General features: G+C 67.6%; 50 protein-coding genes and 4 pseudogenes (1 of these 54 cut by a window edge). 28 read left to right on the forward strand and 26 right to left on the reverse strand.

Annotated elements, in window-relative coordinates; all coding sequences use genetic code 11:
* A pseudogene (locus AC07R7_RS19420) lies at nt 1-462 on the forward strand (hypothetical protein); the annotation flags it as partial.
* 288 nt (nt 463-750) lie between these two features.
* Nucleotides 751-1182: an RrF2 family transcriptional regulator gene (locus tag AC07R7_RS19425; RefSeq protein WP_492840161.1), complete on the forward strand. Its 432-nt coding sequence runs from the start codon at nt 751-753 to the stop codon at nt 1180-1182.
* A 119-nt stretch (nt 1183-1301) separates the two neighbouring features.
* Here the strand turns inward: AC07R7_RS19425 and AC07R7_RS19430 are convergent, their stop codons facing one another.
* Both AC07R7_RS19430 and AC07R7_RS19435 read right to left on the reverse strand, forming a co-directional pair.
* Nucleotides 1302-1733 (reverse strand): CBS domain-containing protein, encoded by a 432-nt coding sequence (locus AC07R7_RS19430; protein WP_492885542.1) that lies wholly within the window; start codon nt 1731-1733, stop codon nt 1302-1304.
* Between the two features lie 56 nt (nt 1734-1789).
* Nucleotides 1790-2440 carry a rhomboid family intramembrane serine protease gene (locus AC07R7_RS19435; protein WP_494636334.1) on the reverse strand — a complete coding sequence of 217 codons (651 nt, stop codon included), beginning with the start codon at nt 2438-2440 and terminating at the stop codon, nt 1790-1792.
* A 159-nt stretch (nt 2441-2599) separates the two neighbouring features.
* On the opposite strand from AC07R7_RS19435, the gene hfaA reads away from it, so the two are divergent.
* Genes hfaA through hfaD form a run of 3 tightly spaced genes read left to right on the forward strand, consistent with a single transcriptional unit; the run spans nt 2600 to nt 5248 of the window.
* Nucleotides 2600-3061: a holdfast anchoring protein HfaA gene (hfaA, locus tag AC07R7_RS19440; protein ID WP_494636335.1), complete on the forward strand. Its 462-nt coding sequence runs from the start codon at nt 2600-2602 to the stop codon at nt 3059-3061.
* The gene (gene hfaB / locus AC07R7_RS19445; RefSeq protein WP_492840169.1) at nt 3058-4071 is read left to right on the forward strand and encodes a holdfast anchoring protein HfaB; all 1014 of its coding nucleotides are present in this window, start codon (nt 3058-3060) and stop codon (nt 4069-4071) included. The genes hfaA and hfaB overlap by 4 nt, the downstream gene beginning before the upstream one ends.
* Nucleotides 3989-5248, forward strand: coding sequence for a holdfast anchor protein HfaD (gene hfaD / locus AC07R7_RS19450; RefSeq protein WP_494636336.1), 1260 nt, complete (start codon nt 3989-3991; stop codon nt 5246-5248). The genes hfaB and hfaD overlap by 83 nt, the downstream gene beginning before the upstream one ends.
* A gap of 47 nt (nt 5249-5295) precedes the next feature.
* Here the strand turns inward: hfaD and AC07R7_RS19455 are convergent, their stop codons facing one another.
* Together AC07R7_RS19455 and AC07R7_RS19460 are read right to left on the reverse strand one after the other, a co-directional pair.
* Complete coding sequence (locus AC07R7_RS19455) at nt 5296-5871, reverse strand: hypothetical protein (RefSeq protein ID WP_494636337.1); 576 nt, start codon at nt 5869-5871, stop codon at nt 5296-5298.
* Between the two features lie 220 nt (nt 5872-6091).
* Complete coding sequence (locus tag AC07R7_RS19460; RefSeq protein ID WP_494636338.1) at nt 6092-8014, reverse strand: hybrid sensor histidine kinase/response regulator; 1923 nt, start codon at nt 8012-8014, stop codon at nt 6092-6094.
* A gap of 207 nt (nt 8015-8221) precedes the next feature.
* Here AC07R7_RS19460 and AC07R7_RS19465 point away from each other — a divergent pair, with 207 nt between their 5' ends.
* The 8 genes from AC07R7_RS19465 to AC07R7_RS19500 all read left to right on the forward strand — a co-directional run bounded on the left by AC07R7_RS19465 (nt 8222) and on the right by AC07R7_RS19500 (nt 19962).
* Entirely contained in the window at nt 8222-10066 is a 1845-nt protein-coding gene (locus AC07R7_RS19465; RefSeq protein WP_494636339.1) for an ABC-F family ATP-binding cassette domain-containing protein, read from the forward strand.
* 343 nt (nt 10067-10409) lie between these two features.
* Complete coding sequence (locus AC07R7_RS19470) at nt 10410-12485, forward strand: MASE1 domain-containing protein (protein WP_494636340.1); 2076 nt, start codon at nt 10410-10412, stop codon at nt 12483-12485.
* A gap of 111 nt (nt 12486-12596) precedes the next feature.
* On the forward strand, nt 12597-13595 hold the full coding sequence (locus tag AC07R7_RS19475; protein WP_494636341.1) for an ABC transporter substrate-binding protein: 999 nt from the start codon (nt 12597-12599) through the stop codon (nt 13593-13595).
* Nucleotides 13592-14341 (forward strand): ABC transporter ATP-binding protein, encoded by a 750-nt coding sequence (locus tag AC07R7_RS19480; protein WP_494636342.1) that lies wholly within the window; start codon nt 13592-13594, stop codon nt 14339-14341. The genes AC07R7_RS19475 and AC07R7_RS19480 overlap by 4 nt, the downstream gene beginning before the upstream one ends.
* Nucleotides 14338-15096, forward strand: coding sequence for an ABC transporter permease (locus tag AC07R7_RS19485; RefSeq protein ID WP_494636343.1), 759 nt, complete (start codon nt 14338-14340; stop codon nt 15094-15096). Before AC07R7_RS19480 ends, AC07R7_RS19485 begins: the two co-directional genes overlap by 4 nt.
* A gap of 60 nt (nt 15097-15156) precedes the next feature.
* Nucleotides 15157-15810 carry a hypothetical protein gene (locus AC07R7_RS19490; RefSeq protein WP_494636344.1) on the forward strand — a complete coding sequence of 218 codons (654 nt, stop codon included), beginning with the start codon at nt 15157-15159 and terminating at the stop codon, nt 15808-15810.
* The gene (locus tag AC07R7_RS19495; RefSeq protein WP_494636345.1) at nt 15810-16898 is read left to right on the forward strand and encodes a DUF2336 domain-containing protein; all 1089 of its coding nucleotides are present in this window, start codon (nt 15810-15812) and stop codon (nt 16896-16898) included. The genes AC07R7_RS19490 and AC07R7_RS19495 overlap by 1 nt, the downstream gene beginning before the upstream one ends.
* Before the next feature lie 121 nt (nt 16899-17019).
* On the forward strand, nt 17020-19962 hold the full coding sequence (locus AC07R7_RS19500) for a M16 family metallopeptidase (RefSeq protein WP_494636346.1): 2943 nt from the start codon (nt 17020-17022) through the stop codon (nt 19960-19962).
* 181 nt (nt 19963-20143) lie between these two features.
* Here AC07R7_RS19500 and AC07R7_RS19505 read toward each other — a convergent pair whose 3' ends face one another.
* Entirely contained in the window at nt 20144-21064 is a 921-nt protein-coding gene (locus tag AC07R7_RS19505) for a hypothetical protein (RefSeq protein ID WP_492885566.1), read from the reverse strand.
* A 173-nt stretch (nt 21065-21237) separates the two neighbouring features.
* Here AC07R7_RS19505 and AC07R7_RS19510 point away from each other — a divergent pair, with 173 nt between their 5' ends.
* Complete coding sequence (locus AC07R7_RS19510; RefSeq protein ID WP_494636347.1) at nt 21238-21783, forward strand: PAS domain-containing protein; 546 nt, start codon at nt 21238-21240, stop codon at nt 21781-21783.
* 76 nt (nt 21784-21859) lie between these two features.
* Here the strand turns inward: AC07R7_RS19510 and AC07R7_RS19515 are convergent, their stop codons facing one another.
* From AC07R7_RS19515 to AC07R7_RS19525, 3 genes are all read right to left on the reverse strand, one after another.
* Nucleotides 21860-22804, reverse strand: a complete 945-nt coding sequence (locus AC07R7_RS19515) for an aldo/keto reductase (protein ID WP_494636348.1) — start codon at nt 22802-22804, stop codon at nt 21860-21862.
* Between the two features lie 155 nt (nt 22805-22959).
* On the reverse strand, nt 22960-24624 hold the full coding sequence (locus AC07R7_RS19520; RefSeq protein WP_494636349.1) for a choline dehydrogenase: 1665 nt from the start codon (nt 24622-24624) through the stop codon (nt 22960-22962).
* 298 nt (nt 24625-24922) lie between these two features.
* Nucleotides 24923-25456 (reverse strand): gamma carbonic anhydrase family protein, encoded by a 534-nt coding sequence (locus AC07R7_RS19525; protein WP_125155782.1) that lies wholly within the window; start codon nt 25454-25456, stop codon nt 24923-24925.
* A gap of 327 nt (nt 25457-25783) precedes the next feature.
* On the opposite strand from AC07R7_RS19525, the gene AC07R7_RS19530 reads away from it, so the two are divergent.
* The 3 genes from AC07R7_RS19530 to AC07R7_RS19540 all read left to right on the forward strand — a co-directional run bounded on the left by AC07R7_RS19530 (nt 25784) and on the right by AC07R7_RS19540 (nt 29368).
* On the forward strand, nt 25784-26587 hold the full coding sequence (locus AC07R7_RS19530) for a PhoH family protein (RefSeq protein WP_492885574.1): 804 nt from the start codon (nt 25784-25786) through the stop codon (nt 26585-26587).
* A 145-nt stretch (nt 26588-26732) separates the two neighbouring features.
* Nucleotides 26733-28712 (forward strand): OPT family oligopeptide transporter, encoded by a 1980-nt coding sequence (locus tag AC07R7_RS19535; RefSeq protein WP_494636350.1) that lies wholly within the window; start codon nt 26733-26735, stop codon nt 28710-28712.
* A gap of 8 nt (nt 28713-28720) precedes the next feature.
* Entirely contained in the window at nt 28721-29368 is a 648-nt protein-coding gene (locus tag AC07R7_RS19540; RefSeq protein ID WP_494636351.1) for a glutathione S-transferase family protein, read from the forward strand.
* A 10-nt stretch (nt 29369-29378) separates the two neighbouring features.
* On the opposite strand, the gene AC07R7_RS19545 is transcribed toward AC07R7_RS19540, so the two are convergent.
* Nucleotides 29379-30062 carry a GNAT family N-acetyltransferase gene (locus AC07R7_RS19545; protein WP_494636352.1) on the reverse strand — a complete coding sequence of 228 codons (684 nt, stop codon included), beginning with the start codon at nt 30060-30062 and terminating at the stop codon, nt 29379-29381.
* Between the two features lie 8 nt (nt 30063-30070).
* On the reverse strand, nt 30071-30685 hold the full coding sequence (locus AC07R7_RS19550; protein ID WP_494636353.1) for a TetR/AcrR family transcriptional regulator: 615 nt from the start codon (nt 30683-30685) through the stop codon (nt 30071-30073).
* A gap of 76 nt (nt 30686-30761) precedes the next feature.
* Between AC07R7_RS19550 and AC07R7_RS19555 the strand changes: the two genes are divergently transcribed.
* Nucleotides 30762-32045: an MFS transporter gene (locus AC07R7_RS19555; protein ID WP_492885583.1), complete on the forward strand. Its 1284-nt coding sequence runs from the start codon at nt 30762-30764 to the stop codon at nt 32043-32045.
* A gap of 22 nt (nt 32046-32067) precedes the next feature.
* Here the strand turns inward: AC07R7_RS19555 and AC07R7_RS19560 are convergent, their stop codons facing one another.
* On the reverse strand, nt 32068-32274 hold the full coding sequence (locus AC07R7_RS19560; RefSeq protein WP_099576144.1) for a DUF3126 family protein: 207 nt from the start codon (nt 32272-32274) through the stop codon (nt 32068-32070).
* Nucleotides 32275-32289: 15 nt separating this feature from the next.
* Complete coding sequence (locus tag AC07R7_RS19565; protein WP_494636354.1) at nt 32290-33255, reverse strand: LysR substrate-binding domain-containing protein; 966 nt, start codon at nt 33253-33255, stop codon at nt 32290-32292.
* Between the two features lie 73 nt (nt 33256-33328).
* On the opposite strand from AC07R7_RS19565, the gene AC07R7_RS19570 reads away from it, so the two are divergent.
* On the forward strand, nt 33329-33490 hold the full coding sequence (locus AC07R7_RS19570) for a hypothetical protein (RefSeq protein WP_492840214.1): 162 nt from the start codon (nt 33329-33331) through the stop codon (nt 33488-33490).
* Between the two features lie 137 nt (nt 33491-33627).
* On the opposite strand, the gene AC07R7_RS19575 is transcribed toward AC07R7_RS19570, so the two are convergent.
* The 3 genes and pseudogenes from AC07R7_RS19575 to AC07R7_RS19585 all read right to left on the reverse strand — a co-directional run bounded on the left by AC07R7_RS19575 (nt 33628) and on the right by AC07R7_RS19585 (nt 36007).
* Entirely contained in the window at nt 33628-34404 is a 777-nt protein-coding gene (locus tag AC07R7_RS19575) for a glutaminyl-peptide cyclotransferase (protein ID WP_494636355.1), read from the reverse strand.
* Between the two features lie 14 nt (nt 34405-34418).
* The gene (cysE, locus tag AC07R7_RS19580; RefSeq protein WP_492840217.1) at nt 34419-35252 is read right to left on the reverse strand and encodes a serine O-acetyltransferase; all 834 of its coding nucleotides are present in this window, start codon (nt 35250-35252) and stop codon (nt 34419-34421) included.
* Nucleotides 35253-35328: 76 nt separating this feature from the next.
* A pseudogene (locus tag AC07R7_RS19585) lies at nt 35329-36007 on the reverse strand (NUDIX domain-containing protein).
* Nucleotides 36008-36011: 4 nt separating this feature from the next.
* Between AC07R7_RS19585 and AC07R7_RS19590 the strand changes: the two are divergent.
* Complete coding sequence (locus AC07R7_RS19590; RefSeq protein ID WP_494636356.1) at nt 36012-36629, forward strand: nitroreductase family protein; 618 nt, start codon at nt 36012-36014, stop codon at nt 36627-36629.
* 36 nt (nt 36630-36665) lie between these two features.
* Complete coding sequence (locus tag AC07R7_RS19595; RefSeq protein ID WP_494636357.1) at nt 36666-36956, forward strand: hypothetical protein; 291 nt, start codon at nt 36666-36668, stop codon at nt 36954-36956.
* Here the strand turns inward: AC07R7_RS19595 and AC07R7_RS19600 are convergent.
* From AC07R7_RS19600 to queF, 3 genes are all read right to left on the reverse strand, one after another.
* Nucleotides 36953-37711 carry a LytR/AlgR family response regulator transcription factor gene (locus tag AC07R7_RS19600; protein ID WP_494636358.1) on the reverse strand — a complete coding sequence of 253 codons (759 nt, stop codon included), beginning with the start codon at nt 37709-37711 and terminating at the stop codon, nt 36953-36955. The two genes, AC07R7_RS19595 and AC07R7_RS19600, sit on opposite strands and share 4 nt — an antisense overlap.
* Nucleotides 37711-38841, reverse strand: coding sequence for a sensor histidine kinase (locus AC07R7_RS19605; protein ID WP_494636359.1), 1131 nt, complete (start codon nt 38839-38841; stop codon nt 37711-37713). Before AC07R7_RS19605 ends, AC07R7_RS19600 begins: the two co-directional genes overlap by 1 nt.
* 252 nt (nt 38842-39093) lie before the next feature.
* Nucleotides 39094-39549: a preQ(1) synthase gene (gene queF / locus AC07R7_RS19610; RefSeq protein WP_125155770.1), complete on the reverse strand. Its 456-nt coding sequence runs from the start codon at nt 39547-39549 to the stop codon at nt 39094-39096.
* Nucleotides 39550-39617: 68 nt separating this feature from the next.
* Between queF and AC07R7_RS19615 the strand changes: the two are divergent.
* Nucleotides 39618-40435 (forward strand): annotated as a pseudogene (locus tag AC07R7_RS19615) (SDR family NAD(P)-dependent oxidoreductase).
* Between the two features lie 247 nt (nt 40436-40682).
* On the forward strand, nt 40683-41375 hold the full coding sequence (locus AC07R7_RS19620; RefSeq protein ID WP_492885599.1) for a TorF family putative porin: 693 nt from the start codon (nt 40683-40685) through the stop codon (nt 41373-41375).
* 70 nt (nt 41376-41445) lie between these two features.
* On the opposite strand, the gene AC07R7_RS19625 is transcribed toward AC07R7_RS19620, so the two are convergent.
* The 4 genes from AC07R7_RS19625 to AC07R7_RS19640 all read right to left on the reverse strand — a co-directional run bounded on the left by AC07R7_RS19625 (nt 41446) and on the right by AC07R7_RS19640 (nt 46917).
* Entirely contained in the window at nt 41446-42723 is a 1278-nt protein-coding gene (locus AC07R7_RS19625) for an MFS transporter (protein ID WP_494636360.1), read from the reverse strand.
* Between the two features lie 2 nt (nt 42724-42725).
* A complete protein-coding gene (locus AC07R7_RS19630; protein ID WP_494636361.1) occupies nt 42726-45143 on the reverse strand; it encodes a TonB-dependent siderophore receptor in 2418 nt (805 codons plus the stop codon).
* 167 nt (nt 45144-45310) lie between these two features.
* On the reverse strand, nt 45311-46036 hold the full coding sequence (locus AC07R7_RS19635; RefSeq protein WP_492840237.1) for a GntR family transcriptional regulator: 726 nt from the start codon (nt 46034-46036) through the stop codon (nt 45311-45313).
* A 62-nt stretch (nt 46037-46098) separates the two neighbouring features.
* Complete coding sequence (locus AC07R7_RS19640) at nt 46099-46917, reverse strand: MetQ/NlpA family ABC transporter substrate-binding protein (RefSeq protein WP_494636362.1); 819 nt, start codon at nt 46915-46917, stop codon at nt 46099-46101.
* A gap of 117 nt (nt 46918-47034) precedes the next feature.
* Between AC07R7_RS19640 and AC07R7_RS19645 the strand changes: the two genes are divergently transcribed.
* Together AC07R7_RS19645 and AC07R7_RS19650 are read left to right on the forward strand one after the other, a co-directional pair.
* The gene (locus AC07R7_RS19645) at nt 47035-47283 is read left to right on the forward strand and encodes a hypothetical protein (RefSeq protein ID WP_082009197.1); all 249 of its coding nucleotides are present in this window, start codon (nt 47035-47037) and stop codon (nt 47281-47283) included.
* A 10-nt stretch (nt 47284-47293) separates the two neighbouring features.
* Nucleotides 47294-47379, forward strand: a pseudogene (locus tag AC07R7_RS19650) (hypothetical protein); the annotation flags it as partial.
* Between the two features lie 11 nt (nt 47380-47390).
* Here the strand turns inward: AC07R7_RS19650 and AC07R7_RS19655 are convergent.
* The 4 genes from AC07R7_RS19655 to AC07R7_RS19670 form a co-directional block, all read right to left on the reverse strand.
* On the reverse strand, nt 47391-47753 hold the full coding sequence (locus AC07R7_RS19655) for a hypothetical protein (protein WP_494636363.1): 363 nt from the start codon (nt 47751-47753) through the stop codon (nt 47391-47393).
* 8 nt (nt 47754-47761) lie between these two features.
* The gene (locus tag AC07R7_RS19660) at nt 47762-48421 is read right to left on the reverse strand and encodes a methionine ABC transporter permease (protein WP_494636364.1); all 660 of its coding nucleotides are present in this window, start codon (nt 48419-48421) and stop codon (nt 47762-47764) included.
* Nucleotides 48418-49431, reverse strand: coding sequence for a methionine ABC transporter ATP-binding protein (locus tag AC07R7_RS19665; protein WP_494636365.1), 1014 nt, complete (start codon nt 49429-49431; stop codon nt 48418-48420). Before AC07R7_RS19665 ends, AC07R7_RS19660 begins: the two co-directional genes overlap by 4 nt.
* Before the next feature lie 70 nt (nt 49432-49501).
* Entirely contained in the window at nt 49502-50779 is a 1278-nt protein-coding gene (locus AC07R7_RS19670; RefSeq protein WP_494636366.1) for a Xaa-Pro dipeptidase, read from the reverse strand.
* A gap of 421 nt (nt 50780-51200) precedes the next feature.
* Here AC07R7_RS19670 and AC07R7_RS19675 point away from each other — a divergent pair, with 421 nt between their 5' ends.
* The 3 genes from AC07R7_RS19675 to AC07R7_RS19685 form a co-directional block, all read left to right on the forward strand.
* On the forward strand, nt 51201-54050 hold the full coding sequence (locus AC07R7_RS19675) for a TonB-dependent receptor (RefSeq protein WP_494636367.1): 2850 nt from the start codon (nt 51201-51203) through the stop codon (nt 54048-54050).
* A 153-nt stretch (nt 54051-54203) separates the two neighbouring features.
* Entirely contained in the window at nt 54204-55133 is a 930-nt protein-coding gene (locus AC07R7_RS19680; RefSeq protein ID WP_492885614.1) for a LysR substrate-binding domain-containing protein, read from the forward strand.
* A 39-nt stretch (nt 55134-55172) separates the two neighbouring features.
* A protein-coding gene (locus tag AC07R7_RS19685; protein ID WP_494636368.1) for an HD domain-containing protein crosses the window boundary here: on the forward strand, nt 55173-55702 show its 5' portion. Its footprint extends 34 nt past the window's final position; 530 of the gene's 564 nt are visible here — the first part of the coding sequence; it begins with the start codon at nt 55173-55175; its stop codon lies off the right edge, out of view.

Genomic DNA, 55702 nt, shown 5'->3' on the forward strand with positions numbered 1-55702 from the left:
GGTAACCGCCAGAGCGCCGCCGCCTGCGTTTCTCTTTCCAAATCAACAATGTCAAAGACCCGAACCGCCTCTCAGCGGCCCCACCGTTTAGCGCCCGGTGTCGGCGGAGGCGGCTATCTAGCGAACCTCGAATTCCGTGTCAAATCGTTTTTTTCAAAACTTTCCGACAAACCCGCCAACCAACCCGAAGGTCCTCGGCAGAGCCGGCAGCTTCTAAAGAAACCACCAAATCCAGTCAAGCTATTTCTCGAAGAAAACTTCGAAGCCTTACTGGTCGAAATACTCAAAAGCCCCGAAGAACTCCTTAGCATTTCTTGGAGGGCGGCTTCTAGCGAAGCAGAACTCCCAGGTCAACCGCCCTTTTTACTTTTGTTTTCTTGGAGGCCAAAGCCACTTCAGAGCGCAAAAGATGACCGAGGCGCGCCGCTTGGGAGCGCCGTAAGTCAGAAGAGATTCGATTGAGGCTGCGGAACTTAACGATCCGCTTTCAGAAACGCAAGTCCGAAAGGCCAAGGTTTCGTCCGGCGGGCCGCGGCCCCGAAGCGAGGGGCGGCTTCTAGAGCCCCCTTCCCGACCCCGCAAGCACGGAATCGCGGATTCATCCCCAGACGCGCCCATTCCCTGTGCATGAACGACGTCATCCAGACTTGCGCGCTGGCCAAGCCTCGCTCAGAAGGCTGAGCACTCTTATAGAGCGCGCCCGCACGGACACGCCCGCCATGCTTCCCATGTAAAAGGTCCCCGGCGTCCATGTTGTCCCAGAAGGCCCGCTACGCCCTGCGCGCGATGATCGAACTGGCCCGCGCGAACACCCAGGTGACCGCCGGCGAACTGGCCGATCGCGCCGACGCCCCGCGTAAGTTCCTGGAAGCCATTCTTCTGTCGCTCTCGCGCGAGGGGCTGGTGATCAGCCGACGCGGCAAGTTCGGCGGCTATGTGCTGGGTCGTCCGGCCGAGGAAATCAGCTTCGCGGAGATCATCCGCCTGGTCGACGGCCCCCTGGCCCTGACCCCTTGCGTCAGCCGCACCGCCTTCCGCCGTTGCGAGGACTGCCGGGATCTCGCGACCTGCGCGCTGCGCGAAGCCTTGCTGCGGGCCCGCGACGCCACGGCCGCGGTGCTGGAAGGCTACAGCGTCGCCGACGCCGCCCAGGGCGCGGGGGCCGAACTGATCGAGGGCTGATCCCCCTCTCTATATAGAGGCTCGACATACAGAGGCTCGGAGCCGCGGATCCGGCCGCGCGCCGGCGGCCGGATCCGCGCCCTGTAGCGAGCTAGGGCCCGATAGAGTCGCGCGCCGTATCAACCCGCGGCGATATAGGCCTTCAGACCCTCGGCCTCGGCCTGGGCCTCGTTGATCTTGTACTTCACCAGGTCGCCGATCGAGATGATCCCGGCCAGACGCCCGCCCTTGACCACCGGCAGGTGGCGGATGCGGCGGTCGGTCATGCGCTCGAGCAAGGCGTCGATCGTCTCGTCCGGCTGGGCGAACACCACGCTGGTGCTCATGCAGGCGCTGATCGGCTTGGTCAGCGCGCTGGCGCCTTCCTTGGCGATGGCCCGTACGATGTCGCGTTCGGAGAGGATTCCGATCACCGCTTCCTCGCCATCGACCACCACCATGGCCCCGACACGTCTTGTATGAAGCAAGGCGGCCGCCGCGCCGATGGTCTCCTGTGGGGAGGCCGTGAACACGAGATCACCCTTGTCTTTCAGGATCTGAGAAACCAGCACCGCGCTTCTCCCTTATGGTTCTTAGGGAACAAGGGTCTCGCAAAGAGACCGTGCAATCAATCAGTTTCGGGCGTTCGTGGCTTAACGCCGGCCCAGCGCGCGAACGGACCGATCAACAGCACGCCGACGACGAAGCCCACGAGGTGCGCCTCCCAGGCCACCGCGCCGCTCCCCATGGTCAGCAGGCCGCCCGCCACCGCCATCACCAGATTGACGATCAGCCAGCCCAGACCCAGCGAGATGACGCGGGGTCCCAGGATCGGTCCGACGCGTCCCTCATAGTCCATGGTCCGGGCGGCCGCGCCCATCAGGGCCGAGACGGCCCCGGACGCGCCGATCACCGCATTGGCGCTGGCCGGATGGATGGCCGCGTAGCCGACGCCCGAGAGCGCGCCGCTGACCAGATAGAAGAGGCAGAAGATTCCCCCTCCCCGGCCGTTTAGTCCCAGCAGCCGGGCCACGGGAGCGCCAAAGGCCAGGGCGAAGGCGCTATTCATCAGGGCGTGAACCCAGCCGCCATGCACGAACATCATGGTCACCGGCCCCGTCCAGACGCCGTTCCAGAAGTCCCGCGGGACCAGGGCCAAGGACTCGACGGTCGCGTCGCTGGCGCGCGACAACAGGATGTGCGGGACCAGGATCGAAGCCGCCGCCAGCAGGGCGGGCCAGGGCGCGTTGAAGATCGGCTCGGAACGCTGCTCGCTCATGACATCTATCTAGGGCGTCTCGCGACGATTCGAACCACCGCCCATCGCCCCGGCGCGCGCTTAACCATTTTTTCTCGACCTAGGGCCTACACGTCGATCTGTACCTTTTTGGCACGGGTGTTGCTTGCCGCGCCGTGTCGACAGTTCGCGGAGCCTTTCATGGCCTGGCATCGGAAAAAGAACATGAGCGTCGCGACGGCCACCGCCGTCGTCTTCACGCTGTGCGTCCCCACGCTAGGTTTCGGCGGCGTCGCCGCGGCGCAGTCGATGTCGACCAACTCGGCCTCGTTCAACGCCGGCTATGGCCGCAGCGCGGGCCAGGAAAACCGCATGGTCGAGTATTCGACCCGCGACGCCAACGGCAACCGGGTGATCGTCGACGGCGTCATGCTGACCGGCTCGGACCAGAGCGTGTTCTCATCGAGCCGCTCGTCCGGCTCGCTGGACGCCTATTCGGGCGTCGGCGGCGTGGGCGGTTATGCCGGCTCGACCGCGATCGGCAACAACCTGACGGTCATCACCCAGGGCAACAACAACACGGTCATCGTCAATTCCAGCCAGGTGAACAACGGCAACGTCACCGCGGGCTCGAATGTGGTGAAGGCGGGAACTCCGCAATGAGCTTCAAACGCACAGGTCTCGTCCTGGCCCTGATGGGCGCGACGGCCCTGGCCGGCTGCGGCGGCGTGCCCGTGGCCTCGACGGCCGGCAACTACGCCAAGCCGATCGGCAGCGCCCCGGTCACGGCCAACCCGACCGACTATTCGGCCGCCCTGGTCTGCCTGAACCAGTACGCCCGCGCCAATCACGTGGCCGCTCCGCGCATCGCGATCGGCCGCATCGCCGACTACACCGGCAAGGAAGAGTCCGACGGCTCGGGCCGCAAGGTGACGCAGGGCGCTTCCCTGATGGCCTTCTCGGCCTTCGCCAAGGCCGGCATGCCCATGGTCGAACGCTTCGACACCTCGGTGTCGGAGTTCGAGCTGAAATACGCCAACAACAAGCTGATCTCGGACCGTCCCAACCCCGCGCCCGACGCGCCGGCGGACTACCGCAAGATCATCGCCGGCCAGGTGCCCGGCTCCGACTTCTACGTGGTCGGCGGCATCACCGAGCTGAACTACAACATCCGCTCGGCCGGCGTCGACGCCTATGTCGGCGACAAGGACACCGACGGGCTGAAGGGCAACTTCCGCCGCCGCGTCTTCGTCATGAACATCGCGCTGGACCTGCGGATGGTGAACACCCGCACGCTGGAGGTGGTGGATGTCATCTCGTACCAGAAGCAGGTAGTCGGCCGCGAGATCAGCGCCGGCATCTTCGACTTCCTGAACGGCAACATCTTCGACATCTCGGCCGGTCGCGGGGCGCTGGAGCCCATGCAGCTGGCGGTGCGCGCCCTGATCGAGCGCGCCACCGTCGAGATGAGCGCCAATCTCTACGGCATGCCCGGCCCGCAAAGCTGCCTGCGCTACGACCCGTTCGGCGACGCCACGGTCGGGCAGACCGGCGCCTTCACTCCGGCCTATGACAACCTGGGAACGAACAATGCGCAAACCCGCGATGACCCGTCTCGCTGGAACGCTAAGCGTGATCCCGATATTCGCGATTCTAAGCGCGGTCGTTACTAGCCAACCCGCCCACGCCCAGGCGACCTCGCCGAGCCCGGTTCTCAACAACCAGATCAATCTCGGCGAGCTGTTCTCGGAGCAGACGCTGAACGTCCAGACGGTGTCCGACGGCGTCACCGCCAGCACGACGGCCCAGGCCAACGGCGTCTCGATCGGCGTGACCAATGCCGATGCGTCGGCGACCTCGAACCAGGAGAACCAGGGCAAGATCTACGCCCATGGCGTGGTGGATGTCGGCGCCAACGCCGGCGCGGTCTCGGCTGTGCGCACCACGGCGGTCGGCAATTCCGGCGCCCTCTCCGCGTCCAACGGCACGGTCTCGGCCCGCGTCGTCCAGGTCAATTCCAACGCGGTCACCGCGCGCGGTCAGGTCGAGGCGGCCGACGCCTCGGCCAAGGACCTAACGGTCTCCAGCCTGGCCATGGGCAACAGCCAGGGCGTCAATCTGGACAACGGCTCGGCCGGGGTGCGGATCAGCCAGTCGACAACGGCCAATGTGCTGGCCGACGGCGGCGCGATGGTCGGCTACGTCTCGGGGACCAGCGCGGTCACCGCGACCACCGCCGGCAACAACATCAATATCAGCGGCGGCAATCAGTCGGCCGTCCGCGCCATCACCGACCAGGCCAATACCGCCGACGTCACCCAGGCCAGCAAATTCACCGCCTACGGCAACAGCTACCTGTCGGCGACGGTGGCCACGGCCACCGGCAACAACCTGGCGGTCCAGAACGAGGGCCCTCTGGCGGACGTCACGTCCAACCAGTGGAACACCTCGTATGTGCGCGGCCAGGCGCAGGGGACCTCGTATCTGTTCGGCGCGGCCCAGACGAGCGCCTACGCCGCCGGCAATTCCTCGCAGGTCAACAATGTCGGCGCGGACCTGATCCTGGACAACCTGCAGACCAACACCGGCGGCGGCGTCGAGGCGATCGCCAGCTTCGAGGGCCAGGACGGCTACGATACGGTGACCAGCGCCACGGCGATGGGCAATGCGGTGACCGGCTACGCCTGCTCGAAGTGCAACGGTCGCATGACGGTGACCAACAACCAGACCAACAGCGCCGACATCGGCGCCAGCTCCAGCACCACGATCAATTCTGGCCGCCAGGTGACGGGAGTCTCGACAGCCATCGGCAACAACGCCAGCTTCAACGTGACCTCGCCAGGATACTAGGTCGAGCGTCTTGAGCGGGGCGCATGCGCCCCGCCCAACGACAGACCTTACGGCTTCGCGGCGCGATGCAGCCTGTGCATGTCGTCGCGCCGCATGCCGCCGATCGTGGCGGCGACGCTGGCGGCGAAGGCGCTGGTCAGGGCGCCGATTCCCAGGAACAGCGAGATCTGCGCGCCGATCTGCCCGGCCCGGATCACTTCAACCGGCGAAAGTTCGCCGACCGGCGCGACCGGGGCCTGAGCCGTCAACGCGCCCAGCACGAGGAGCCCGACGATACTGGCCGCCCAGGCCAGCAGACCGTGGGCCGTGTCGCGGAAATAGGTCTCGTGGTCATGGACGTGCAGCCACTTGGTGCGCAGACGCCCGGTCAGATAGCCCCCCAGCATGCTCGCCGCGACCTGGCAGGCGACAAACACCGCGCCGATCGCCGGGGTGAAATCGCGCGCCTCCAGGCCCGCGGGCCAACGCGGCGACATCTTCAGCCCGAGGCCCGCGCCCAGCGAGATCAGAACGAAGAGCAGCGCGATCGTCGCCGCGGCGCCGGCCAAGATCGCATCCCAGCTGACGGCCGACTGGTGCTCGTCGGCGATATCGGCTGTCGAAAGTTCGGCTCCGTAAGCCATGGCGGCAATCCTCCGGCTCAGAAGTGATGGGTGCAGAAGGCCAGGAGGAGAATGATGGGGAGCGGAACCCCTAGCAGCATCAGAAGGATCGATCGCATCGCGCAAAGTCCCTTGCTCGGAATGGTAGGGCGCTTCACGTCCTTAGCCGCGCCTTGCTCGATGAACGACGCCGCCGAGCCGAGGGTTCCGGCGCGCATCGCGGCGCGTCCGAGGGCCAATGTCAGGTCCGAGCGCCGTCCGGCGTCGGCCCATCCGCCGGCTTCTCTCCGCGGCCATCGGCCCAAAGGGCGATCTTCAGCAGCAGCTCGCGGGGGCTGATCGGCTTGCCGACGTGGTCGTCCATGCCGCTGGCGCGATAGAAGGCGATCTGCTCGGGCAGGACATTGGCGGTCAGGGCGATGATCGGGGTCAGGCCCGTCTCGCCCGGCATGGCGCGGATCGCCCGGGTGGCGGCCAAGCCGTCCATGCGCGGCATCTGCACGTCCATCAGCACGAGGTCATAGCCGCCGGAGGCCACGGCCTCGACCGCCGCGCAGCCGTCGGCGACGACGTCGACCGCGTGACCCATGGCGCGGACCAACGCGCCGATCAACTCGCGATTGGCCTCGTTGTCGTCGGCGACCAATAGGTTCAGCGGTCGCGACGGCGCTTCCGGGACCTCGGGCTCGCGGCTTTCGGGTGCGACGGCGATCGGCAGGTCCAGCACGCACCAGAAGCGCGCGCCCTGGCCGGCGACGCTATCGACGCCAATCTGGCCGCCCATCAGCTCGACGATCTCCTTGCTGATCGCCAGACCCAGGCCCGTGCCGCCGAACTTGCGCGACACCTCGGGCCCCGCTTGGGCGAAGCGATCGAAAACGAAGTCCAGCATGGCCTCGGGCACGCCGACGCCGGTGTCGGAAACCGCCAGCTCCAGGCGGGCGAAGCCCGGCGCCGCGCCCTCGCGCCGCGCGGCGCTGAGCACCACCGAGCCAACCCGGGTGAACTTCACGGCGTTGCCCAGGAAGTTGACCAGCACGTGGCGCAGGCGATCACCGTCGCCCTCCAGCCACGCGGGGCAGGACGGATCGACATCGAGCTTGAGGTCCAGCCCCTTGGTCCCGGCTTGGGCTTCGAAGATGCCCGCCGTGGCGCCCAGCAGGGCGCGCAGTTCGAACGGCCGGGGTTCCAGACTGACCCCGCCGGCCTCCAGCTTCGAGAAGTCGAGGACGTCGTTCAGGGTGTCCAGCAGAACGATCCCCGCGTCGCGGATGCGCGCCAGGCGGCGGCGCTGCTCGGCGTCCAGCTTTGAGGCGTTCAGCAGGTCGGTAAAGCCCAGGATGCTGGTCAGCGGCGTGCGCAGTTCGTGGCTCATATTGGCCAGGAAGTCCTGCCGCGCGGCCATGGCGGCCTCGGCCCGTTCGCGGGCCTCGGCCAGGGCGGACTGGGCCTCGACCTCCTCGGTGATATCGGTTTCGTTGACCAGAATGCAGGGATCGCCCGTGACCGGATCGGGCGTGCGGCGGGCGGCCAGACCATGCCAGCGCTCGCCGTGGGCGGTGATCACCCGATAGGCGCCCTCGATCGCCTCGCCGGCCAGGGCCGAGGCCCACAACGCGCCGCCGGCGTCGCCATTGGCGAAGATCTCGGCGAAACGGGTATTCTCGCGTGGATAGCTGGCCTGGGCGGCCGGGTTACCGAAGATACGAAAGCCGTCAGCGTCATACAGCGAGACCAGAGCGCTGGTGTGGCGCAGGGCCTCTATGGCGCGATGCTCGTCGACCTCTGGCGCGACCCTGGAACCCTCGAACAGGAGCCCACTACAGCCGTCCGGCAGGAGGATGCGCGAGATCGTGGTCTGGACGGTGACCGGCAGGCCGTTCGGATAGAACGTCCAGCGCTCCTCGACGGCGCCGCCGCCTTCGATGCGCTTGGCGATGTTCTCCATGCGCACGCGCACGGCGGGGGACTGGTCGGAGAAGTCGCGCGCCAGAAGCTCGTCCAACGAGGCCGCGCCCCACAGAGCGACCGCGGCGCGGTTGGCGTAGACCTTGCGCTTGCGGACATCGTCGAACACCCAGACAGGCCGGCGCAGACCGTCGACGCCCAGGGCAAGACGCTCAGGAGCATCAGAAGCAGCAATGTTGTCCGCGTTCCACGTCAAGGCGAGTACTTGCGCTCCTTAGGTCCAAGGTCTTAGCAAGCTCCCGCTTGGCGAGCGGTTAACGGGCGAATCTGTCGCACCCGCCGATCCGCGTTCCGTGACCTGGATCAACGCGAACCGAGCCGCGATTTTGACGTTTCCTCGGCGCGCGGCCTGCTATACGGCCCAGACCTCCGCGACATACCGCCGCTTTAGTATTGAACGATCATGGCCTCCCCGACCCGCGCGCCTGTTCTCGCCCTCAAGGACGTTCGTCTCGCCGACGGCGCCAAGCCCCTGTTCGACGGTGTCGACCTGGCCCTGGAGCCGCGCGTGCGCGCCTGCCTGGTGGGTCGTAACGGCGCGGGCAAGTCCACCCTGCTGAAGATCCTGGCCGCTCAAGGCGTCGAACCCGACAGCGGTGAGCGCTCCGTCCAACCGGGCGCCAAGATCATCTTCGTCAGCCAGGAGCCGGAGATCACCGGCGACACCCTGCTGGACTACTGCACCGCCGGCGGCGCCGAGGACTACGAGGCTCAGGCGGCCCTGGCGGACTTCGGCCTGGATCCGGAGAAAAGCTCGCAAGGCCTGTCGGGCGGCGAGAAGCGCCGCGCCGCGCTGGCCAGGGCGTTCGCCGAGCAGCCCGACGTGCTGCTGCTGGACGAGCCGACCAACCACCTGGACATCTTCGCGATCCAGACCCTGGAAGAAGAGCTGGCCAGCTCCAAGTGCGCGGCCCTGATCGTCAGCCACGATCGCGCCTTCCTGAACCGCGTCACCCAGCGCACCTACTGGCTGGAGCACCGCAAGGTCCGCCGCCTGGACAAGGGCTTCGGCGAGTTCGAGATCTGGAGCGAGCAGGTGCTGGCGGCCGAGGCCGAGGAAGAGCGCCGCCTCAACAAGGTTCTGGAGCGCGAGAACGCCTGGCTGGCGCGGGGCGTCCAGGGGCGCCGGGCCCGCAACGAAGGTCGCCGCCGCGCCCTGATGGACTTGCGCGCCCAGAAGAAGGACCTGCAGGGCGACAAGCGCGGCTCGATGTACATGGCCGTCGAGAGCGCCGCGACGTCGGGCAAGAGGGTGATCGAGGCCAAGCACCTGACCAAGAAGTTCGGCGACCGGGTGATCGTCGAGGACTTCTCGACCCGTATCATGCGCGGTGACCGCGTGGCCCTGGTGGGTCCCAACGGCGCCGGCAAGACCACCCTGGTGCGCCTGCTGCTGGGCGAACTCGAACTCGACGCCGGCACGGTGCAGCTGGGCACCAACCTGGAGGTTTCCTACATCGACCAGGGCCGCATGGCGTTGTCGGACAAGATCACCCTTTGGGACTTCCTGACCCCCGGCGGCGGCGACTCCATCCTGGTGCGCGGCCAGCCCAAGCACGTGGCCGGCTACGCCAAGGACTTCCTGTTCACCGAGGCCCAGCTGCGCCAGCCGGTGACCAGCCTGTCGGGCGGCGAACGCAACCGCCTGCTGCTGGCCCGGGCTCTGGCCAATCCCACCAACCTGATGGTGCTGGACGAACCGACCAACGACCTGGACATGGACACGCTGGACCTGCTGGAGGACCTGCTGGCCGACTTCGACGGAACGTTGATCCTGGTCAGCCACGACCGTGACTTCATCGATCGCCTGGCCACCTCGACCATCGCCATGAACGGTCACGGCAAGGTGCTGGAGACTCCTGGCGGCTGGACCGACCTGATCGACCAGAGCCCCGACTTCTTCAAAGGAGCCCGTGGGGCCAGCATCGGCTCGTCGTTCACGCCGGTGGCCCGGACCACCAAGGCCGCGGCGCCCGCCGCGGTCGCCGCCGCGCCTCCGCCGAAGAAGGCCGGCAAGCTGACCTTCAAGGACCAGCGCCGCCTCGAAGAATGCGAAGCCCTGATCGCCAAGAGCCCGGCGATCATCGCCGGCTTCGAGAAGATCCTGGCTGATCCGAACCTCTACAGCCGTGATCCGACCGCCTTCGACAAGGCCACGAAGGCGCTCGACAAGGCCCGCGCCGACCTGGAGCAGGCCGAGCTGGAATGGTTGGAACTGGAAGAGAAAAAGGAAAACCTGGCCGGCTGATCCAGGTTCCGCGTCGCGCCGCGGACTGACGGCGGCGCCACCCTGAGAGCGCCGCCGACCTCTTGAATTGTAGGAGCGCCCATGCATTGTCAGCGACGCTCGCTCTCAATCTTGGGAATACAATCGCTTACGGTGTCGACGTCGCGAAGGCGTCCTGCGGCCAAACGACACATCCAGCGATAAGCCGGCAACCGGCCCCTGGGCGGGCGTATTGAATGGTGGCGTTGTCCCCAGGATCGCCTAGCGGTCACTTCCGGGGAGCGCGGTCGTCCAGGCGTTGTCTCCGAACCCGTTCGGCCGTCGACGCCCGATCGCGGGGTCCATTGGGGGAGACGGAAACGGCATGCCGCACAGGCTGGCCCAGCAGGAACCACGACGGCAGACGGCGCTGTTGCTGGGGCTCTCCGTCGCCATCGTCGCCAGCCTGGCGTTCAGCGACTATCTGAGCCGCTCCGCCCTGGGCGTCGCCGCCTTCTGGCCCGCCAACGCCCTGCTGGCCGCCGGCTTGCTCACCCTGGCCGGATCGCGGCGCGTGGCCCTGACCACGGTCTTCGTCATCTTCCACCTTGTCTTCGACCTGCTGGTCGGCGACAGCCTCGCGCGCGCCGCGCTCGACACCGGGGTCGATACGCTGGAGGCCCTGGCCGTCCAGGCGGTCTTCCTGCGGATATGGGGCGGCACGCCACGCATCCGCACCCTGCGCTCGCTGATCATGCTGCCGGCCGTCACCACCCCGATCGCCGCCGGGTTCGCCATCCTGTGCGCCGGGTTGCTGGCGCTGGCCTTCGGCGAGCCCTTCTGGAGCGTCCTGGTCGACGGGTTCCTGCGCGGCGCCCTGGGTCTGGCGATCGCCCTGCCGGCGACCCTGGTCCTGATCGACGCCGAGCACCGTCGCTCGTTCCATCGGACCTGGCGCGAGCATCTGGCCCTGATGTTCGGCGTCGCCGCGATCACCCTGCTGTGCGCCCATCCGGCTTCGGGCCTGCCGCCGTTCCTGATCTTCCCGGTCGCCCTCGTCGCCGCCTACCGCCTGGGCGCGCGCGGCGCGGCCATGGCCTCGCTGGTCGTGGCGGTGATTGTCCTGCCGATCGCGATGGCCGGCGCCTCCCCGCGCTTCAACGCGGTCCTTGGCCCCATCGCCCAGGCGCGGACCATCCAGGTGTTCATCCTGGTGCTGTTCTACACCTGCCTGGCGGCGGGTCTGGCCCTGGCCCAGCAGGACCGGCTCAAACGGCTGCTGCTGCGGCGCGAGCAGCTAACCCGCGCCGCCCGCGCCCGAGCGCTGGCCGCCACCGAGGCCAAGACCGAGTTCCTGGCCACCATGAGCCACGAGATCCGCACGCCGCTGAACAGCGTGCTCGGGTTCGCCCAGTTGCTGGCCTCGCGCGACGACCTGCCGCCCGACGCCCGCCGGCAAGTCAATCTGATCGACAGCGCCGGCGCGGCCCTGCTCACCGTGGTCAATGACATCCTCGACTTCTCGCGGGTCGAGGCGGGCCAGATCGAGCTCCTGCCCCAGCCGACCTCGGCCGCCGGCCTGCTGCGCGACACCGTGGCGATCATGGCCCCCGAGGCCCGCGCCAAGGGCCTGACCCTGGACCTGGAGATCATCGATCCGGTCAAGGCCCTGCATGATCTGGACGCCGACCGCTTGCGCCAGGTGCTGATCAACCTCCTGAACAACGCCGTGAAGTTCACCGACGAAGGCCGCATCGACGCGCGTCTGATCGTCGAGCCCGGCGACCTCGAGGACCGCCTGCGCTTCGAGATCATCGACACCGGCGTCGGCATCGACCTGGACAAGCAGGCGCTGCTGTTCCAGCGCTTCTCCCAGGCCGACAGCTCGATGAGCCGGCTGCACGGCGGGGCGGGCCTGGGCCTGGCCATCTGCCGGGCGCTCGTGGACGTGATGGGCGGCAAGATCGGCGTCGACAGCGTGCCGGGCCGCGGCTCGTGCTTCTGGATCGAGCTCCTGGCCCCGACCGCCGAGCCGATCGCCGCGCCCGAGCGGCCCAAGACCTCGACGCCCGGCGCGGCCAAGATCCTGATCGTCGACGACCACCCGATCAATCTGGAGATCGGCGCCGCCCTGCTGACCATGGTCGGCTTCGAGGTCGACGTCGCCGAGAACGGCAAGCAGGCCGTCGAGCGCGCCCAGGCCGGCGACTACGACATCATCCTGATGGACATCCACATGCCGCAGATGGACGGACTGCAGGCGACGCGGGCGATCAAGGCGCTGCCGGGGCGTCCGGGCAAGGCCCCGATCATCGCCATGAGCGCCGACGCCCTGCCCCGCCAGGTCGAGCGCTGCTACGCCGCCGGCATGGTCGACCACATCGCCAAGCCGATCCAGCGCGAGGTGCTTTACGCCAAGGTCGAGCGCTGGCTGAACCATCGCCAGGGCTTGGACACCTAGCGCCAATCCGATCTTCCCGGCGAAAGCCGGTGAGACGGGAGTTCGGGTTCTGACTTGGAACTGAGCCGCACCGCCTCTAACTTCTCCTCAAATCCGAGGGGACCCCACTCCATGCAGCGTCGCGCTTTCGCCGCCCTGGGCCTGATGGCCCTGCTCGCCGCCTGTTCGCCAGCCAGCAAGGAGACGGCCGCCCCGGCCGGCGAGACCAAGCTGAAGCTGGCTACCGACTGGCGGGCCGAGGCCGAGCTGGGCGGCTACTACCAGGCCCTGGCGACCGGCGAATACAAGAAGCGCGGCCTGGACGTGACCCTGATCCAGGGCGGCCCCGCGGTGAACGTGCCCCAGCTGCTGGCCACCGGCGCGGTCGATGTCGGCGTGGGCTCCAACAGCTACGTGGTCATGAACCTGATCAAGGAGAACGCGCCGGTGAAGGCCGTGGCGGCCTTCATGCAGAAGGACCCGTGGTCGCTGATCGCCCACCCCGACCAGGGCGTGAACAGCATCGCCGACATCAAGGGCCATCCGGTCCTGCTGTCCGATGCCTCGATCACCGGCTACTGGGCCTGGCTGAAGGCCAGGTACGGTTTCACCGACGACCAGGTCCGTAAGTACAACTATTCCACCGCCCCGTTCCTGGCCGACAAGCGCGTGGTCCAGCAAGGCTATGTGACCAGCGAGCCCTACCTCATCGAGAAGGAAGGCAAGGTCAAACCCAAGGTCTTCCTGCTGGCCGACAGCGGCTATCCGGCCTACGGCTCGATGGCCCTGGTCAATGACAGCCTGATCGCCAGCAACCCGGCGGCCGTGCGGGCCTTCGTCGAGGCCACCGCGGCGGGCTGGAAGTCCTACCTCTACGGCGATCCCAAGCCGGGCGACGCGGCCATCCTGAAGGACAATCCGGAAATGACCCAGGACGTCCTCGACCAGGCGCGCGACAAGATGCGGTCCTACGGCGTGATCAGCGCCAAGAATGGTGACGGCGACATCGGCCTGATGACCGACGAACGGTGGAGCACGTTCTTCAAGGACGCCATCGCGCAGGGCGTCTATCCAAAGAATGGGGACTTCAAGAAGGCCTACACCCTGCAGTTCCTGCCCAAGGGCCAATGAGCGATCCGGTCGCCCGCCTCGCCGCCATCGAGGTCGACTATGCGCGGGGCCGCGCGCTGGGACCGCTCGACCTGACGCTCGCGGCCGGCGAGATCGTCGCCCTGGTCGGACCGTCCGGCTGCGGAAAATCCACCGCCCTGCGGCTGCTGGCGGGTCTCGAGGCGCCGACGCGTGGAACCGTGACCCGCGCCGCCGGCAAGGGTGAAACCTCGGTCGTCTTCCAGTCGCATACCCTGGCGCCGTGGCTGTCAGCGCGGGACAATGTCGCCCTGCCGCTGGAACTGGCCGGGATGAACAAGGCCGCCGCCCGCGCCGCCGCCGAGGGCGCGCTGGATCAGGTCGGCCTGGGCGCCGCGCTCGCCGCCCGTCCCGCCCAGCTCTCCGGCGGCATGGCCATGCGCGCCTCGCTGGCCCGCGCCCTGGTCACCCGTCCGCGCCTGCTGCTGCTGGACGAACCCTTCGCGGCCCTCGACGAGATCACCCGCCGCGCCCTGGCCGACGACGTCCTGACCCTGGCGGCCGAAATGAAGCCCGCCGTCGTCTTCGTGACCCACAATGTCGAGGAGGCCGTCTACATGGCCCGCCGCGTCGTGGTCATGACCCCCGGCCCCGGCCGCATCGCCGGCGAGATCGCCATCGACGGTCCCGTCATCCGGCCGTCCGGCTTTCGCACGACCGAGGCCTTCCGCGCCGCCGCCGAGGCGGTCTCGACGCTGCTGGCCCGGGCCACGGAGCGCGCGGCGTGAAGCGCGTCCTCGCCCCAGCGATCCTGATCGCCGTCCTGCTGGGCGGCTGGGAGATCGCCTGCCGCGCCCTGGCCGTGCCGCCCTACCTGCTGCCCGCGCCCAGCGCCATCGCCCGCGCCTTCGCCGAGTCCTGGCCGCTGCTGCTGGGTTCAGCCTGGGCGACGCTGTCGACCGCCCTACTGGCCCTGGTCATCGCCAGCCTGGTCGCCTGCGCCCTGGCGCTGGCGGTCAGCCTGAACGGTCTTCTGGAGGACGCCGTCCGGCCGATCGCGGTCACCCTGCAGGTGACGCCGCTCGTGGCCATCGCCCCCCTGGTGACCATCTGGGCCGGCATTGACCATCCCGAACGCGCGGTGATCGGCCTGGCCGCCGTGGTGGCTTTCTTCCCGATCTTCTCCGGCGCCCTGACGGGGCTGAAGGCGGTCGATCCGGATCTGGCCCGCCTGTTCGACCTCTATGGCGCCGATCCCTGGCAGCGCCTGATCCGGCTGCGCCTGCCATCGGCCATCCCGGCCCTGCTGGAGGGACACAAGGTCGCGGCCGGCCTGGCCATCATCGGCGCCGTGGTGGCCGAGTTCGTGGCCGGTTCCGGCGGCGCTCAGGGCCTCGCCTGGCGGATCCTGGAGGCCTATAATCGCCTGCAGACGGCCAAGGTCTTCGCCGCGTTGGCGTCTCTGGCTGTACTGGGCGTCGTCCTGAACGCGGCGATGGAGGCGATCGAACGTCGACTTCTGAACGCTTGGCGAGGACGTTAGCCCAAGATTAAGCGACGCGACTTACGACAGGTGTTCGATAGACGTCTTTCGGACCGGTCCATGCGCGCCGCCCTCCTCATCGCCGCCCTCGCCTGCGCCCCTCTGGCGTGCGCGGGCGCGTCTGCGGAGACTGGCAAGGAAAGCCGCTATGGTCCCGCCCCCGAGCGCGCGCCCACGCCGGTGAACGGCCGTGGGCCTGGCTATACCGGCTCGACCTATGGCGGCCGCGCCCTGGCCTGGAGCGGCAAGCGCGAGGTCGTCGCGCCGCAAGCCCAGGCCGCCGCCCAGGTCCAACCTTGGTGGGCTCGCCAGGCGGCTCAAGCGCCGCAGCCTCAGCCCGCGCCGATGACGCGCGCCACCTATCAGCCGCCAGCTCCGCCTTACGCCCCGCAAGCGCCGCAAGCGCCCAGCGCCGCCCTGCCCCAGAACATCTACGACGCCCCAGCGCCGCGCGCCGCGCCGGTTCCGGTCGCCTACGCCGCCCCCACCGCGCCTGGCCTGACCCAACCCGCGCGGCAATTCCGCGACGGCCAGATCGGCGCCCGCACCTATTCCGTCGGCCGCCAGTTCGGCATGGTCCCGGATCCCATCCCCGCCGCCGGTCCGCCGCGCATGGTCCTGATCACCGCCCCGCCGGCGCTGGACGAGGACAAGCCGCGCGAAGAGGGCGCCGGCGAGTGGTCGGCCAAGCCCGAGAAGGACAGCGGCCAGTGATGCAATCGCGCCTCCACGACCTGATCTCGCTCGCCAACGAGCCCTCGAGCGTCAAGCGCCGGGAGCTGCTGCGCGGCGTCACCGACATGTTCTTCGCCGGCGAGGGCCACAACGCCGTCGAGATGAGCCTGTTCGACGACGTCATGAGCCAGCTGGCCGGCGAGATGGAGGAAGCGGTCAAGGTCGAGCTGGCCCAGCGCCTCGGCGAGGCCCCGGCCCCGCCGCGCGGCCTGTCGCGCGCCCTGGCCTCGGACTCGATCGCCGTCGCCGCTCCGATCCTGCGCAACTCCAGCGCCCTGACCGACGAAGACCTGCTGCACGTGGCCCGCACCCAGGGCCAGGACCACCTGCGGGCCATCTCGCAGCGTCCCAGCGTGTCCAGCGTCGTCTCGGACGCCATCGTCGCGCGCGGCGACGACGCCACCCTGGGCGTCCTGCTGCGCAACGAGGGCGCGGTGCTGTCGCGCGAGGCGCACGAGACCGTCGTCGACCGCGCCGCCGCCAATCCGTCGCTGCACGAGGCGGTCATCGACCGCAACAGCCTGCCGGTCGACCTGCTGAACGAGATGTACTTCATGGTCGAGGCGCGCCTGCGCGACCGGATCATGGAAAAGAACGCCGGCGTCGATCCCGCCATGCTGGAGGCCGCTCTGACCGCCGGCCGCAAGCGCGTCGCGGTCGAGGACGGCGCCCTGCCTGCCGACTTCGCCGAGGCCGAGAAGGAATTCCGCATCCTGCGGGCCAAAGCGCAGATCTCGCCGCAGATCCTGGCCAACATGCTGCGGGCCAAGCGCACGACGCTGTTCCTGGTGGCCTTGGCGGACATGGCCGACGTCGACTTCCATACCGCCCGCAAGATCCTGGAGCGGCGCGAGATGGACGCCCTGTCGGTGATCTGCAAGGCGGCCGACTTCGACCGCTCGCTGTTCCTGACCTTCGCCCTGCTGATCCTCGAGCCGACCGACGACGTGATGCTGAAAGCCAAGTCGTACGGCGAGCTTTACGCCGCCCTGCCCCGCGAGTCGGCCCTGCGCACGATCCGCTTCTGGCGCCTGCGCCGCACCACGGGCGACGTCGCCGCCGCTTAGGGCTGCCGCCCAAGGTCTCTACCTAGAGCATTAAGGCGAAAACCGGCCGCTCGCGCGCCTTGCGTGCGCCATGTCCGACGGCCAAGGTGCCGCCCTCTTATTCTCCTGCCCTGGATTCTCGATGATCAGCGCTTCGCGCTTGGCGCTCGTCGCCGCCGCCGGCCTCTCCCTCGCCGCCTGCTCGCACCTTCCCAAGCCTTCCATCCCGTTCATGAACAAGGACGGAGCCGACAAGCCGGCCGCGTCCGCGCCGAAGATCCCCGAGGCCCCGCCGCTGGCCGGTCCCAAAACCACCGATCTGAAGCCGGGCCAGTGGGCCCAGGCCCTGTCCGACGTCGCGCCCGACCCGTCCTGGCGCTTCGGGACGCTGTCCAACGGCATGCGCTACGCGATCCGCAAGAACGCCACCCCGCCCGGGCAGGCTTCCATGCGCCTGTGGTTCGACGCCGGCTCGATGATGGAGGCCGACGACCAGCAGGGCCTGGCCCACTTCCTGGAGCACATGGCCTTCAACGGCTCCAAGAACGTGCCCGAAGGCGACATGGTCAAGATCCTGGAGCGCCACGGCCTGGCCTTCGGCGCCGACACCAACGCCCAGACCAGTTTCGACGAAACCGCCTACCAGCTGGACCTGCCCAAGGCCGATGACGAAACGGTCGACACCTCGCTGATGCTGCTGCGCGAGGCGGCCGGCGAGCTGACCATCGCCCCCGACGCGGTCGATCGCGAGCGGGGCGTCGTGCTGTCGGAACAGCGAAATCGCAATACGCCCGGCTATCGCGTCGCCATCGCCACCCTGTCGGCGCAGATGGAAGGCCAGCTGCCGCCCAAGCGCATCCCGATCGGCAAGACCGAGATCCTGAAGACCGCTCCGGCCCAGCGCATCCGCGACTTCTATGAGGCCTACTACCGGCCCGAACGGGCGGTTCTGGTGGCCGTCGGCGACTTCGACGTCGACGCCATGGAGGCCAAGATCAAGGCCAAGTTCGGCGACTGGGTCGGCAAGGGGCAGCCCGGCAAGAACCCCGACATCGGCGCGGTGGCCAAGCGCGGCCCGACCGCCAAGCTGATCGTCGAGACCGGCGCGCCCTGGTCGGTGCAGATGACCTGGATGCGCAAGCCCGACGGCCTGATCGAGACCAAGGCTCTCGACGAGCGCGACATGATCGAGAACCTGGCCTTCGCGGTGATCAATCGACGCCTGCAGGCCGTCGGGCGCTCGGCCGAGCCGCCGTTCATCGCCGGCGGCGCCTTCAAGGGCGACCAGTACGGCGCGGTGCGGGTGACGACCCTTGGCGCCACCGCCCAACCCAATCGCTGGCGCGAGGCGATGAGCGCCCTCGACGCCGAGCAGCGCCGCGCCGTGCAATACGGCGTACGCCAGGACGAACTGGACCGCGAGATCGCCACCTTGCGCGCCAGCCTGGCCGCCGCCGCGGCCGGCGAGGCCACCCAGCGCACGCCCGCCCTGGCCAACCAGCTGCTCAACACCCTGGGCGACGCCGAGGTCATCACCTCGCCCAGTCAGAACCTGGCCTTCTTCGACGACCTGGTGAAGGGCCTGACCGCCGAGCGGGTCAATGCGGTCTTGAAGAGCGCCTTCGCCGGCTCGGGGCCGCTGATCGTTATCGCCGCGCCCGGCAATATCGACGGCGGCGAGCCGGCGATCCTGAAAGCCTATGACGAGCTGAAGAACCAGCCCGTCACGCCGCCGGCCGCGCCGGGCGTCAGCCTCTGGCCCTATTCCAGCTTCGGCCCCAGCGGCAAGGTCGCCGAGCAGAAGGACGTCACAGATCTGGACGCCGTCTTCGTGCGCTTCGAGAACGGCGTGCGCCTGACGGTGAAGCCGACCAAGTTCCGCGACGACCAGATCGTGGTGAAGGTCCACACCGGCCACGGCCTGCTGGACATGCCGTCGGACGCCCAGAGCCCGCTGTGGTCGGCTAGCGCCTTCATCGAGGGCGGCCTCAAGCAGATCAGCGCCTCGGACATGGAGCGCGTGCTGACCGGCAAGATCTGGAACGCCTCGCTGGGCGTCGAGGACGACGCATTCTCGCTGAGCGGCCGCACGCGGCCCGAGGATCTGGCCACCGAGCTGCAGGTGCTGGCCGCCTACGCCGCCGAGCCCGGCTGGCGCCCGGAAGCCTTCAACCGCGTCAAGACCGCCTACGGCACGATCCACGATCAACTGGAAAGCACCACGGGCGGCGTCCTCAGCCGCGACCTGGGCGGACTGATGCACGGCGGCGACCAGCGCTGGACCTTCCCCTCGCGCGAACAGATCGCCGGCGCGTCGCTGGAGCAGTTGAAGACCACCGTCGCCAACCCGCTGGCCCAGGGCGACCTGGAGATCGTCATCGTCGGCGACACCACGGTCGACAAGGCCATCACCGCCGTCGCCGACACCTTCGGCGCCCTGCCCAAGCGTCCGGGCGAGCCGCCGCTGGCCGGCGCCGAGAAGGCGCCCTTCCCGACGCCATCGGCACAGCCGGTGATCCGCACCCACAAGGGCCGTCCCGACCAGGCGGCCCTGTTCATGGTCTGGCGCACGGACGACCTGTTTTCGAACCTGCAGCGCTCGCGCGACGTCTCGATCCTCAGCCAGGTCATGCAGCTGCGCCTGATCGACGAGCTGCGCGAGAAGCAGGGCGCGACCTACTCGCCCAACGCCTCGGCCACGGCCAATGTCACCTTCAAGAACTGGGGCTATCTGGCCGTCAGCCTGGAGGTCCCGCCCGAGAAGCTGGATGGCGTGGTGGCCTCGATCCGCAAGATCGCCGCCGACCTGCGCGACAAGCCGGTCAGCGCCGACGAACTGGAGCGGGCCAAGAAGCCGCGCATCGATCAGATCGAGAAGGCCCGCGTGACCAACGAATACTGGGTCGGCGCGCTCTCGGGCGCTCAGGAAGACCCGCGCCTGCTGGACGCCACCCGCTCGGTGCTGGCGGGCCTCTCGCGCGTCACCCCGGCCGACGTCCAGAAGGCCGCCAGGACCTATCTCGGCGACGACCAGTCGTGGCTGCTTCTGGTGAAGCCGGAAGCCGGCGCGACGGCGGCGAAGTAGCAAAAAGGCCCCGGTGGAAGCCGGGGCCTTTTCCTTATCCGTCTCCCCGGCGAAGGCCGGGGCCCAGATGGAAGAGCGTTGAGATGGGCTCTATGAGCGCCGCGCTCTTCCCATCATCCCCAGCGGTCCGAGATCTGGATCCCGGCTTTCGCCGGGAAGATCGGAGTGGGGCGTTGGACTTCTAGTACACCACGCCGCCAACCCCGCCATCCAGGCTGAAACTGGTCGTCAGGGTCTGGCGCTCCTGCACCGTTTCCTCGCGGTACGCGGTGTAGGTCTCGGTGGTGATGATCGTCAGGATCTTCACCCCGGCGCCGAAGCGGCGCAGCAGCGAGCGTTCGTTACAGTCGCGGGCCGGCGCCTGCGGGCGGCACGAGATGCTGGCCTGCCCCTGGGCCGCGCCCGGGACGTGATACAGCGCCTCGTTCTTCTGGCAGATGAAGGTCTGGCCGGCGCCGCCGGTCGAGATGTCGATCTGCCCCGAATAGTCGGCGATCACGTACTGCATGCGCGAGCCGGCGATGCAGCGATAGAGCTCGCCGTTATAGCTGTCGTCGATGTCGCGGTCGGGGGTGACCTGCGAGGCCGGGTGCGGGATGTCGCGGTCATCCAGGCAGACGGCGCGGATGATCACGCGGCGCGTCCGCGTGCGGGTGGCTTCATAGGACTGACGACGACGGGCTTCGCCGCCCTCGACGTTCAGGCCCTGGATGTAGCCGCTGGCCATCGGGCCGGAATAGTAGCCGCCGTGACCGCCGCCGCCGTAATAGTTGGTCACGCCCGCGGCCGAACCGGCCAGCGAGCCCGCCCCCGAACTGGCGCCCGAATTGGCCACCGCCGAGGCGCTGGAATTGGCGTTCACGATCACCGTCGCGCCGATATTCACGTTGACGCCGGGAATGTTGACGTGGTGACCGCCACCGCCGCAGCAACCGGTCGGCGGAGCGGGCGGCTTCGGCGGAGCCGGAGGCGGCGAGCAGCAGGTCGGCGGGGCCGGGCAACCCGTGGTGCAGGCCATCGCGATGCCGCCGATCGTCAGGCCGCCGAGCAGCACGCTCAGGCCGATCAGCAGTCCGCGCAGGTTCAGTTTCGGCGCCTTCATCCGGCGGTTCCCTTCACATCGGGTCGTTCCGCTCTTGGTTAAGCAAGAATCGGGCCGGACCCGCCGCTCCGCCTGGATTGCGCCAGAATGGGACGGTCGAGCCCTTGGCCCGGTTCTCCCAGCAAGCCTCGTGCGGCCGAAAACAGCCGTGAGTGACCCGCCAGGGGACGACGATGTTCCATCCAAGCACGGAACGGTTGATAGACTATTGGCGCGACAAGAAGGGCGAGGCCGCCCTGCCCCGTCGCGCCGACATCAATCCGGGCGAATTCCTGGAGCTTCTGCCCCAGGTTTTCGTGCTGGGTCGCGACGGCGGCAAGCTGCCGTTCCGTCTGGCTGGCGGCTTCGTCACCGAGCTGCACGCCCGCGACCTGCGCGGCCAGGACGCCCTGTCGCTGTGGGCTCTTGCCCACAGGCTGGAGCTGAAGAGCGCCCTGGACGTCGCGCGCAAACGCCGCACGCCCGTGGTGGTCACCGCCGACATCCGCGCCCACGGCGTGCCCAGCGTCGGCATGGAAGTGCTGTTCGCCCCGCTGCAGGGCGCGTCGGGCGAGACCGACCGGTTCCTGGGCCTCTACCAGCCGATCGCCATGATGGCCCGCTTGATGGGCCGCCCCGCCTACGAGTTGGGCCTTCGCGAGATCAAGCCGCTGGGCGACGGCAACGCGGACATGCCGCGGCTGCGCCTGGCGACCTTGGACGGCCGCCGGATCGCTTAAGCCCCCCAAACCGATTTCCCCGGCGCTCCGAGATCTGGGTCCCGGCTTTCGCCGGGAAGAACGGATGAAGGCGTAACTAACGCCCTGCCTCATCCAGCCGTTTCCAAACCTCACCCGGCAATTCCAGCCGGGCGGCGGCCATCAGCTCGTCCAGCTGCGCGATCGAGGTGGCGCTGGCGATCGGCGCGGTGATCAGCGGATGCGCCATGATCCAGGCCAGGGCGACCTGGGCCTGGGCGGCGCCCACCTCGGCCGCCGCGTCATCCAGCGCCGCCAGCACCGCCCGCCCCTTGTCGTTCCAGTAGTCGCGGAGGATCGTCCGCGCCCGCGCCTTGCCCTCGAAGTCAGCCTCGCTACGGTACTTGCCACTGAGAAAGCCGGCGCCGAGGCCGTAGTACGGGATGATCCCCACGCCCTCGGCCTGGGTCAGCTCGGCCACCGCGCCCTCGACCTGTTCGCGGTCGACCAGGTTGAATTTCGGCTGGAGGGTCTCGTAGCGCGCCAGGCCCTTGGCCTTGCAGATCTCGAGACTGCCCCGCAGGCGCTCGACCGAGAAGTTGGAGGCGCCGACCGCCCGAACCTTGCCCGCCTTCACCAGACGATCGAAGGCCTCGAGCGTCTCGTCCAACGGCGCGGCCGCGTCGTCCTGGTGTGACTGGTAGAGGTCGATGTAGTCGGTCTGGAGCCGCTTCAGCGAGCCTTCGACCGCCGCCGCGATATTGGCGGCCGACAGGCCCGGCTGCTTGGGCCACATGGCCACCTTGGTCAGGATCAGCACCTTGTCGCGCTTGCCGCTCGCCCGCAGCCAGCGGCCGATCACGCTCTCGGACTCGCCGCCCTCGTGACCCGGAACCCAGGCCGAATAGACGTCGGCCGTGTCGACGGCGTTGAAGCCGCCGTCGACGAAGGCGTCCAGCAGCCGGTGCGAGGTCGCCTCGTCCGCCGTCCAGCCGAACACGTTGCCGCCGAAGATGAGCGGCGCGGTCGAAAGGCCGGAGCGGCCGAGAGGGCGGAACTTCATCAGAGACTCCGAAGCTCAAAAAATCTTGTCATCCCGGCCGCAGCGAAGCGGAGAGCCGGGACCCAGGGGACAGCGCGGTGCGGCTGCCCCTGGGTCCCGGACAGCCTCTGCGAGGCTTCCGGGATGACAAGGTTGAGAGTGTTAAAAGGACAAGATCAAGCCGCGACCGCCCGCCCGTCCTCGAACACCGGAACGTCCAGCGCGGCCAAAGGCGCCTTGCCCAGGATTAGGTCCGAAGCCCGCTCGGCGATCATGATGGTCGGGGCGTTGGTGTTGCCGCCCACCAGGTTCGGCATGACGGAGGCGTCGATGACCCGCAGGCCGGCCAGCCCTTGCACCCGCAATTGATCGTCGACCACCGCCAGCGGATCGCCGGCCACGCCCATGCGGCAGGTGCCGACCGGATGGTAGATCGTCTCGGCCTTGGCGCGGATCCAGGCGTCGAGGTCGGCGTCGCTGCGCACATCCGCGCCCGGGGCGTACTCGGCGTCGCGATAGGGATCGAAGGCGGCCTGGGCCACCGTCTCGCGGGCGATGCGCACGCCTTCTCGGATGGCGCGGCGATCCTCGTCCGTGGCCAGATAGTTGGCCAGGATGGTGGGATCGTCGAACGGATCGGCCGAGCGCAGTCCGACCTTGCCGCGGCTTTCCGGACGCAGCTGGCAGACGTGCAGGGTGAAGCCGTCCTTCTCGACCACGACCTTGCCGTGATCCTGCATGATCGCCAGCACGCCGTGGATCTGCAGGTCGGGGCGGTCGAGGTCGGGCCGCGACTTCAGGAACGCGCCGCTCTCGAGGAACTGCTGCCGCCCGAGGCCCTTGCCGAAGAGCATATAGTTCAGGCCGACGCCCAGCTTGTTCAGGCCCTTGTTGGCCGAATAGGCGGTCTTGAGATTCTTGGCCGTCCACGAGACGCAGACGTCCAGGTGGTCCTGCAGGTTGGCGCCGACACCCTTGGACTCGTGGACCACCGCGACGCCGTGGGCCTTCAGGTCGTCCGGCGCGCCGATCCCCGACAGTTGCAGGATGTGCGGTGACTGCACGGCGCCGGCGCTCAGCAGCACTTCGGCGTCGGCATAGGCGGTCTTCTTCTCGGCGGCCTTACCGACAACGTAGTCGACGCCGACCGCGCGGCCCTTCTCGACGATGATCCGGGTGGTGCGGGCCTCGGTCACGACGGTCAGGTTCGGACGCGCCAGAGCCTGGTTCAGATAGGCCATGGCCGCGCTCCAGCGCTGGCCGTCGCGGATGGTCAGGTCGTAGGGCCCGAAGCCCTCCTGCTGATACCCGTTGAAATCCTTGGTGGTCTTGTGGCCCGCCTGTCGGCCGGCCTCGATCAGGGTCGAATAGAACGGGCTGTCGCTCTCGCCCTTCGACACGTGCAGCGGCCCCTTGTCGCCGTGATAGGCGTCGCCGCCGCCGTGGTGGGTCTCCGAGCGCTTGAAATAGGGCAGCACCTCTTCATACGACCAGCCCGACAGGCCCATCTGCCGCCACTGGTCGTAGTCGCGCGCATGGCCGCGGATATAGATCATGCCATTGATGGCCGAGCTGCCGCCCAGGCCCTTGCCGCGCGGCCACCAGAGCTTGCGGTTGTCCAGATGGGGCTCGGCCTCGGTCCAGAAGCCCCAGTTCTGCTCGCCCTTGGCCTTGATCAGTTCGCCGACGCCGGCCGGCATCTTGACCAGGACGGAGTTGTTCTTGCCGCCAGCCTCCAGCAGCAGGACCTTGACGCCGGGGTCCTCGGTCAGACGCGCCGCGAGCACGCAACCGGCCGAGCCGGCGCCGATGATGACGTAATCATAGCGTTCGCTGGCCATGCCCCGACGCCCTCCCTGGAAGGTTATCATTGTTAAGGCAGAGAGTGATCCGGGATCGATCGCCGCGCAAGGTTCCCTCACGACGTCGTTGAAGGAAAACGCCTGTTGTGCGTTCACACTCAACTCGAACCATGCCAATACTACCTTGAGACGAAACGGAAGCGGGCTCGCCCGCGCCGTCTCCCCACGCGGAGAGACCTTTGCGTGGTGAGCCCTTCTCGCGCTCACCCGCGCGAGGAGCGGGAGCGTCGCATTGCATCCCCCAAGCAGCGTGCGGCGCTCCCTGAATCTCTCCAGCTTACTCCGCCACCACCTTCAGGTCGCGGACGTAGCGCTTCCAGTTCTCGACATAGTGCAGGGCCGAGCCCTGCAGGATCATGGTGTGGTGCTCGCTGACCTCGCGCACCACCTTGCCCGGCGCGCCCATGACCATCGAATTATCCGGGATCTCCTTGCCCTCGGTGATCAGGGCGCCGGCGCCAATCAGGCAGTTCTTCCCGATCCTGGCCCCGTTCAGCACCACCGCGCCGATGCCGATCAACGAGCCGTCGCCGATCGTGCAGCCGTGAAGCATCACCATGTGACCGATGGTCACGTTGGCGCCGATGGTCAGGGGAACGCCAGCATCCGTGTGAAGAACAGAACCGTCCTGGACATTGCTGTTCTCGCCGATCGTGATCGGATCGTTGTCTCCACGCACCACGGAACCCCACCAGATACTGGCGTTCTTCTTGAGAATCACATTGCCCATCACGCTGGCCGTGGGGGCAATCCAGTATTCGCCTTGCGGGGGAAGCGTCGGCGTCGTGGCGCCCAGGGAATAGACAGTCATCCGTATGCCTCGTTTTCTTGCGCGCCATCTTCCGGTTAACACCCCGGAAACCATAATGCGCCATTGTAGTCAGGCGATTCGAGAGGGAACCTTCCTCACGCGGGGATGATTCTTATCTCGTACGGGTCGGGGGCGACTACCGCCATCGGCCCACCCGCTGACGAAGAAGGTGTCGCATTTGGCGTTCCGGCGTACAGCACCGCCTCCCAATACCGTTCTTGGCGGAAGCCCCTCCGGGCCGCCTCGCCGCGCACGCGACTTCGTCTCTATCTTCCAGCTCACATCCAAGGACGACGCCTTTTGGCCTCGTCCTTTTTTATTGCCCTCATGGAGGCTTTGATGACCAAGCGAGCCCTGAAGCGGATGGCGCGCGAAGGCGCGTATGAGACCGGCCAATACGGTGATGACGCCAAGGTGCGTCGCCTGCCGGTGGATGTTCGCGAACGGGGGAACAGCTGGAATCCATTGGGACATGATGGCGCGCCCAACAATCCGGAGCGCGATCAGAGCTACCTGAAAACCATAAAACCAAAGTCGCCAGGCCAGGCGCAGTTGATGGAAGCCATCGACGAGAAGAACCTGGTCATGGCGCTGGGTCCGGCCGGCACCGGCAAGACCTACATCGCCATCTCCAAGGCCGTGGAGGCTCTGGAGGCCGGCCGCGTCGGCCGCATCGTGCTGTCGCGCCCCGCCGTCGAGGCCGGCGAGTCGATCGGCTACCTGCCGGGCGACATGGAGGACAAGCTGGCCCCCTATCTGCGCCCGCTCTACGACGCCCTGACCGATCGCCTGTCGGTCAAGCGCATGCGGGCGCTGATGGCCGAGGGCGCGATCGAGATCGCCCCGGTCGGCTTCATGCGCGGCCGCACCCTGAACAACGCCTTCGTGGTCATCGACGAGGCCCAGAACTGCACCTACATGCAGCTGAAGATGCTGCTGACGCGCCTGGGCTGGAGTTCGACCATGGTCGTCACCGGCGACCCGAACCAGTCGGACCTGCTGCCCGGGATCTCGGGCCTGGCCGATGTCGCGGCGCGGTTCGAGGCGGTCGCCAACATCGCCGTCGTCCATCTGGCCGACCGCGACATCGTCCGTCACCCGCTGGTCGCCGAAATGCTGGGCGTCCTCTAGCGCTCCTTTAGAACAACCATCCCCTGGGGCCCTCGTTTCGATCCGAAACGGGGGCCTTTGGGCCTTCATGGCCCCAAATCCGAGCTTGAGTTGCGGGCGGTCGGACGTGCAAGGTCCGCCGTCTTAACTTTTCCCGGACTCGTTCATGGCCGACCCCGTAGCGCCGCGCACAGAACTGACCCTGAGAGGGGTCCTCCTCGGCGTCCTGATCACCCTCGTCTTTACCGCCGCCCAGGTTTATCTGGGCCTCAAGGTCGGCCTGACCTTCGCCACCTCGATCCCCGCCGCCGTCATTTCGATGGCCCTGCTGCGGGCGTTCAAGACGGCGACCATCCAGGAAAACAACATCGTCCAGACGATCGCTTCGGCGGCGGGCACGCTGTCGTCGGTGATCTTCGTGCTGCCGGGCCTGCTGATGATCGGCTGGTGGGCGCACGTTCCGTTCCTGCCCACCTTCGGCGCCTGCGCCGTCGGCGGCATCCTGGGCGTGATGTACACCATCCCCCTGCGCCGGGCCCTGGTCACCAACTCCAACCTCCCCTACCCCGAAGGCGTCGCCGCCGCCGAGGTGCTGAAGGTCGGCACCGGCTCGCGTGAAGGCGCCGCGGAGGGCAAGGCGGGCCTGGTCGCCGTCGCCCTGGGCACCCTGGCCTCGGCCGCCTTCGGCGCCCTGGCCGCCGCCAAGATCTTCGCCGCCGAAGTGGCCGGCTACTTCAAGGCCGGGGCCGGCGCGACGGGCATCGGCGCCTCCAGCTCGCTGGCCCTGATGGGCGCGGGCCACCTGATGGGCATCACCGTCGGCATCGCCATGTTCGCGGGCCTGGCCATCGCCTGGGGCGTGCTGGTCCCGATCATGACCACGCTCCACCAGATCCCCGGCGCCGACGCGGCCACCCACGCCCTAACCGTCTGGAAGACCGAAGTCCGCTTCATGGGCGCCGGCGTCATCGGCGCGGCCGCCATCTGGACCCTCGGCAAACTGGCCGCCCCGATCTGGAGCGGTCTGGTCTCGTCGTTGGACGCCGGCAAGGCCCGCAAGGCCGGCGGCGTCATTCCCCGGATCGAGCAGGACATCCCGATCACCATCGTCGGCCTGATCTCGTTGCTGTTGCTGGCCCCGGCCGGCTGGTTCCTGGCCCACTTCCTGGTCGGCGGCCCGATCGCCCACCTGACGGTCCCGCTGGTCGCCATCGGCATCGGCTACGTCCTGATCGCCGGCCTGCTGGCCGCCGCCGTCTGCGGCTACATGGCCGGCCTGATCGGCTCGTCCAACAGCCCCGTCTCGGGCATCGCCATCCTGACCGTGCTGGGCGCCTCGCTGATGGTCGGCGCGGTCGGCCGCGGCCTCATCGGCCCGGACGTCACCAAGGCCCTGGTCGCCTTCGCCCTCTATGTCACCACCGTCGTCCTGGCCGTAGCCGTGGTCGCCAACGACAACCTGCAGGACCTGAAGACCGGCCAGTTGGTCGACGCCACCCCGTGGAAGCAGCAGGTCGGCCTGATCATCGGCGTCATCTCCGGCGCCATAGTGATCCCGTTCGTGCTGGAGCTGCTGAACCTGTCGAACGGCTTCGCCGGCGCCCCGAACCTGAACGCCATCGCCAACGACCCTCTGGCCGCGCCCCAGGCCACTCTGATCTCGACCCTGGCCAAGGGCGTGCTGGGCGGCGACCTGAACTGGAGCCTGCTGGGCATTGGCGCCCTGATCGGCCTGGCCCTGGTCGCTATCGACGAGACCCTGCGCAAGACCTCGGCCGGCCGCTACAGCCTGCCGGCCCTGGGCGTGGGCCTGGCCATCTACCTGCCCAGCACGGTCACCGCGCCCGTCGTCGTCGGCGCCGTGGTCGGCTGGGTCTACGACAAGCTGGTCGACAAGGACGCCACCGGCGAGGCCGCCAAGCGCCTGGGCGTGCTGGTCGCCTCGGGCTTCATCGTCGGCGAGAGCCTGTTCAACGTGGCCTTGGCCGGCCTGATCGTCGGGACTGGCAAGGGCGAGCCTCTCGCCCTGCCGTTCGCGCCATCCGAGCACGTCGGCATGATCCTGTCCCTGATCGCCGCGGCGATCGTGGTGTTCGGCCTCTACAACTGGGCGCGCGGCGCGGCCAAGAAGACGGCCGAGGCCTGAGGCCGGAGATGTTGAAGGTCTGGGGCCGCCGTTCCTCCTTCAACGTCCAGAAAGTGCTGTGGCTCGTGGGGGAGCTTGATCTTCCCCACGAGCACGTCCCCGCCGGCGGCGACCACGGCGGCCTCGACGACCCCGACTTTCTGGCGATGAACCCGCATGGGCGGGTCCCGGTCCTCGACGACGGCGGCGTGGTCGTCTGGGAGTCCCACGCCATCCTCCGCTATCTCGCCGCCCAGCATGGCGGCCCCGCCTGGTGGCCCGAGGCCCCCGCCGACCGCGCCGAGGCCGACGGCTGGATGGACTGGACCCAGACCGCCCTGCAGCGCGACTTCCTGACCGGCGTATTCTGGGGTTGGTACCGGACGCCGGAAGCCCAGCGGGACAACCGCGCCGTCGAAGCCGCTCTCGCCGCCTGCGCCCGCCACTTCCAACTGCTGGACAAGGTGCTGGCCGATCGACCGTTTCTGAGCAGCGATGCGCCGGGGCTGGCCGACATCCCGGCCGGCACGCACCTCTACCGCTACTACGAACTCGAGATCGAACGGCCGAAGACGCCGAACGTCGAGGCCTGGTACGCGCGGCTGCGCGATCGCCCCGCCTATCGCGAGGCCGTCATGATCCCATTCGGCGAGATGAAGGGCCGGCTGGCCTACTAAGCGGCGCGGCCTAATCCGCCGCCAGGATCGTGAACATCAGCTCGGACCGCCCACGATAGCCCAGCGACTCATAGAGCCCGATGGCCGTGGCGTTGTCGGCGTAGCTGTGCAGGAAGGCCTTCTCGCCCGTCGCCAGGATCGTGGCCGTCACCTCGCGCAACAGGCGCGCGGCGTAGCCCTTTCCGCGATGGTCGGGATGGACGCAGACGCCGCTGGCCTCGGTATAGCCGTCAGGCCGCATCCGCTGGCCGGCCATGGCGACCAGCTGGCCGTCGACTCGCACGCCGATGAAGTCGCCCAACTGGTGGGTGCGCGAGAAGAACGGGCCGGGTTTGGTCAGAGTGGCCAGGGCCAGCATTTCGGCGGCGTCGGCGTCGCCCAGCGGCAGCATGTCGAAGGCCACGTCCCAGGCCGGCGCGACAGTCTCGGCGACCATCTGCAGGCACGGCGAACTGGAGACGATCTGTGTCCCGGGCGGGGCCGGCGGCGTGGTCGGCTCGACCAGGCCGACGGTCCCTATCTCCCGGACCAGCGCGCCCAGATCGGCCGCGCTCTGCGGGCTGTCGTCCAGCGTCCCGGCGAACAGGCCGAAATCCGGATGCATTCGTACGGCGCCGCCACGCCGGACCACCAGATGGCTCTGGCGCCCCGTCAGGGTGGAGATAGCGGGGCGGTCGAGAACGTGAGCGGTCATGCGTCCATTCAAGCGGGACAATAGGCGGCGATCAACGCCTTGACGGCGCCGACCACAGCCTTGGCCGGCTTGTCGTCGCCGTCGAACATCTGGCTGGAGGTGAAGACGCCCTCGATCAGCAGCATCATGGCGTCGCCCAGAGCCTTAGGATCGGACGCGCCCATCTCGACCGCCTTGGCCCGCAGGCGATCGCGCAGGTCCTGCTTGTGGACCTGCGACACCTGGCGGCCCGCGTGCTCACGGTCGGGGTACTCGACCACCGCGTTGGACAGGTTGCAGCCGCGATAGTCGTCGCCGCCCGAGCGGTCGGCCAGCACCTGGAAGTAGGCGATCATCTGGGCCTTGGGGGCGTTCGGATGTAGCGCCTCGGCCGCCTCGAACCGCGCCCAGAAGCCGGCCTCGACCTCGCGCAGCACGGCGGCGACCAGCTCATCCTTGGACTTGTAGCTGCGATAGAGGCTGGGTTTGGTCACGCCCGCCTTGGTGACGATCTCGTCGACCCCGACCGCGCGGATGCCCTCGCGATAGAACAGCTCGCGCGCCGTGTCGAAGATGCGTTCGGCGGCGCGCGGCGTAGGACCATAGGGCCCTTTGAGAATTTCTTCGGGTGTTCGATCTGACATGATGCTTGACGATGTTACTTACCGGTACGTATGTAACCGAACAACCCCGTACCGATCGGTTACATAGAGACGACGCATGACGACCGCCAGCCGCCTGACGCGCCAACGCCCGTTCGGCCAGAACTACGCCTTCGTGGTCGCCGGGGCGATCTTCCTGGCCCTTTTGGCCGCCGCCGGCCTGCGCGCCGCGCCGGGCGTGCTGATCCTGCCGCTGGAGAAGGCCTTCGGCTGGGATCGCGGTTCCATCTCCCTGGCCGCCGGCGTCGGCATCTTCCTCTACGGCCTCACGGGCCCCTTCGCGGCGGCGCTGATGCAGTCGTTCGGCCTGCGCAAGACCGTGACCCTGGCCTTGCTGTTGATGGCGGCCTCGACTGGGCTCTCGGCCTTCATGACCGCCTCATGGCAGTACGTGGCGACCTGGGGTGTGCTGGCGGGGTTCGGCAGCGGCGCGGTGGCCATGGTGTTGGGGGCGACGGTGGTGAACCGCTGGTTCGTCGCCCGGCGCGGCCTGATGCTGGGCCTGCTGACCGCCTCGACCGCCACCGGCTCGTTGATCTTTCTACCAGGCATGGCGCTGATCGCCGACCATGGCGGCTGGAAGCCGGTCGTGGTCACCGTCGCCATCGTCTGCCTGGTCCTGGCCCCGCTGGTCTGGCTGCTGATCCCCGAGCGCCCCGCCGATGTCGGCCTCAAACCCTATGGCGCGCCGGACGACTACGAGGCCCCCGCCCCGCTGAACGGCGCCAACGCCCTGGCCTACGCCTTCCAGGCCCTCGGCCGCGCGGCCAGGACCCGGACCTTCTGGCTGCTGTTCCTGGGCTTCTTCATCTGCGGCCTGACCACCAACGGCCTGGTCGGCGTGCACATGATCGCCTTCTGCGGCGACCGGGGCATGCCCGAGGTCAAGGCCGCTGGCCTCTTGGCGCTGATGGGCTTGTTCGACCTCTTCGGCACGACGGCGTCGGGCTGGCTGACCGACCGCTATGACAGCCGCAAGCTGCTGTTCGTCTACTACGTGCTGCGCGGCCTCTCGCTGATCTACCTGCCGTTCTCGGACTTCTCGGTGATCAGCCTGTCGGCGTTCGCGGTGTTCTACGGCCTCGACTGGATCGCCACCGTGCCGCCGACCGTACGCCTGGCCACCCAGGCCTTTGGCGAGCGCGACGGCCCGATCGTGTTTGGCTGGATCGCGGCGGGCCACCAGTTGGGCGCGGCCACGGCGGCCATCGGCGCGGGCATGATCCGCGCCAGCCAGGGCCAGTATGTCGAGGCCTTCATCATCGCCGGCGCGGCGGGCCTCGTCGCCGGCGTGGCCTCGCTGATGATCCGCCGCGCGGTCCCCAAGCCAGCTCTGGCCTGAGGCGCGCGGCGATCAGAGAGGGTTAGTCCAGGTCTTCGGCCAGGATGGCCATTTCGAACATGAACGAGCCGTCCTCGTCCTCGTCCTGGAAGAGGACGCCGATGAATTCGCCAGCGACTTCGACCTCGGCCGAGTCCTTCTGCTTGGGGCGCGGCTTCACGGCGATGTGCGGGTTGCCGAAGGTGCGCTTCAGGTGCTTTTCGAGCTTGGCGATGTCGTTGGCGTCCACGGGGGGCCTCTTGTTCTAGCTATGCGCCCGGGAGCGCGTTGTCGGGGCGAAACTAGCGTCCGGGGCGTGGCGCGCAAGCGCTTCCGGCGGATGAGGTGTGGACGCTCCTTCGGCCAGCAGCCAGTCGCGAAAAAGGACGGCCTCTTCGGTGGCTCCGTCGGGCGGCGTGACGGCCACGATCTTGGCCCGGCCGGGCGCGAAACCGAGCGGCGCCACGAGGCGTCCGCTGGCCAGGTCGCGCTGCACGAAAGCCCACGGCCCGATGGCCACGCCCATGCCGGCGGCGGCGGCTTCCAGCATGTAGAAATAGTGATCGAACTCCTGCTCGCTAACGGGCGGCGGCAGGTCGACGACCTCGAAATTGCGCGCCCAGTCCGACCAGCTTTCCGGGAAGGTGCGGGTCAACAGGCGCGGCAGGGCGCAGACCTGCCCCAGGGTCATCGGCGTTTTGGCCAGTTCAGGGGCCATCACCGGCCCATGGAAGTGCTCCATGAACGGCGTCGCCACCGAGTCGTAGGTCACCACCGTGTCGGGCGAGCGCATGCGGATGGCCAGGTCGATCCCGTCGGCCTTGAAGTCGAACGGCCCGTTGGACTCCGCCACCCGCACCGGGATGTCCGGATGCGCCGCCTGGAAGCCCGGCAGGCGCGGGATCAGCCACTTCATGGCGAAGGTCGGCAGGCAGGAGACGACCAGCGGCCTGGGACCCGCGGGGACCGGGCGCGGCACGGCCGCCTCGATCTGGTCGAAGGCCGGCGACAGGGCCTGGGCCAGCTTCAGCCCAGCCTCGGTCATACGGAGGCGGGTGCGCGGGCCTTCGGTCAGGGCGACGCCCAGATGCTCTTCCAGTTGGCGGATCTGGCGACTGACCGCGCCATGGGTCACGCACAGCTCGGCGGCGGCCAGGGTCATGCGCCCATGTCGGCCGAACGCCTCGAAGGCGCGCAGGGCGTTCAGGGAGGGCAGTTGTCGGCGAGCCATGTGATTAAACCTCACAGAAGACCGACCGATAAGTCGTTATTCGAAGCCGCGCAACCGATGGATAGTCGCGCGCATGCCCGCCGCCGCTCCGCAACGCATCACCCTGCCTCAGGTCCTGGCCCTGATGGCGATCTGGACCGCCGTGATCTACGGCGTCACAGCCAAGCGGCCGCCGGACACAGAGCAAATCTCATTGAAGAAGCCCGCCCCCATCGCCTGCGCCAGGCAGGGCTGATCCGCGAAATCAGGGTCCAGATAAGGGTTGGGCCCCGGCGCGTTACGCTGCCGGGGCCCAGGTCCGCCCACTAGGTCGGGGGGGCGTAGAGGGGCGGACGTGAGATAAACGCCAGCCCCTGAACGTGGTTCCGCCAGCTACTTCGTCGGTGCGAGTTTTATTTCGTAGAGCTTGGGCCACAGCTTGCCGGTGACGAACAGGCGGTCGCCGACGGCGTCATAGGCGATGCCGTTCAGCACGTCGTCCTGGGTCCCGGTGACGCCGGCTTCCTTCAGCAGGCCCGCCAGCTCGATCCAGCCGATGACGTTGCCGGTCTTGATGTCGATGCGGGCGATGCGGGTGGTCTGCCAGACATTGGCCAACAGCTCGCCCTTGACCCATTCCAGCTCGTTGAGATTGCGCACCGGCACGCCGTGGTCGGTGATCTCGATACGGCCGGTCTCCTTCAGGGTGTCGGGATCCAGGAAGCGGATGAACGAGGTGCCGTCGCTCATCATGATCCGCTTGTCGTCGCGGGTCAGGGCCCAGCCCTCGCCCGGATAGCTGAACTCGCCGATCCGTTCGAAGCTGTCGATGTCGTAGATGATCCCGATCTCGTCGGTCCAGGTCAGCGCGTAGAGCCGGTTCTTCCAGTCGACGACGCCCTCGCCGAAATAGCGGCTGTCGACGATGCGCTCCTGCTCGGAAACGCCGGTCTCCAGGTTCCACTTGCGGATGAACGACCGGCCCTTCAGGCCCGTGCTCTCGAAGATGAAGCCGTCGCGATAGAACAGGCCTTCGGTGAAGGCGGCGGTGTCATGCGGATAGGCCTTCACGACCGCGTAGCCGCCGACCGGCGCGGTCGCGGCCAGGGCGCTGGTCACGAGCACGGACGACAGGATCAGCCCACTCAGGCCGCGAAGCAAAGCGCCCATGGGCATCCGCGCGATCAGATGTCGGAGCCGTTGTAGACGGTCTCGGCCAGGGTGTGGTCCATGGTCCGGGCCGGCTCCTCGCAGGTCGGGCAGTTGACCAGGCGCGCGGGTACGCCCGCCGCCGTGCAGTGAGCGGGCACGGCCCGCAGCACCACCGAGCCCGAGGCGATCTTGGCGTAGTCGCCGACGGTGATGTTGCCCAGCACCTTGGCCCCCGCGCCCAGCAGGACGCCGTTGCCGATCTTGGGGTGACGATCACCGCGATCGGCGCCGGTGCCGCCCAGGGTCACGCCGTGCAGCATCGAGACATCGTCGCCGACCACCGCGGTCTCGCCGATGACGATGCCGGTGCCGTGGTCGATGAACACGCCCTTGCCGATCCTGGCGGCGGGATTGATGTCGACCTGGAAGACTTCGCTGGACCGGCTCTGCAGATAGAAGGCCAGGGTCTCGCGGCCCTCGGTCCACAGCCAGTGCGACACGCGGTGAGTCTGCAGAGCCAGGAAGCCTTTGAAGAACAGGAACGGCTGGACATAGCCCTTGCAGGCGGGATCGCGCTCGAACACCGCCTTCAGGTCGGCCTCCGCCGCCTCGACGATCGAGGGATCGCTCTTGAACGCCTCGGCGGCGAACTCGCGCGCCGTCATCGCCCGCATCTCCTGGTCGCCCAGCTTCCGCGCCAGCTGAAAGGTCAGAGCGTCGGCCAGATTGTCATGACTCAGGATCACCGCGTTCAGCAGCGAGGCCAGGGCCGGTTCGGCCTTGGCGGCATGTTCGGCCTGGTTGCGCAGGGCGATCCAGACGGGGGTTTCCGTCTCCGGCGTCACGACTTCCAGAGGCTTGGCCATCGGGCTCTCCCTTCCCAGAGGCAGTACTCATAGAGCATTTTTTTGAAAAATGCTCGAACCAGCCGATGAAAGCCGGCTATTCCAAGACGAGAGCCGCCAACTCGGCCGGCAGTTCCCCTCGGACGGCCATATGGTGCGTCCGCAGCAGTAACGCCACCGTAATTGCGTCGGGCATGTGGCCGGCGATCGCCGCGTCCAGCGCTTCTCGGAACGGCACGCGGGCGACGGCCAGGTCCTCGGTCTCGTCCGGCGCGGTCTCGGTGGGCGACAGGTCCATGGCCAGAAAGCCGTGGCAGATCTCGTCGGTGACCGAGTTGGAGAGCTCCATCCGTAGGATCTGCCGCCAGTCGGCCGCCCGCAGGCCCACCTCCTCGGCCAGTTCGCGCTTGGCGCCGTCCAGCGGATCCTCGTCCAGCGGCGCGCCGCCTTCGGGCAGCTCCCAGCTGTAGTTGGCCAGCGAGAAGCGGTTCTGCCCGACCAGCGTCACCGTGCCGTCCGCGTGCAGCGGCACGACGCCGATCGCCCGGTTCTTGAACCCGACCTTGCCGTAGAGGGCCGGCCGGCCCGTCGGGGCGATGGCCTGATACTCGGTCAGGGTGATCCACGGGTTGTCGTACACGACTTGACGGGACGAGACGCCCCAGGGCTTTCCGTGCGGCTTCAGCCAGGCGGGCTTTTCGGACATGGCGGCTCACGCGACTTGTGGCGGCCGCGCCGCGGCCATAGTTGATCGGCTTATATCGCTTCGGAGAGATCGTCTTGGCCGCTTCCGTTCCCCCTGCCCCTGAATTCGCCGAGACGCTGCCGATCGAGGCCTCGCCCGAAGTCGTCACCTTCCTGGCCAGGCGGCGCTCGGCCTCGGCCATGAGCCTGGCCGTCCCGGGGCCGGACGACGCCCAATTGGCCGATCTGCTGCGCGTCGCCGCGCGGGTGCCCGACCACGGCAAGCTGGCCCCCTGGCGGTTCGTGATCCTGAAGGGCGCGGCGAAGGACGCCTTCGCCGAGCGGATCACCCAGCTGGCCAACAGCCAGGCCAATCCGGCCAAGGCCAACGCGGCTCTGCGCAAGCTGACCCGTCCGCCGGTCGCGGTGGCCGTAATCTCGCGCTTCATCCCGGGCGAGATCCCCGAGTGGGAGCAGCGCCAGAGCGCCTCGGCGGTTTGTCATCAGTTGCTGTTGGCCGCGTCAGCCCTGGGCTGGGGCGCCAACTGGATCACCGACTGGTACAGCTACGACCCACGCGCCAAGGCGATCCTCGGTGTGGCCGAGGGCGAGCAGGTCGCCGGCTATCTGTACCTGGGCACGGCGACGGAGCAGCCGCAGGAGCGCGTGCGCCCCGACGTGGCGGCGATCACCACGGAATGGAGCCCTAGCTAGGCTCGCCGCGTTCCTTCAGCACAACGAGGACACCCCATGGCCAAGCGTAAAGACCCCTGGACGAGCCTGGCCTTTGACTCCTGGTCTCTGGGGCTGGAAGCCTCGACCGTGATCGGCCTGCGCATGATGAAGCTCGCCGCCGGCGGGGCGGCGGCCCAGGCCGAGGCCCAGCTGATGGTCGGCGAGAAGGTCGCGACCAGCATGACCTTGCCGATGCTGGCCATGACCGGCCAACTGGGCGCCTCCGGGCCGGCGATCGCGGCGGGTTCTCTGGCCCATCTGCGCAAGAAGGTGCGGGCCAACCGGCGGCGGTTGGCGAAGGGTTAGGCTTCCACCGCCAACCCCAGCCGCGCCTGGACCGCCTTCACATAGGTCGGCCCCACCGGCACCGCGACACCGTCCCGCAGCACCAACGCGATCAGGCCCTTGCCGAGGCGGTTGACCGCCTCGACCCGGTCGGGGCTGACGAAGGCCGAGCGGTGGACGCGGATCATCTTGTTGGGATCGAGGCCCTGCTCCAGGGCGCTCATGGTGATGCGGTGGATGTGGCTGCGGGTGGCGGTGTGCAGCAGGACGTAGTCCTTGGCCGCCTCGATCCAGTCGATCTCGCTGACCGCCACGCGGACATGGCCGTGGCGGGTGGCCACCCAGATGCCGTCGAGGTCGTTTTCCCGAGCCGGCGCGGTCGCCGCCTCGGCCTGTTCGAAGACCTTCTGCAAGGTGCGGCGGCGGCGAGCCCGCTCGACGGCCTGGCGCAGGCGGTCGAAGCGCACGGGCTTGAGCAGATAGTCGGCCGCCTCGACGGCGAAGGCGTCGGCGGCATAGACCTCGAAAGCGGTGACGAAGACGATCTCGGGCCTGTGCTCGGCCGGCAGTTCGGACGCCAGGGCCAGGCCGCTCAGCTCGGGCATCTGGATGTCGAGCATCACGAGATCGGGCGACAGGTCGGCGATGGCCTGCGCCGCCTCCCGACCGTTGCGGGCCACGCCGACCAGTTCGGTGTCGGGGATCTGATCGAACAGGGCCGTCAGCCGCTCCAGGGCGGCGGGCTCGTCGTCAACCAGCAGGACCTTCAGCCGCATCAGGCCGCCCTCGCCTGGGTTTCCAGCGTCAGCGGGATGCGGATCAGCACCAGGAAGCCCCGCTCTCGCGGAGCCGCCTGCAAGACGCCGCGCGCGCCATACAACACCTCCAGCCGCTGGCGGACATTGGTCAGTCCCACGCCCATGCCGCCCGCCGCCTGGGCTCCAATAGGATTTGGCGCCTCCCCGTCGTCCTCGATGATCACCACCAGGTCATCGCCGTCACGGGAGGCCTCGAGGCGGATCGTCACGGGCCGGCTGGTCGGGGCGACGCCATGCTTGACCGCGTTCTCGATCAGCGGCTGCAGCACGAAGCTGGGGACCAGCGCTCCGCGCAGATCGTTGGGACACGAAAACTCGACGCCCAGCCGGTCGCGGAAGCGAACGCTCTCGATCTCCAGATAGGCCTGCAGGGTGGCCAGCTCGTCCTCGAGCGGGATGATCGCCTGGGGATCGGCCGCCAGGGTCAGGCGCAGAAACTCGGCCAGGCGGGCCAGCATCGACTCGGCCTCGTCGTTGCGGCCGGTGATCACCGAGGCCGAGACGGCGTTCAGGGTGTTGAACAGAAAATGCGGATTGAGCTGGTAGCGTAAGGCCGCCAGTCGCGCGGCGCTAGCCTGGGCCTCGGCGGCCAGGGCCTGGGCGCGGGCGTCGGCCAGCTGCCGCTCGCGCTCGTGGGTGACGCGCAGGGCGATCATCATTAGATACAGCGCGCCCAGCAAGGCGAACATCCAGGCGGCCATCAGGAACTGACCGGCCGCGCGGGCCGCGATGGCCCGCCCCGTCGGATGGGCGCCATCCAGCATGGCGCGCACGGGACCGCCGACGACCATGTCGAACACGGCGATGACCGCGGCGAGGCCGAGCACGGTCGGGACCAGGGCGGCGAACCGGATCGCCCCGTCCTCGCGCGTCGTCAGTCCCGCGCGCCGATAGACCAGGATCGACAGCAGCAGCCCCAGGGCTGCGAACAGGACATAGCTGGCCGTCACCCCGGCCAACGGCGGCTTGCCCGCGGCCAGGGACGGCAAACCGAACAACAGCATGTCCAGTCCCCAGACGCCCAGGGTCAGGATCGCGGCCTGCCGCGACAGAGGGGAAGATCTTGAGCCGGCGTCCGGAGCGGTCATGCCTTCCAGTGTAGCCGAAGGCGGCGAAAGCGCAGCCCGCGTCCGGCGCGCCGGCGTCCGCTTTCGTCGCTCCGCCGCCCGCTCACGCGGCCCGGTCGCACGAGACCCGACAGCGCTTCTCCGCTGGGCGATGAAGGCGCGACCGCCTCGGCCAGGCGCCCCTGGCCAAATCCCTCAGACAGGTGAACCCCGTCCGGGGCGGTTGCTCCAAAACCTCCTGTCGCCGCGCCTCAGAGGCGCGGCGACGCCTTTTCAGCCTCGACCGCGATACGGGGCCACGCCCTGGTCGGGGACCCACAGGCCTTCCGGCGCCGGGCCGGTCTGCCAGAAGACGTCGATCGGGATGCCGCCGCGCGGGTACCAGTAGCCGCCGATGCGCAGCCAGCGGGGCTGGGCGACCTCGACGATCTTGCGGGCGACCTTGACGGTGCAGTCCTCGTGAAACGAGCCGTGGTTGCGGAAGCTGGTCAGATAGAGCTTCAGCGACTTGCTCTCGATCAGCCAGTCGCCCGGCGCATAGTCGATCACCAGGTGAGCGAAGTCCGGCTGGCCGGTGACGGGACACAGCGAGGTGAACTCTGGCGCGACGAAGCGGGCCAGGTACAACACGTCGTGCTGCGGATTGGGCACGCGCTCCAGGGTGGCGGCTTCGGGGCTCTCGGGCGCGTCGACGACGCGGCCCAGCTGGGTGACGTTGAGATCGGTCATCGGCGCGATTTAGGCTCCCGCGCCCCGCGAGACAAGCCATGCGCCTGCCGCTACAACGTCGCAAACACTTGTTTGGGAGAGAACCATGTCGGGACGGGACTTCGACGGCTTCACGGTGGTGATCACGGGGGCCTCCACGGGCCTGGGCCGCGCGATCGCGGTGGAGGTCGCCCGGCGCGGCGCGGGGCTGGTGGTCGTCAACTACGCCAGCAGCGCCGACGCGGCCGCGGAAACCGCGCGCCTGGTCGAGGCCGAGGGTTCGAAAGCCGTCCTGGTTCAGGGCGACGTCGCCAATGACGAGGACTGCAAGAAGATCGTCGCGGCGGCCGCGCCGACCGGCCGCATCGACGCCCTGTTCAACAACGCCGGCGTGACCAAGTTCGCGCCCAACCACGCCGACCTCGACGCGGTGAACGCCGAGGACTTCCTGAAGCTCTATGCGGTCAATGTCGTCGGCGCCTTCCAGATGGTCCGCGCCGCCCGCGCGCTGCTGGAGGCCGCGCCGTCGCCGGGCGCCGTGGTCAACACCAGCTCCATCGCGGCGGCCCAGGGGATCGGCTCGTCGGTGCCCTATGCCGCCTCCAAGGGCGCCATGACCACCATGACCCTGTCGCTGGCCCGGTCGCTCGGCCCGCGCATCCGCGTCAACGCGGTCTGCCCCGGCTTCATCGACACGCCATGGTTCAAGGACGTGCCCGACGACTCGATGGAACGCCTGCGGGCGGGCGCCGCGGCGGCGACGCCGCTGAAGGTCGCCTCGACGGCCGAGGACATCGCCGGAGCCGCGGTGTTCCTGGCGTCACCAGCATCGCGCCACGTAACGGGCGAAACGCTTCTGGTCGATGCGGGTCTGCACCTGGGCGGAGCAAGTCTTTCAATGCGGTAAAGCCACAGGCCAAGCGCTATCGTCTTTTTAAGCACCTGTGACTTGTCTGCGTCCATTCTGAAGCAAAAGCGTCACACTGCGCTCAAACTTTGAGCTTTGGGCGCCGATCTTGCTGGCGCTTCGAGTCCCTCGGTTGCAACAAAGCATACGCCCTCAACTAATCCTTGGGGGACGCAAGCGCTTGCAGGCGCGCGTCGGGGTTCCGGGTCCACAGCCCGGAGAACGACACAGAAAAGGGGATAGAACTATGAAAGCCATGAAGATCGCGCTGGCCTCGGCCGTCGCCACCGTTGCGCTGTCGGGCGCCGCGATGGCCCAAGAATTGAAGCTCGCTCCGAACATCGCCTTCACCAGTGATTATGTCTTCCGCGGCATCAGCCAAACCCAGGAAGATCCGGCCATCCAAGGCGGCCTGGATCTGACCTACGGCAAGTTCTACGCCGGCGTGTGGGGCTCGAACGTCGACTTCGGCGTCAAGGATCCGGACCTGGAAGTCGACGTCTATGCCGGCGTGAAGCCGACCGTGGGCGACACCTCGTTCGACTTCGGCGTGCTGTACTACGGCTACCGCAAGGACAAGAACGGTGCGCCGGGCGCCAACAGCTACACCGAATTGAAGGCTGCGGTGTCGCGCACCTTCGGTCCGGCGACCCTGGGCGCCGCCGTCTACTACTCGCCGGAATGGCCGGGCAAGGGTGGCGACGCGACCTACGTCGAAGGTAACGCCGCCCTGCCGCTGACCAAGCGCTTCACCGTCTCGGGCGCCGTCGGTCACCAGGAAATCGAGAACTACACCAGCTACAACACCTGGAATGTCGGCGTCGGCTATCTGGTCGGTGAAAACCTGACCGTCGACGTTCGCTATCACGACACCGACGAGCACAGCCTCGGCAAGATCTACGACAGCCGCGTGGCCGTCAGCCTGAAGGCCGCGTTCTAAGCTCACTTGAGTTTAGAGACCAAAAGACGAAGCCGCCCCGGTTCGCCGGGGCGGCTTTTTCTTTGTCGGCCTAGGTTGCGGGCGCTTTAGGCGGCCGCATGGCCAGGACGGCGACGAACACCACCGCCGTCACCGCCGCGAACAGTTCGAAGGTCGGCGAGAAGCTCCCCAGCCGGTCGCGCATCGCTCCGGCAATGAACGGCCCCGCCGCCGAGACCGCGCCGACCAGGCAGGTCAGGGAGAACAGCTCCAGATTCGACTGGCGGCCATAATAGTTCAGCAGCAGCACGGTCACGGCCAGCACGGTCAGGCCAAAGCCCACACCCGTGCCGATGGCGTAGAGCAGCATCAGGGCCGGGCTCGCGGCCTTGGCCAGGGCCAGCAGGCCGACGACCAGCATCCCTTGCGCGAAGATCAGCAGCCAGCGCGGATCGACCCGGTCGCCCAGCGCTCCGCCGGCCAGTCGGGCCAGGGTCTGCATCAGCGATTCCAGGCTCAGCATCTTGGCCGCGAGCGCCGCGGCCGCGACCGAGGCGACGCCCGCGGCGACTCCCAGCTCCGTCAGGTGAGTCACCGAGACGCTGGCCACGGTCACGCCGACCAGCAGGTGGCTGAAATAGGCCGCCACCAGGATGTAGAACTGCGGGGTCCGCAGCGCCTGGGGCACGGTCCACTCATAGGGCGTGCGGTAGACACGGGCGTTGGCCGGGGCCTGACGGGCCTCCTGCTCGACTTCCAGGTCGACCGCATGGGCGGCCTGGTTCAGCCACTTGGAACCGCCGACCATGAGGGCGCAGGCCAGGCCGACGACGGCGGCCAGCCCGGCCTGGACGATCCAGTAGGCTCGCCAGTCGTTGCCGCTCATGCCCATCAGAGTCAGGGTCATCCACGGCCCGGCCGCGCCGCCCAGCGAGCCGAAGGTGAAGTAGACGCCGAACGGCAGGGCGCGCTTGCGAAACAGCGACGACAGGACGTGGGTGCCCGGGATCAGGGCCGCCATCTGGAAGCCGACGCCACAGGCCGCCGCGCCGACATAATAGCTGAGCAGGCTCTCGGAATTAGCCAGCCCCAGGAACCCGGCCGCCAGCACCGCCGCGCCCAGCAGCAGCGTGCCGCGCACGCCGATCCGGCGGATCAGGATGGCCGGCAGCCACGACGAGGCGCCCGTAAAGACTCCCAGCACCGAAAAGCCCAGGAACGCCTTCTCGAAGCTCCACTTGAGCTCGCCGATCATCGCCGGCAGGACGACGCCCAGCGAGCCGTAGGTCGAGGCGGTGATCAGGAACAGCAGCAGGCTGAACGCCACCAGCAGCAGCCACGGGCGGAAGCGGTCGTCAGGCTTGGTCACGATCAGAACGTCCGCTTCAGGGTGGCCCGCCACTCCCTCCCCTTGCCCGGCAAGGCGCCGAGGTTGGCGTAGGTGTCGGCGTCGGGGGTGAAATAGAACTTGTTGAACAGGTTATCGATATTGACCGACAGGGTGTACGGCCCGTGGTTCACGAAAGCTGAAGCGTTGACCACCGAATAGGACGGATAGCGCACGGCGTTCTGCACGGTGCCCGCCGTGCGACTGACATGGCTGACGCCGACCGTCGCGCCGGCCTGGCCCCAGTCGTAGCCCTTGCTGGTGTAGGTTCCGTACAGGCTGACCACCGACTTCGGGATCAGGGTGTAGGCGTAGTCGCCACTCCGTCCCGGCAGGCTGGCGAAGCTCCACACCACGTACGAGCCGCCATAGCTCTGGGCCCCAGGGACGCCCGCCGTATAGGCCGGGATGTACTGGAACGAGGCGTCCGGGCCCTTGATCGTCGTGCGCTGACTGTTGCCGGCGAGGGTGAACGACAGGCGCTCCGACGCCAGCCAGCGGACCTCGACCTCGACGCCCTTGGCGCGCGTGCCCTGCACGACCGGCGGGGCGATGGCGCCGGCGATCTGAGTGCGGTTCTGGCGATAGGCCGCCAGCGAGCCGATCAGCGTCCCGCGCAGCAGCTGGAACTTCACGCCGGCCTCGGTCAGGTCCGAGCTCGACAGCCACGAGCCGTCGGCCACCAGGTTCGGCGCGACGTCGCCGGCCTGGCTCATCTCCAGCGCGGCGGCCTTGGCGTAGCTGACATAGGGCATCAGGCCGATCGGCAGCTTGTAGGTCAGGCTGGCGCCGTAGGTGGCCTTGTTCCGATCGTCCGCCTGCTTGCCGGCGATGACGTAGCTGAGGACGCCGGTGTCTTCGCTCTCAACGCTGTAGTGATCCCAGCGACCGCCCAGCACCAGGTTGAAGCGCCCGGCCTCGATGTCGGAGGTGATGAAGACGCCGGTCTGCTTCCAGGTCGAGCGGTTGTCGTTCTCCCACTGCAGGCCGATGTCGCCGGCTTCCGTGTCGAACGGGCTGTCGATGGTGTCGGTCGGCGTGGGGCCGAAGCTGATGTCACGGCGATCGAGCGCGATCAGGCCGCTGTTGAAGCTCTCGCGCCGGCGGCCCTCGAACCAGCGATGCGCGCCGCCGACCAGGGTGCGGGCGTGAACGGCGCCGACATCGGTCGGGAAGGCGTAGGTCAGGCGGATCTCGCTGACCTTGGCGTCGGTCGTGGCCGGATAGCCATAGGAGACGAAGCGGCGGTTCTCCAGCCGGTCGTGGAACAGCTGCAGCTTGATCGCGCGGTCGCCGCCCAGGTCCTTGGCGAGGTCGAAATAGAGCGTCTGGGTGTTGGTCTTCGAGAAGTCGGCGGGGCTGATATAGACCGTGCGTCTGTCCAGCTTCGTCGTGCCGACGCCGGTGTCCAAGGTGTGGGCCGCGTCGGTGCTCGGGAAGCCGTAATACGGGATGTAGAGGGCGCTGGCATAGGGGTAGAACCCCACTTCATTGGGCGTGAGCTTGCCGTTGTGGTCGGCGTCGAGCAGCGATGTGTCGCGGCCGGTGATGTAGGTCCGGTTGTCGATCAGGTCCTGGGTCAGGCGGTTCCAGCCCGGCGTCTGCACGTCGCCGTCCGAGTGGAACGCCATGCCGCCGAAGGCCGTGCTCCAGCCGTTCCCCAGGTCGAAGTCAGACGAGACCTCCAGCGTCTGGTGACGCGGATAGACGCCCTTGTAGTAGCTGTGGCTGTCCTCGGCCTCGCCATAGACATAGACGCCGCCCTCGGCCCCGCCGAGGTTCACGGGCGCGCCGAACTGGCCGGTGACCAGCTTCTTGTTGTAGCCGCCGACCGTGGCGGTGAGCTCACCCTCCGGCTTGGCCAGGAAGCGGCCCTCGTCGCGGGCTGACTTGGGGATGAAGTTGACCAGGCCGCCGACCTTGCCGGCGCCATAGACCGGGGTCGGAGGGCCGCGCAGGATCTCGATGCGCGAGGCCCCGCCGATCGGGGTCGAATAGGTCCCGCGGTTCTCCACGCGCTTGAAGCCCCTGAAGTAGTTCTCGGCCAGGGTGCCGCGGATGTTGAGCGCCCCGGGCACGCCATAGAAGCTGGCGGTGTGGGTCCCCGGCGAGACCTTGGTGACGCCATCCAGGGTCAGCACCCCGTAGCGCTCCAGCGTCACGTCGCTGACCAGGCTGGCCGAACGCGGCGTCTCGATCAACGGCTTGGCGAGGCCGAAGACGCTCGTGCTCGGCTGCTTCTCCAGCAGGCCCGCCTTGTCGCGCGCCACGATGATCACCGCATCGACCTGATCGGCCACCTGGTCTTCCGCATGCGCCGCGAACGCGGTCGTGCTCGAAAGAGCCAGGATGCTGGCGGACAGGAGAACGCTTCTGGACGACATCGGAGTTTCGGCCTTCACGCCGACGGGCGGGAAGGCCTGGCGGTCACGCTCCGATATCTGGGTATGTCTTGATCTTCGTCAAAATGCCTTCTGACATTTCAGAAGAGATTGCGATGACGCTGTGACCGGAAAGACGCAGGTCTTATGAAGCTGCTCGCCCGCATCGCGGGGGAGGATCCAGGCGTCTAGGCCGCGCCGACGTGCGGCCGGGTCTGGGCCTCCGGCTGGACGTTCAGGATCCGCAGCATGGCGTTGCGCGAGGCCTCGGCGTCGCCGCCGGCGATGACGCGGGCGACCTGGCGGTGCTCCTCGATCTCGTCCAGCAGTTCCTGCTCCGTGGCGCCGTTGAACGAAAACACCCAGAAGCGGGCGGCCTTGTGCTGCAGCGGGATCAGGATCCGGGCCAGGGCCAGGTTGCCGGAGGCGCGGGCGACCAGGGCGTGGAAGCGCAGGTCCATGGCCACCAGGGCCGGCAGGTCGCAGATCTTGGCGGCCGCCTCGCCCTCGGCGAAGACGTCGTACATCGTCTGGGCCTCGCCCTTGGAGGCGTGCTTGGCCGCCAGGCTGGCGCAGTGCGGCTCGATCAGCACCCGGGCGTCGTAACCCTGGCGCAGCTCGACCAGATCCAGCGGCGCGACCGTGGTGCCCGAGCGGGCCCGGCGGATCACCAGACCCTCCAGCGCCAGGCGGCCCAGCGCGTCACGCACCCCGGCCAGGCCGGTGTCGTAGTGGGCGGCCAGCGACTGCTCGTCCAGACGCGCGCCGGCCGGCAACTCGCCCAGGATCAGGTCCAGCAGGATCCGCTCGTAGACCTTGGTCTTCTGCAGGTCCGGCGACCAGTCCTCGAGCCCCGAGGAGTTGGCGACGTCCAGCACCAGGGTGCGAGCGGCGTTGAGTGAGGGCGAGGCCATGGGCGATCCGTGAGCGGCGGTCGCTGATAGGTAATGTGAAATTTCAGGGGTGGCTAGGGCGACTAGAACGCCGGGATCACCGCCCCTGCGTACTTCTGCTCCATGAACGCCTTGACCTCCGGCGTCGTCAGGGCCGCGGCCAGCTTCTTGACGCGCGGGTCATCCTTGTTGTCCGGACGTCCGACCAGGTAGTTCACGTAGGGACTGGTCTTGTCCTCGATGATCAGAGCGTCCTTGGACGGGTTCAGCTTGGCGTCCAGCGCGTAGTTGGTGTTGATCACCGCCAGGTCGACCTGGTTCAGCACGCGCGGCAGGGCCGGCGCTTCCAGCTCCTTGAACTTCAGGTTCTTCGGATTGCCGGTGATGTCGCGGAGCGTGGCCAGGGCGTTCGTGGGGTCCTTCAGGGTGATGACGCCGTTCTTGGCCAGCAGGATCAGCGACCGCCCCTCGGTGCTGCCGTCGTTGGGAATGGCCACCGTGGCGCCGTCCGGCAAGGCGGCGATCGACTTCCACTTCGACGAATAGGCGCCGATCGGCTCGACGTGGACGCCCTGGATCGGGATCAGGTTCGTGCCCTTGTCGTGGTTGAAGCTCTCCAGATACGGCAACGTCTCGAAATAGCTGACGTCGATGCGCTTCTCGGCCACCTGGGTGTTGGGCTGGACGTAGTCGTTGAACACCTTGATCTCGATGTTCAGCCCCTCGGCGGCCAGCTTCGGCTTGATGAACGCCAGCACCTCGGCGTGCGGCACGGCGGTGGCGGCCACGGTCAGGGTGTCGGGCGCGCTGGCCTTGGGTTCCTTCGGGCCGCACGCAGCCAGAGCCATGGCGGCGAGGCCGAGAACGAGAATAGCGCGGCGGGCGACCATGAACGGCTCCATAAGGCGATCTGACGGGTAGGCTTTTGCCTCGTCAGCGCCTCTTGAGGAAATCAGATTTCCTGAGGGCCTGTCGAGCGATCGCTTGACCCGGCCTCCGAACAGGCGGCTTGGAGGGGGATGGCCAAGGAAACCGTCCACATCGTGCAAGCCTATGTCGCGGGACGCGGCAAGGGCCTGAAGGCCGAACAGCAGATCGGCTGCAAGACGGCGGAAGAGGCGCGCCGCAAGGCCGAGCGGCTGGCGCCGCTGCGCGAAGGCGTCGTCGCCTTTTCGGCCAGCGCCGACGTCGAACTGGGCGACTACGACGAGAACCCCGACATCCTGTTCAAGGCCGGCCGCCTGCCGCACCCGTTCGACCAGGCCTAGGGGCCGAAACCTCGTCCTTCGACAAGCTCAGGATGAGGTTTCTACTCGAACGTCAGCATTCGTCCTCACCCAGAGCTTGTCGAAGGGCGAGGACGCCCCCGAGGCCTCTAGTCCTCGTCGTTCGCCGGCTCGGGTACGTCCGGCTCACCGTGGATGACCCAGTTGGCGATGAAGTCGGGCGTCTCGCCGGCCAGGGTGGTGACGCCCGCCTCGGCGATCTGGATGGCCGAGGTCTGGGGCGGCAGGGTGTAGGTGTCGCCATCGTGCTCGCCCAGCAGGTCCAGCACGATGCCTTCGTCCTCGGTGGCGTCGATCACCACGCCGAAGAACTGCTGGCGCTCGGCCACCTCGCCGTCCTCGTCGAGGAAGGTCAGGTTCATCAGCAGGGTCTTGCCCAGCATGCTCTTGGCGAAGGCGGCGTCCCAATGAGCGTCGAGGGGTTGGTCGCCTTGGTCGATATCGTCGGTCATCGTCAGCTCTATTTGTGCGAAACGCGACGCACCACCGCATCGCCGATCATCTGCAGCACCTGGACCAGCACCAGCATCAGCGCGACGGTGACGATCATCACGTCGGTCTGGAAGCGCTGGTAGCCGAAGCGGATGGCGAGGTCGCCCAGGCCGCCGGCGCCGACCACGCCAGCCATGGCGGTGTAGGAGACCAGGGCCACGGCGGTGACGGTCGCGGCGGCCACCAGGCCCGGCAGCGCCTCGGGCAACAACGCGCCCAGCACCACCTGACGCCGCTTGGCGCCCATGGCGAAGCTGGCCTCGATCACCCCTTTGTCGACCTCGCGCAAGGCGGTCTCCACCAGGCGCGCGAAGAACGGCGCCGCGCCCACCACCAGCGGCGGGATGGCGCCGGCCACGCCCAGCGAGGTGCCGACCAGCGCCACGGTCAGCGGGATCATCACGATCAGCAGGATCACGAACGGCACCGAGCGCAGCACGTTGACCAGCAGCGACAACAGGCCGTTGGCGACCTTGTTCTCCAGCATCTGGCCCTTGCCGGTCAGGAACAGGATGACGCCCAGCGGCAGGCCCAGGGCGATGGTCAGCACCAGCGAACCGCCCAGCATGGACAGTGTATCGATGGTCGCCTGGCCGATCTCGCTCCAGTCGATATTCGAGACGCTCATCGGGCGGTCTCCCCGGACAGCTCGTCGACACGCACGCCGAAGGCCTGGAACTGAGCGATGGCCGCGGCGACGTCGCCACCGGTCAGGGCCAGGGTCAGCTGGCCGTAGGGCGTCTCGCGCAGGCGGTGGATGCGCCCGCCCAGGATCGAATAATCGACGCCGGTGGTCCGGGCCACCTCGCCCAGCACCGGCTTGTAGGTCGCCTCGCCCCGGAAGGTCAGGCGCACCACGCGGCCCGACAGGGCGGCGTCGGCGGCGGGTTCGCCATCGGCCTCGCGCACGAAGCGGCGGGCGGTGGCGCTCTTGGGATGCAGGAAGACGTCCTCGACGGGCCCCTCCTCCACCAAGCGCCCCGCGTCCAGCACGGCGACGCGGTCGCAGACGCGGCGGACCACGTCCATCTCATGGGTGATCAGCACGATGGTCAGGCCCAGCTCGCGGTTCAGGCCCGAGATCAGGTCCAGAATCTGTTCGGTGGTCTCCGGGTCGAGGGCGCTGGTGGCCTCGTCGCACAGCAAGACCTTGGGATTGGTCGCCAGCGCCCGGGCGATGCCGACCCGTTGCTTCTGGCCGCCCGACAGCTGGGCTGGATACTTGTCGGCGTGGGCGGTGAGGCTCACCCGCTCCAGCAGCTCGGCCGTGCGCGCCTTGACCTCGGCGGCCGGACGCCCGGCCAGCTTCAGCGGGAAGGCGACGTTCTGGGCGACGGTCTTGCCCGACAGCAGGTTGAAGTGCTGGAAGATCATCCCGACCCGGCGACGCAGGGCGCGCAGGCCCTCGACGCCCAGGGCCGCGACGTCGTCGCCGTCGACGATCACCTTGCCGCCGGTCGGCGTCTCCAGCCCGTTGATCAGCCGGATCAGCGTCGACTTGCCCGCGCCCGAGGCGCCGATCACGCCGAACACCTCGCCGGCCTTCACCGATAGCGAGACCTCGCGAAGGGCCGCGTGAGCGCCCCCTTCCTTGCTTGAGGCCGCATAGGTCTTGGAAACAGCCTCGAAGGCGATCACGACAAGAAGATCCTGTGATTTTCGGAGCGCTGCACTTAGGCGCTCGCGCTCCGATAGTCGAGGCTCCGGGTTACGGCTGCTTCACCACCGCCCCGCCCTTCATCACGAACACCGGCTTTTCCAGCACCGTCACGTCGGCCAGCGGATCGCCGGCCACCGCGATGATGTCGCCCCAGCGGCCGACGGCGACCTGGCCGACGTCCTTGGTCTGGCCCAGGGCCTCGGCGGCGGTCAGGGTCGCGGACTGGATCGCCTGCAGCGGCGTGGCGCCATAGCGGACCATGACCGCGAACTGCTTGGCGTTGTCGCCGTGCGGATAGACCCCGGCGTCGGTGCCATAGACCATCTTCACCCCGGCCTTCAGCGCCTTCTTGAAGTTCTGGCGCTGGATCTCGCCGATATCGCGGTCCTTGCGCAGGTTATCCTCCAGGACGCCGTTCTTCTTGCCCTCGGCCTGGGTGTAGTCGGTGTTGTAGATGTCCATCGAGAAGTAGGTTCCGTGCTGGACCGCCAGCTTGATCCCCTCGTCGTCGACCAGGCTGGCGTGCTCGATGGTGTCGATCCCCGCCTTGATCGCCTCGCGGATGCCCGCCGCGCCGTGGGCGTGGGCGGCGACCTTGATGCCGGCCATGTGGGCCTCGTCGGCCACGGCGTGCATCTCGTCATAGGTCAGCTGCTGCTGACCCGGCTCGTCGCCGCGCGAGAACACCCCGCCCGTCGCGCAGATCTTGATCACCTGGGCGCCGTACTTCTTCAGCGTCCGGACCGCCTTGCGCGCTTCGTCCGGACTGTCGATGTTGTAGGGTCCCTTCTCGTCCATCGACGGCGGGAAGAAGGTCGAGTCGCAGTGGCCGCCGGTCGCGCCGATCGCCCAGGTCGCCGTGACGATGCGCGGGCCGATTACATAGCCGCCGTCGATCGCCTCGCGCAGGCCGACGTCGTCGAAGTCGGCCGAGCCGACGTTGCGGATGGTGGTGAAACCCGCCTCCAGCGTCTTCTTCGCGTTGGCGACCTGCACCACGCTCCAGAAGCGATCGCTGTATTCCAGGCTGTTATAGCCGCCGATCTCGGCCAGGCCGTCGATATGGGTGTGCATGTCGATCAGGCCCGGCAAAAGGGTCGCGCCTGGCAGGTCGACGACCTTGGCCCCGGCGGGAACCACGTCGCCCTTCTTGCCGATGCTGGTGATGCGACCGTCGGTGACGATCACCAACGGGTTGTCGACATACTTGCCGCTGGCCACGTCCAGCAGCCGCGCGGCGCTGACCGCCTCGACCTGCGCCGCGTTCGCCGCGCCCGCCGCCAGCACGCCCGCCGCCAGCACCGCGGCCTTGATCCCCTCATGCATTCGATCCGTCCCCATCCAACTTGAGCGGAGGACGCTAGCACGCCCGCGCGCGCCGTCGAGCCTCCACCCCGCTCGCCGGATCTGACCGAGCCCGGGAACCTTCGGCGACACCAGCCGCATCCGGCCTCCGCTGACGCCTGGCCAGCCGAGATGCAAGCCAGCGTCGGCACGTCGCGGCGTCAACAAGCCGTCATACTTTAATCGTATAGATACACGCGTCTCATTTGCATTTTTTATATCTTCGTTCGTCCAGGGGGCTTCACGAACGTCGCATCGCAAACGGGATCCAGCCTCGCACAGCTCTTCCCTGAACCGCCTCCTTGCCGGGCTTTTCAGGGCGTTAACCCGTCGGTGATCGCCGACGGGAGGGGGACGGCGCGCGCCTTGAGCGGGCGTCGGGACACAATCAACGGAGTTATCCATGTTCGACCCGCCATCGCGTCTCAAGCTCGCGGCCCTGACCGGCGTCAGCGTCTTCGCGCTCGCTTTCGCTCCGGCCGTCCACGCCCAGACGGCCAATACGCAGGCCCCGAAAGCCAAGGCCAAACCCTCCGCCGACGACGCCGTCAGCGAGGTGGTCATCACCGGTCAGCGCCTGTCGACCGCCAACTCGATCCAGGATCAGAAAAAGGCCACCGGCGTCGTCAATGTCATTTCCGCCGACGATCTGGGCAAGCTGCCTGACGCGAACGTGGCCGACGCCCTGGCCCGCATCCCCGGCGTCAATGTCGTCGTCAATCAGGAGACCGGCGAAGGCGAATACGTCTCCATCCGCGGCCTGGCCAGCACCTACAACGCCTATTCGATCAACGGCGTGCGCGTGGCGCTGACGGACGCCAGCTCGCGCAAGATGTCGATGACGGTCCTGCCGCCCAACGGCCTGAAGGCGATCTCGGTCAACAAGACGCTGACGCCCGATCTGGACGGTGACGCCATCGGCGGTTCGGTCAACTTCGTCACCCCGACCGCCTTCGACTTCCGCAAGCCCACCCTGCGCGTCTTCGCCTCCTACGGCCTCAATGACCGCGCCCAGAAGCAGGACGAGCCGGCCGGCAGCGGCCAGATCCAGATCGACGGCGCGCGCAAGTTCGGCGATGGCCGCTTTGGTTTGTTCGGATCGGTCTATTACGGCAAGAGTCACTACACCAACGAAGAGTCCGAGAACGACGGCGAGTGGGAGCCCTACCGCTGGCGCAAGGACTCGATCGAACCGATCGACAGCCGCTCGATGTATCTGCCGGGCATCGACCTGGACTTCCGTCGCGGCGAACAGGAGCGCTTTGGCGGCAACTTCTCGGCCGACTATCAGATCGACCAGCACAACTTCTATGTCCGCGGCCAGTACGCCAAGCTGAACCGCACGGGCACCAATGACTACACGGACTTCCGCAGCCGTCCCACCAAGCGCCTGACGCAGGTCAACCTGGAAGACACGACCCTTCTGCAGCCGGAGCAGATGATCACCGGCCGCGATGCGGTGAAGGGCAACATCTACGGCTACACCGTCGGCCAGATCGTCGACACGGACAAGGACGGCCTGATCACCGACGCCGACCGCAAGTCGGGCAACTCGTACTGGTCGCTGTTTGGCCGTTCGGGCGTGTGGAACCCCAAGGCGTTCCAGTTCGCCCGCACCCATGAGTCCCAGGACCAGGAGTCCTCGCTCTACACGATCAACGCCGGGGGCCAGAGCCGCTTCGAGCGTCTGACGCTCGACTACGACCTCAGCTACTCCTACGGCGAGAAGGGCACGCCGCTGTACTACGGCATCGGCTACAACTGCGATAAGTGCTCGACCGATCCTATGTTCAACTCGACCGGCATCCTGTGGTCGTCGGCCGATCCGCGCTTCCCGCTGGCGCAGCTTCCGGCCTATGCGGCCAATGTCGATCACCGCGACGATCTGCTGCCGTTCGACGGCGCGTCGATGAACAAGGACAAGCAGTCCGACGCCCGCACCGCGCTGAAGCTCGATGCTCGTTATGAGATGGACGGCCTGATCGACTATGTGAAAGGCGGCTTCAAGTATCTCAAGTCAAAGCGCGAATATGACTCCACCCCGATCTGGGAAGGGGACTTGTCCGGCACGCCGCTGAACGGCAAGTCGCTGGCGGCGTCCGGCCTGGTCGAGCGTCAGGTCGATGGCTTCTTCAAGAACCGCTACTATTATGGCTCCATCCTGAGCCGCGAACGGGTCATCACCGCGGTGAACGCGGCGCGCGCCGCCAATCCGGTGTCCTATTCGACCGCGGACCTCAGCAAGGATGACAAGAAGGGCTCGGAAACCATCTATGCCGGCTATGCGCTGGCCCATGTCAGGTCGGGTAGTCTCGAAGTCGTCGGCGGCGCCCGCGTCGAACACACCAAGGTGGAAACCACCGCGTGGATCACCGACGCCACGACGTCGGGCTTCGGCAAGACCAACCGCGACTACACCAACTTCCTGCCCAGCATCACCGCTGTCTACCGTCAGGGCGAGACCCTGGTCTATCGCGGCGCGATCTGGACCAGCTTCTCGCGTCCGGAATATTCGAACATCTCGCGCGGCGAAAGCGTGACCCGCGATCCCGCGACCAAGGAAATCATCGCCATCAGCCGCGGCAATCCGGACCTGAAGCCCGGTGAGTCGGTCAATTTCGACCTGTCGGCCGAATGGTATCCGGATCGCTCCAGCGTGGTGTCCGTCGGCGTCTTCCACAAGAAGATCAAGAACTTCATCTTCACCAACGGCCGCTCGGTCAACGCGCCGACCAAGGAAGGCACGATCACCATCACTCAGCCGCAGAACGGCGAGGACGCGACCCTGACGGGCGTGGAGCTAAACCTGATCAAGTCGTTCGAAGGTCTTTCGGCGCCGTTCGACGGCTTCGGCGTCGAGGCCAACGTCACCTCGCAGACGTCCGAGGCCGAAACGGGCCTGGACTATCGTCGCGGCCATCCGATCACGTTCCTGCAGGCGCCGGACCTGATCTACAACACTTCTCTGACCTATCAGAAGTACGGTATCGAAGCCAAACTCAGCTATCAGTATCAAGGCGCTTACATCGAAGACACGCGCGACAACGCGGTCGACAAGTGGGTGCAGCCGAACAAGTCGCTCGACCTGCATACCCGCTACACCATTCGCCAGGGTCTGACGGTCGACTTCGACGTTCAGAATATCCTGGATGGTCACCGTTACTATACGACCAAGGGTAAGAACCCGACCTATCAAAAGGACTACATGGAGCCGGGCCGGAACTTTATCCTGCGCGTCGCCTATTCCTACTGATCAGGTTTAATCTTTTTCCTTGCCCTTCCGGCTCGCGCCGGAAGGGCTTTTCTTTGGCCTCCGGGCGAGTGACTGGCCCCCGAGCCAAGGTCTGTTTGAGTTTCCGGTCCCGATTTGTATGGTCCGGGTCAGTCACCTGTCGAAGAGAGAATCATGGCCGTTTCGCCTGACGATGGCGCCGAGCGTAGCCGCCGCCGTGAAGCCGGCAGCCTGTCGATCGGGGCCCTGAAGGCCTTCGTCACCGTCGTCGATCAAGGCTCCTTCTCGCGCGCGGCCGCCGTGCTGGGCGTTTCCCAGCCAAACATCTCCAATCAGATCAACGCGCTGGAACAGATCTGCGGCGTTCGACTGCTGAACCGGCGCACCCAGAACCAGAATCTGACCGACGCCGGGCGCGAGCTCTATACGCGGGCGCGGCTGGTCATCAGCCGCGTCGACGATTTCGAGATGACCGCCAATCTATTCAGTGGATTGAAGCGCGGGCGCATGTCGATCGGCTTTTCGACGCCGCCGGCGACCATGCAGCTGATCAGTCAATTCAGGCGCACCTATCCGGATATCGAGATTTCCACCCGGCTGGGCAATACGCGCTCCCTGACGCAGGATGTGATGGAATGTCGGGCCGATGTGGCGATCATTTCGCTGCTGGAGCCCGATCCGATCCTGGCCTGCCATCTGGTTTTCGAGCAGTCGCTCAACCTGATGGTGCCCGTCGATCACCCCTTCGCCCAGCGCGCTCACATCGAAGCCCGTGAGCTGGGCGGTCTGCCGCTGGTCCTGCGGGAGGAGGGCTCGGTGACGCGCGCCCTGACGGAAATCGCGCTCGGTCGAAGCGCCGCCAGCGTGGAAAGGGGCTTCATCGTCGAAAGCCGTGAAGCGGTCAAGGAAGCCACCGCCCACGGCATCGGGTTCGGCTGTATTCTGGATGGCGAAATCGGACACGACGTCCGACTGAAGGCCTTGCCCGTCCACGGCATGCCTCGCACCGGCGGCGTTTACATCGTCACCTTGCGTGAAAACATGGAAATTCCAGCGGTTTCGGCCTTCATTCGCCTTGCTGGACTAAAGGGAACCGCATTATAACAATATCAAATGTCATCGCATGATGGATTTGATATTTTTATGACAAACCCCGCCCCCGCCCTGCTTAGCGAGATCCGCGACATCTATCTGGGCAACGCCCAGCGCCCTTACGGCCTTTACGGCATCAATCAGCTGCAGCACGCCCTTCAGTCGGCCGCCCACGCCGAAGCGCAGGCCTTGTCGTCATCCCTCGTCATCGCCTGCCTGCTGCACGATGTCGGGCACATGATCCACGATCTGGGCGAAGCGCCCGCGGAAGAGGGCGTCGACGATCTGCACGAAGCCCTGGGGGCCGAATGGGCGGCGGCGCGCTTTCCCCTGGCCGTGAGCGAGCCCATACGCCTGCATGTGGCCGCCAAACGCTATCTGTGCAGCGTGGAACCCGGCTATCAGGACGGCCTGTCGAAAGATTCCCGCATCTCCCTGGCGCTGCAGGGCGGCGTGATGGACGACGCCGAGCAACTGGCCTTCCTGCACGAGCCCTTCGCCGATCAGGCGATCGCCCTGCGGCGTATCGATGAGCTGGCCAAGGACAAGAACGCCGTAACCGACAGCCTCGACGAGTTTCT

It is taken from the genome of Caulobacter sp. GW821-FHT05F04 (assembly GCF_059419665.1).

What these genes read in the sequence shown, in the direction of transcription:
- AC07R7_RS19465 (WP_494636339.1), top strand. Translation starts at nt 8,222, where the DNA reads ATGGCCTCCCCGACCCGCGCGCCTGTTCTCGCCCTCAAGGACGTTCGT.
- AC07R7_RS19530 (WP_492885574.1), top strand. Translation starts at nt 25,784, where the DNA reads ATGGAGGCTTTGATGACCAAGCGAGCCCTGAAGCGGATGGCGCGCGAA.
- AC07R7_RS19480 (WP_494636342.1), top strand. Translation starts at nt 13,592, where the DNA reads ATGAGCGATCCGGTCGCCCGCCTCGCCGCCATCGAGGTCGACTATGCG.
- AC07R7_RS19670 (WP_494636366.1), bottom strand. Translation starts at nt 50,779, where the DNA reads ATGCATGAGGGGATCAAGGCCGCGGTGCTGGCGGCGGGCGTGCTGGCG.
- AC07R7_RS19660 (WP_494636364.1), bottom strand. Translation starts at nt 48,421, where the DNA reads ATGAGCGTCTCGAATATCGACTGGAGCGAGATCGGCCAGGCGACCATC.
- AC07R7_RS19620 (WP_492885599.1), top strand. Translation starts at nt 40,683, where the DNA reads ATGAAAGCCATGAAGATCGCGCTGGCCTCGGCCGTCGCCACCGTTGCG.
- AC07R7_RS19655 (WP_494636363.1), bottom strand. Translation starts at nt 47,753, where the DNA reads ATGACCGACGATATCGACCAAGGCGACCAACCCCTCGACGCTCATTGG.
- AC07R7_RS19545 (WP_494636352.1), bottom strand. Translation starts at nt 30,062, where the DNA reads ATGACCGCTCACGTTCTCGACCGCCCCGCTATCTCCACCCTGACGGGG.
- AC07R7_RS19575 (WP_494636355.1), bottom strand. Translation starts at nt 34,404, where the DNA reads ATGGGCGCTTTGCTTCGCGGCCTGAGTGGGCTGATCCTGTCGTCCGTG.
- AC07R7_RS19505 (WP_492885566.1), bottom strand. Translation starts at nt 21,064, where the DNA reads ATGAAGGCGCCGAAACTGAACCTGCGCGGACTGCTGATCGGCCTGAGC.
- AC07R7_RS19535 (WP_494636350.1), top strand. Translation starts at nt 26,733, where the DNA reads ATGGCCGACCCCGTAGCGCCGCGCACAGAACTGACCCTGAGAGGGGTC.
- AC07R7_RS19495 (WP_494636345.1), top strand. Translation starts at nt 15,810, where the DNA reads ATGCAATCGCGCCTCCACGACCTGATCTCGCTCGCCAACGAGCCCTCG.
- AC07R7_RS19565 (WP_494636354.1), bottom strand. Translation starts at nt 33,255, where the DNA reads ATGGCTCGCCGACAACTGCCCTCCCTGAACGCCCTGCGCGCCTTCGAG.
- AC07R7_RS19520 (WP_494636349.1), bottom strand. Translation starts at nt 24,624, where the DNA reads ATGGCCAGCGAACGCTATGATTACGTCATCATCGGCGCCGGCTCGGCC.
- AC07R7_RS19570 (WP_492840214.1), top strand. Translation starts at nt 33,329, where the DNA reads ATGCCCGCCGCCGCTCCGCAACGCATCACCCTGCCTCAGGTCCTGGCC.
- AC07R7_RS19675 (WP_494636367.1), top strand. Translation starts at nt 51,201, where the DNA reads ATGTTCGACCCGCCATCGCGTCTCAAGCTCGCGGCCCTGACCGGCGTC.
- AC07R7_RS19540 (WP_494636351.1), top strand. Translation starts at nt 28,721, where the DNA reads ATGTTGAAGGTCTGGGGCCGCCGTTCCTCCTTCAACGTCCAGAAAGTG.
- AC07R7_RS19595 (WP_494636357.1), top strand. Translation starts at nt 36,666, where the DNA reads ATGGCCAAGCGTAAAGACCCCTGGACGAGCCTGGCCTTTGACTCCTGG.
- AC07R7_RS19490 (WP_494636344.1), top strand. Translation starts at nt 15,157, where the DNA reads ATGCGCGCCGCCCTCCTCATCGCCGCCCTCGCCTGCGCCCCTCTGGCG.
- AC07R7_RS19515 (WP_494636348.1), bottom strand. Translation starts at nt 22,804, where the DNA reads ATGAAGTTCCGCCCTCTCGGCCGCTCCGGCCTTTCGACCGCGCCGCTC.
- AC07R7_RS19525 (WP_125155782.1), bottom strand. Translation starts at nt 25,456, where the DNA reads ATGACTGTCTATTCCCTGGGCGCCACGACGCCGACGCTTCCCCCGCAA.
- hfaB (WP_492840169.1), top strand. Translation starts at nt 3,058, where the DNA reads ATGAGCTTCAAACGCACAGGTCTCGTCCTGGCCCTGATGGGCGCGACG.
- hfaA (WP_494636335.1), top strand. Translation starts at nt 2,600, where the DNA reads ATGGCCTGGCATCGGAAAAAGAACATGAGCGTCGCGACGGCCACCGCC.
- queF (WP_125155770.1), bottom strand. Translation starts at nt 39,549, where the DNA reads ATGACCGATCTCAACGTCACCCAGCTGGGCCGCGTCGTCGACGCGCCC.
- AC07R7_RS19455 (WP_494636337.1), bottom strand. Translation starts at nt 5,871, where the DNA reads ATGGCTTACGGAGCCGAACTTTCGACAGCCGATATCGCCGACGAGCAC.
- AC07R7_RS19550 (WP_494636353.1), bottom strand. Translation starts at nt 30,685, where the DNA reads ATGTCAGATCGAACACCCGAAGAAATTCTCAAAGGGCCCTATGGTCCT.
- AC07R7_RS19475 (WP_494636341.1), top strand. Translation starts at nt 12,597, where the DNA reads ATGCAGCGTCGCGCTTTCGCCGCCCTGGGCCTGATGGCCCTGCTCGCC.
- AC07R7_RS19470 (WP_494636340.1), top strand. Translation starts at nt 10,410, where the DNA reads ATGCCGCACAGGCTGGCCCAGCAGGAACCACGACGGCAGACGGCGCTG.
- AC07R7_RS19605 (WP_494636359.1), bottom strand. Translation starts at nt 38,841, where the DNA reads ATGACCGCTCCGGACGCCGGCTCAAGATCTTCCCCTCTGTCGCGGCAG.
- AC07R7_RS19600 (WP_494636358.1), bottom strand. Translation starts at nt 37,711, where the DNA reads ATGCGGCTGAAGGTCCTGCTGGTTGACGACGAGCCCGCCGCCCTGGAG.
- AC07R7_RS19680 (WP_492885614.1), top strand. Translation starts at nt 54,204, where the DNA reads ATGGCCGTTTCGCCTGACGATGGCGCCGAGCGTAGCCGCCGCCGTGAA.
- hfaD (WP_494636336.1), top strand. Translation starts at nt 3,989, where the DNA reads ATGCGCAAACCCGCGATGACCCGTCTCGCTGGAACGCTAAGCGTGATC.
- AC07R7_RS19425 (WP_492840161.1), top strand. Translation starts at nt 751, where the DNA reads ATGTTGTCCCAGAAGGCCCGCTACGCCCTGCGCGCGATGATCGAACTG.
- cysE (WP_492840217.1), bottom strand. Translation starts at nt 35,252, where the DNA reads ATGGCCAAGCCTCTGGAAGTCGTGACGCCGGAGACGGAAACCCCCGTC.
- AC07R7_RS19555 (WP_492885583.1), top strand. Translation starts at nt 30,762, where the DNA reads ATGACGACCGCCAGCCGCCTGACGCGCCAACGCCCGTTCGGCCAGAAC.
- AC07R7_RS19510 (WP_494636347.1), top strand. Translation starts at nt 21,238, where the DNA reads ATGTTCCATCCAAGCACGGAACGGTTGATAGACTATTGGCGCGACAAG.
- AC07R7_RS19500 (WP_494636346.1), top strand. Translation starts at nt 17,020, where the DNA reads ATGATCAGCGCTTCGCGCTTGGCGCTCGTCGCCGCCGCCGGCCTCTCC.
- AC07R7_RS19645 (WP_082009197.1), top strand. Translation starts at nt 47,035, where the DNA reads ATGGCCAAGGAAACCGTCCACATCGTGCAAGCCTATGTCGCGGGACGC.
- AC07R7_RS19635 (WP_492840237.1), bottom strand. Translation starts at nt 46,036, where the DNA reads ATGGCCTCGCCCTCACTCAACGCCGCTCGCACCCTGGTGCTGGACGTC.
- AC07R7_RS19640 (WP_494636362.1), bottom strand. Translation starts at nt 46,917, where the DNA reads ATGGAGCCGTTCATGGTCGCCCGCCGCGCTATTCTCGTTCTCGGCCTC.
- AC07R7_RS19435 (WP_494636334.1), bottom strand. Translation starts at nt 2,440, where the DNA reads ATGAGCGAGCAGCGTTCCGAGCCGATCTTCAACGCGCCCTGGCCCGCC.